Annotated in this window: 49 protein-coding genes and 1 pseudogene (2 of these 50 running past the window's edge); 22 read left to right on the forward strand and 28 right to left on the reverse strand. The window is 70.4% G+C overall.

What is annotated here, in order from left to right:
* The 3 genes from ABZ642_RS13230 to ABZ642_RS13240 form a co-directional block, all read left to right on the forward strand.
* Positions 1–401, forward strand: partial view of an ABC transporter ATP-binding protein gene (locus ABZ642_RS13230; protein ID WP_360481799.1) — the end only. The gene continues 523 nt to the left of window position 1, outside the view; 401 of the gene's 924 nt are visible here — the last part of the coding sequence; its start codon lies off the left edge, out of view; the stop codon is at positions 399–401.
* Entirely contained in the window at positions 398–1,168 is a 771-nt protein-coding gene (locus ABZ642_RS13235; RefSeq protein ID WP_360481802.1) for an ABC transporter permease, read from the forward strand. The genes ABZ642_RS13230 and ABZ642_RS13235 overlap by 4 nt, the downstream gene beginning before the upstream one ends.
* A 168-nt stretch (positions 1,169–1,336) precedes the next feature.
* Positions 1,337–2,356 carry a COX15/CtaA family protein gene (locus ABZ642_RS13240; RefSeq protein WP_360481805.1) on the forward strand — a complete coding sequence of 340 codons (1,020 nt, stop codon included), beginning with the start codon at positions 1,337–1,339 and terminating at the stop codon, positions 2,354–2,356.
* Here the strand turns inward: ABZ642_RS13240 and ABZ642_RS13245 are convergent.
* The 4 genes from ABZ642_RS13245 to ABZ642_RS13260 all read right to left on the reverse strand — a co-directional run bounded on the left by ABZ642_RS13245 (position 2,311) and on the right by ABZ642_RS13260 (position 5,680).
* Positions 2,311–3,048 (reverse strand): nucleotidyltransferase domain-containing protein, encoded by a 738-nt coding sequence (locus ABZ642_RS13245; protein WP_360481808.1) that lies wholly within the window; start codon positions 3,046–3,048, stop codon positions 2,311–2,313. The genes ABZ642_RS13240 and ABZ642_RS13245 overlap by 46 nt on opposite strands.
* Before the next feature lie 18 nt (positions 3,049–3,066).
* Entirely contained in the window at positions 3,067–4,173 is a 1,107-nt protein-coding gene (locus tag ABZ642_RS13250) for an amidohydrolase family protein (RefSeq protein ID WP_360481811.1), read from the reverse strand.
* A 151-nt stretch (positions 4,174–4,324) separates the two neighbouring features.
* Complete coding sequence (locus ABZ642_RS13255) at positions 4,325–4,645, reverse strand: hypothetical protein (RefSeq protein ID WP_360481814.1); 321 nt, start codon at positions 4,643–4,645, stop codon at positions 4,325–4,327.
* A gap of 81 nt (positions 4,646–4,726) precedes the next feature.
* On the reverse strand, positions 4,727–5,680 hold the full coding sequence (locus ABZ642_RS13260; protein ID WP_360482469.1) for a heme o synthase: 954 nt from the start codon (positions 5,678–5,680) through the stop codon (positions 4,727–4,729).
* 379 nt (positions 5,681–6,059) lie between these two features.
* Here ABZ642_RS13260 and tkt point away from each other — a divergent pair, with 379 nt between their 5' ends.
* From tkt to pgl, 5 genes are read left to right on the forward strand one after another with little or no spacing between them, the layout of a single operon-like run.
* Entirely contained in the window at positions 6,060–8,147 is a 2,088-nt protein-coding gene (tkt, locus tag ABZ642_RS13265; protein ID WP_360481817.1) for a transketolase, read from the forward strand.
* Positions 8,148–8,180: 33 nt separating this feature from the next.
* Positions 8,181–9,299, forward strand: coding sequence for a transaldolase (gene tal, locus ABZ642_RS13270; protein ID WP_360481820.1), 1,119 nt, complete (start codon positions 8,181–8,183; stop codon positions 9,297–9,299).
* 1 nt (position 9,300) lies between these two features.
* Positions 9,301–10,824: a glucose-6-phosphate dehydrogenase gene (gene zwf, locus ABZ642_RS13275; protein ID WP_360481823.1), complete on the forward strand. Its 1,524-nt coding sequence runs from the start codon at positions 9,301–9,303 to the stop codon at positions 10,822–10,824.
* Positions 10,821–11,924, forward strand: coding sequence for a glucose-6-phosphate dehydrogenase assembly protein OpcA (gene opcA / locus ABZ642_RS13280; protein ID WP_360481826.1), 1,104 nt, complete (start codon positions 10,821–10,823; stop codon positions 11,922–11,924). The genes zwf and opcA overlap by 4 nt, the downstream gene beginning before the upstream one ends.
* Positions 11,921–12,703 carry a 6-phosphogluconolactonase gene (gene pgl, locus ABZ642_RS13285; protein ID WP_360481829.1) on the forward strand — a complete coding sequence of 261 codons (783 nt, stop codon included), beginning with the start codon at positions 11,921–11,923 and terminating at the stop codon, positions 12,701–12,703. Before opcA ends, pgl begins: the two co-directional genes overlap by 4 nt.
* 70 nt (positions 12,704–12,773) lie before the next feature.
* Here pgl and pgi read toward each other — a convergent pair whose 3' ends face one another.
* The 12 genes from pgi to uvrC all read right to left on the reverse strand — a co-directional run bounded on the left by pgi (position 12,774) and on the right by uvrC (position 28,776).
* Positions 12,774–14,426, reverse strand: a complete 1,653-nt coding sequence (pgi, locus tag ABZ642_RS13290; protein ID WP_360481832.1) for a glucose-6-phosphate isomerase — start codon at positions 14,424–14,426, stop codon at positions 12,774–12,776.
* 72 nt (positions 14,427–14,498) lie between these two features.
* The gene (locus ABZ642_RS13295; RefSeq protein ID WP_360481835.1) at positions 14,499–15,758 is read right to left on the reverse strand and encodes an MFS transporter; all 1,260 of its coding nucleotides are present in this window, start codon (positions 15,756–15,758) and stop codon (positions 14,499–14,501) included.
* A gap of 119 nt (positions 15,759–15,877) precedes the next feature.
* Positions 15,878–16,213 (reverse strand): RNA polymerase-binding protein RbpA, encoded by a 336-nt coding sequence (locus ABZ642_RS13300; RefSeq protein WP_003976875.1) that lies wholly within the window; start codon positions 16,211–16,213, stop codon positions 15,878–15,880.
* Positions 16,214–16,423: 210 nt separating this feature from the next.
* Positions 16,424–16,654 carry a preprotein translocase subunit SecG gene (secG, locus tag ABZ642_RS13305; RefSeq protein ID WP_207920894.1) on the reverse strand — a complete coding sequence of 77 codons (231 nt, stop codon included), beginning with the start codon at positions 16,652–16,654 and terminating at the stop codon, positions 16,424–16,426.
* Between the two features lie 142 nt (positions 16,655–16,796).
* On the reverse strand, positions 16,797–17,552 hold the full coding sequence (gene tpiA / locus ABZ642_RS13310) for a triose-phosphate isomerase (protein ID WP_360482472.1): 756 nt from the start codon (positions 17,550–17,552) through the stop codon (positions 16,797–16,799).
* Positions 17,553–17,593: 41 nt separating this feature from the next.
* Positions 17,594–18,805 (reverse strand): phosphoglycerate kinase, encoded by a 1,212-nt coding sequence (locus ABZ642_RS13315; RefSeq protein ID WP_360481838.1) that lies wholly within the window; start codon positions 18,803–18,805, stop codon positions 17,594–17,596.
* 151 nt (positions 18,806–18,956) lie between these two features.
* Positions 18,957–19,967 carry a type I glyceraldehyde-3-phosphate dehydrogenase gene (gene gap / locus ABZ642_RS13320; RefSeq protein ID WP_351694911.1) on the reverse strand — a complete coding sequence of 337 codons (1,011 nt, stop codon included), beginning with the start codon at positions 19,965–19,967 and terminating at the stop codon, positions 18,957–18,959.
* Positions 19,968–20,241: 274 nt separating this feature from the next.
* Complete coding sequence (locus ABZ642_RS13325; RefSeq protein ID WP_360481841.1) at positions 20,242–23,196, reverse strand: M14 family zinc carboxypeptidase; 2,955 nt, start codon at positions 23,194–23,196, stop codon at positions 20,242–20,244.
* 168 nt (positions 23,197–23,364) lie between these two features.
* Positions 23,365–24,354, reverse strand: coding sequence for a DNA-binding protein WhiA (gene whiA, locus ABZ642_RS13330; RefSeq protein ID WP_360481844.1), 990 nt, complete (start codon positions 24,352–24,354; stop codon positions 23,365–23,367).
* Complete coding sequence (gene yvcK / locus ABZ642_RS13335; protein ID WP_360481847.1) at positions 24,345–25,412, reverse strand: uridine diphosphate-N-acetylglucosamine-binding protein YvcK; 1,068 nt, start codon at positions 25,410–25,412, stop codon at positions 24,345–24,347. Before yvcK ends, whiA begins: the two co-directional genes overlap by 10 nt.
* Positions 25,409–26,455 carry an RNase adapter RapZ gene (gene rapZ / locus ABZ642_RS13340; RefSeq protein WP_360481850.1) on the reverse strand — a complete coding sequence of 349 codons (1,047 nt, stop codon included), beginning with the start codon at positions 26,453–26,455 and terminating at the stop codon, positions 25,409–25,411. The genes yvcK and rapZ overlap by 4 nt, the downstream gene beginning before the upstream one ends.
* Entirely contained in the window at positions 26,452–28,776 is a 2,325-nt protein-coding gene (uvrC, locus tag ABZ642_RS13345; protein ID WP_360481853.1) for an excinuclease ABC subunit UvrC, read from the reverse strand. The genes rapZ and uvrC overlap by 4 nt, the downstream gene beginning before the upstream one ends.
* 841 nt (positions 28,777–29,617) lie before the next feature.
* Here uvrC and ABZ642_RS13350 point away from each other — a divergent pair.
* Complete coding sequence (locus ABZ642_RS13350; RefSeq protein WP_360481856.1) at positions 29,618–30,565, forward strand: hypothetical protein; 948 nt, start codon at positions 29,618–29,620, stop codon at positions 30,563–30,565.
* Between the two features lie 25 nt (positions 30,566–30,590).
* On the opposite strand, the gene ABZ642_RS13355 is transcribed toward ABZ642_RS13350, so the two are convergent.
* Positions 30,591–31,022, reverse strand: a complete 432-nt coding sequence (locus ABZ642_RS13355) for a Rieske 2Fe-2S domain-containing protein (RefSeq protein ID WP_360481859.1) — start codon at positions 31,020–31,022, stop codon at positions 30,591–30,593.
* A 411-nt stretch (positions 31,023–31,433) separates the two neighbouring features.
* Between ABZ642_RS13355 and ABZ642_RS13360 the strand changes: the two genes are divergently transcribed.
* Together ABZ642_RS13360 and ABZ642_RS13365 are read left to right on the forward strand one after the other, a co-directional pair.
* The gene (locus tag ABZ642_RS13360; protein ID WP_360481861.1) at positions 31,434–32,615 is read left to right on the forward strand and encodes a LacI family DNA-binding transcriptional regulator; all 1,182 of its coding nucleotides are present in this window, start codon (positions 31,434–31,436) and stop codon (positions 32,613–32,615) included.
* Positions 32,612–33,523 carry a carbohydrate kinase gene (locus ABZ642_RS13365; protein ID WP_360481864.1) on the forward strand — a complete coding sequence of 304 codons (912 nt, stop codon included), beginning with the start codon at positions 32,612–32,614 and terminating at the stop codon, positions 33,521–33,523. Before ABZ642_RS13360 ends, ABZ642_RS13365 begins: the two co-directional genes overlap by 4 nt.
* A gap of 190 nt (positions 33,524–33,713) precedes the next feature.
* Here the strand turns inward: ABZ642_RS13365 and uvrA are convergent, their stop codons facing one another.
* Positions 33,714–36,743 (reverse strand): excinuclease ABC subunit UvrA, encoded by a 3,030-nt coding sequence (gene uvrA, locus ABZ642_RS13370; protein WP_360481867.1) that lies wholly within the window; start codon positions 36,741–36,743, stop codon positions 33,714–33,716.
* A gap of 224 nt (positions 36,744–36,967) precedes the next feature.
* On the opposite strand from uvrA, the gene ABZ642_RS13375 reads away from it, so the two are divergent.
* The 5 genes from ABZ642_RS13375 to ABZ642_RS13395 all read left to right on the forward strand — a co-directional run bounded on the left by ABZ642_RS13375 (position 36,968) and on the right by ABZ642_RS13395 (position 41,395).
* Positions 36,968–37,657, forward strand: coding sequence for a maleylpyruvate isomerase family mycothiol-dependent enzyme (locus ABZ642_RS13375; protein ID WP_360481870.1), 690 nt, complete (start codon positions 36,968–36,970; stop codon positions 37,655–37,657).
* Positions 37,658–37,701: 44 nt separating this feature from the next.
* The gene (locus ABZ642_RS13380) at positions 37,702–38,358 is read left to right on the forward strand and encodes an MBL fold metallo-hydrolase (RefSeq protein ID WP_360481873.1); all 657 of its coding nucleotides are present in this window, start codon (positions 37,702–37,704) and stop codon (positions 38,356–38,358) included.
* A 486-nt stretch (positions 38,359–38,844) separates the two neighbouring features.
* Entirely contained in the window at positions 38,845–39,729 is an 885-nt protein-coding gene (locus tag ABZ642_RS13385) for an ABC transporter substrate-binding protein (RefSeq protein ID WP_360481876.1), read from the forward strand.
* Positions 39,726–40,646 (forward strand): amino acid ABC transporter permease, encoded by a 921-nt coding sequence (locus tag ABZ642_RS13390; RefSeq protein WP_360481879.1) that lies wholly within the window; start codon positions 39,726–39,728, stop codon positions 40,644–40,646. The genes ABZ642_RS13385 and ABZ642_RS13390 overlap by 4 nt, the downstream gene beginning before the upstream one ends.
* Positions 40,643–41,395: an amino acid ABC transporter ATP-binding protein gene (locus tag ABZ642_RS13395; protein WP_360481882.1), complete on the forward strand. Its 753-nt coding sequence runs from the start codon at positions 40,643–40,645 to the stop codon at positions 41,393–41,395. Before ABZ642_RS13390 ends, ABZ642_RS13395 begins: the two co-directional genes overlap by 4 nt.
* A gap of 4 nt (positions 41,396–41,399) precedes the next feature.
* Here the strand turns inward: ABZ642_RS13395 and aroQ are convergent, their stop codons facing one another.
* A complete protein-coding gene (gene aroQ / locus ABZ642_RS13400; RefSeq protein ID WP_360481884.1) occupies positions 41,400–41,873 on the reverse strand; it encodes a type II 3-dehydroquinate dehydratase in 474 nt (157 codons plus the stop codon).
* 172 nt (positions 41,874–42,045) lie between these two features.
* Between aroQ and ABZ642_RS13405 the strand changes: the two genes are divergently transcribed.
* Positions 42,046–43,332 (forward strand): MFS transporter, encoded by a 1,287-nt coding sequence (locus tag ABZ642_RS13405; RefSeq protein WP_360481887.1) that lies wholly within the window; start codon positions 42,046–42,048, stop codon positions 43,330–43,332.
* Positions 43,333–43,339: 7 nt separating this feature from the next.
* Here ABZ642_RS13405 and ABZ642_RS13410 read toward each other — a convergent pair whose 3' ends face one another.
* The 7 genes from ABZ642_RS13410 to ABZ642_RS13440 all read right to left on the reverse strand — a co-directional run bounded on the left by ABZ642_RS13410 (position 43,340) and on the right by ABZ642_RS13440 (position 52,096).
* On the reverse strand, positions 43,340–44,440 hold the full coding sequence (locus tag ABZ642_RS13410; RefSeq protein ID WP_360481890.1) for an ionic transporter y4hA: 1,101 nt from the start codon (positions 44,438–44,440) through the stop codon (positions 43,340–43,342).
* Between the two features lie 115 nt (positions 44,441–44,555).
* Positions 44,556–44,858, reverse strand: a complete 303-nt coding sequence (locus tag ABZ642_RS13415; protein ID WP_360481893.1) for a hypothetical protein — start codon at positions 44,856–44,858, stop codon at positions 44,556–44,558.
* 127 nt (positions 44,859–44,985) lie between these two features.
* The gene (locus ABZ642_RS13420) at positions 44,986–45,987 is read right to left on the reverse strand and encodes a TerC/Alx family metal homeostasis membrane protein (RefSeq protein ID WP_360481896.1); all 1,002 of its coding nucleotides are present in this window, start codon (positions 45,985–45,987) and stop codon (positions 44,986–44,988) included.
* 222 nt (positions 45,988–46,209) lie between these two features.
* Complete coding sequence (locus ABZ642_RS13425) at positions 46,210–48,255, reverse strand: TerD family protein (protein ID WP_360481899.1); 2,046 nt, start codon at positions 48,253–48,255, stop codon at positions 46,210–46,212.
* Between the two features lie 49 nt (positions 48,256–48,304).
* Entirely contained in the window at positions 48,305–48,883 is a 579-nt protein-coding gene (locus ABZ642_RS13430; RefSeq protein WP_352224595.1) for a TerD family protein, read from the reverse strand.
* A gap of 158 nt (positions 48,884–49,041) precedes the next feature.
* Positions 49,042–51,189: an excinuclease ABC subunit UvrB gene (uvrB, locus tag ABZ642_RS13435; RefSeq protein WP_360481902.1), complete on the reverse strand. Its 2,148-nt coding sequence runs from the start codon at positions 51,187–51,189 to the stop codon at positions 49,042–49,044.
* A 40-nt stretch (positions 51,190–51,229) separates the two neighbouring features.
* A complete protein-coding gene (locus ABZ642_RS13440; RefSeq protein WP_360481905.1) occupies positions 51,230–52,096 on the reverse strand; it encodes an MHYT domain-containing protein in 867 nt (288 codons plus the stop codon).
* A 277-nt stretch (positions 52,097–52,373) separates the two neighbouring features.
* On the opposite strand from ABZ642_RS13440, the gene ABZ642_RS13445 reads away from it, so the two are divergent.
* Entirely contained in the window at positions 52,374–53,243 is an 870-nt protein-coding gene (locus ABZ642_RS13445; protein ID WP_360481908.1) for a glycerophosphodiester phosphodiesterase family protein, read from the forward strand.
* 51 nt (positions 53,244–53,294) lie between these two features.
* Complete coding sequence (locus ABZ642_RS13450) at positions 53,295–53,849, forward strand: methylated-DNA--[protein]-cysteine S-methyltransferase (protein ID WP_360481912.1); 555 nt, start codon at positions 53,295–53,297, stop codon at positions 53,847–53,849.
* 22 nt (positions 53,850–53,871) lie between these two features.
* Here ABZ642_RS13450 and ABZ642_RS13455 read toward each other — a convergent pair.
* Positions 53,872–54,292: pseudogene (locus tag ABZ642_RS13455) on the reverse strand (VOC family protein).
* A gap of 99 nt (positions 54,293–54,391) precedes the next feature.
* Between ABZ642_RS13455 and ABZ642_RS13460 the strand changes: the two are divergent.
* Positions 54,392–55,300 (forward strand): pseudouridine-5'-phosphate glycosidase, encoded by a 909-nt coding sequence (locus tag ABZ642_RS13460; RefSeq protein ID WP_360481915.1) that lies wholly within the window; start codon positions 54,392–54,394, stop codon positions 55,298–55,300.
* Positions 55,297–56,211, forward strand: a complete 915-nt coding sequence (locus tag ABZ642_RS13465) for a sugar kinase (protein WP_360481918.1) — start codon at positions 55,297–55,299, stop codon at positions 56,209–56,211. The genes ABZ642_RS13460 and ABZ642_RS13465 overlap by 4 nt, the downstream gene beginning before the upstream one ends.
* A 47-nt stretch (positions 56,212–56,258) precedes the next feature.
* Here ABZ642_RS13465 and ABZ642_RS13470 read toward each other — a convergent pair whose 3' ends face one another.
* The gene (locus ABZ642_RS13470; protein ID WP_360481921.1) at positions 56,259–57,053 is read right to left on the reverse strand and encodes a methyltransferase domain-containing protein; all 795 of its coding nucleotides are present in this window, start codon (positions 57,051–57,053) and stop codon (positions 56,259–56,261) included.
* 267 nt (positions 57,054–57,320) lie between these two features.
* Between ABZ642_RS13470 and corA the strand changes: the two genes are divergently transcribed.
* A protein-coding gene (gene corA, locus ABZ642_RS13475) for a magnesium/cobalt transporter CorA (RefSeq protein ID WP_360481924.1) crosses the window boundary here: on the forward strand, positions 57,321–57,671 show its start. 777 nt of this gene lie beyond the right edge of the window; 351 of the gene's 1,128 nt are visible here — the first part of the coding sequence; it begins with the start codon at positions 57,321–57,323; the stop codon falls past the right edge of the window.

Raw genomic sequence — 57,671 nt, forward strand, 5'->3', positions numbered from 1 at the left:
GGGACCTGCGCACCGACGGCGTTTCGGTCATCCTCACCACCCACTTCATGGACGAGGCCGAGCAGCTCGCCGACGACGTCGCCGTCATCGACGCCGGCCGGGTGATCGCCCAGGGCTCCCCCGAGGAACTGTGCAAGGGCGGCGCCGAGAACACCCTGCGGTTCACCGGCCGCCCCGGCCTCGACGTCGGCTCGCTGCTCAAGGCGCTCCCGGCCGACTCCGCGGCCGCCGAGCTGACGCCGGGTTCCTACCGGGTCATGGGCAAGGTCAATCCACAGCTGCTGGCGACGGTGACCTCGTGGTGCGCCCAGCACGGGGTGATGCCCGACCGCATCTCGGTCGAACGCCACACGCTGGAGGACGTCTTCCTGGAGCTGACCGGCAAGGAGCTGCGCTCATGACCACCGCGACGGGCACCTACACCCCGAAGCCGGGTGCCGCCCCGCTGCCCCGCATGATCGCGGCGCAGGCGGCCCTGGAGACCAGGATGCTGCTGCGCAACGGTGAGCAGCTGCTGCTGACGGTCGTGATCCCGACGCTGCTGCTGGTCCTGTTCAGCTCGGTGGACGTCGTGGACACGGGCACCGGAAGGTCGGTCGACTTCCTGGCCCCGGGCATCCTCGCCCTCGCCGTCATGTCCACGGCCTTCACGGGCCAGGCGATCGCGACCGGCTTCGAGCGCCGGTACGGCGTCCTGAAGCGGCTCGCCTCCTCCCCGCTGCCCCGCTGGGGCCTGATGACGGCGAAGACGGCCTCGGTCCTGGTCACCGAGATCCTCCAGGTGATCCTCCTGACGGCGATCGCCCTGGCCCTCGGCTGGTCTCCGCACGGCAACCCCCTGGCCGTCCTGCTCCTGCTGGTCCTCGGCACGGCCGCGTTCTCCGGCCTCGGCCTGCTGATGGCGGGCACCCTCAAGGCGGAGGCGACCCTGGCCGCCGCCAACCTGGTGTTCCTGCTGCTGCTCGTGGGCGGCGGGGTCATCGTGCCGCTGGACAGGTTCGGCGGCGCCCAGGACGTGCTCGGGCTGCTCCCCATCTCCGCCCTGTCGGACGGCCTGCGCGACGTCCTGCGCGACGGCGCCGGAATGCCGTGGGGCGACCTGGGGATCCTGGCGGTGTGGGCGGTGCTGGGGCTCGGAGCGGCGGGTCGGTTCTTCCGCTGGGAATGACGTGCGAATGACGCGGTCCGGTCCTGCGCGGCCCAACGGGTGCGGGCCGCCGGGCCCAGCTGTGCGGCCGCGCCCGGCGGATCAAGGAGATGCTCGGCAGCGCGTCGAAGCCGGCGGTCGCGCCCGGCGGGGTACCCACGTGAATTCATGCACAAGCGGCGCCCTACGATGGTGGGCGTGCCAAAGCTGACCCCCGCCGATGCCGTAGCGGCCGTGCGCAACCCGCTCGCCTTCATCGCCGACCGCTGGACCCCGGATCCCCGGACCGTCCGGCGCGCGGCCCTCGCCGCACTCGTGATGTCGGTGGTCATCGTGGTCACCGGAGGTGCGGTCCGGCTCACCGGCTCCGGCCTCGGCTGCCCGACCTGGCCCGAGTGCACCGCCGGCTCGCTGACCCCGACGACCGCGCTGAGCTACCACAGCGCCATCGAGTTCACGAACCGCATGCTGACCTACGTGCTGTGCGCTGCGGTCGGCTGGGCGATCATCGCCGCCCGTTCCGAGAAGCCGTACCGGCGCAGCCTGACCCGGCTGGGCTGGGCGCAGTTCTGGCTCGTGATGAGCAACGCGATCCTCGGCGGTGTCGTGGTGCTGGTCGGCCTCAACCCGTACACCGTCGCCGCGCACTTCCTGCTGGCGACGGCCCTGATCACGGTCGCCGCCGTGATGTGGCAGCGCACCCGCGAGGGCGACGGTGAGCCGCGGCTCCTGGTCGGCAAGGCCGTGCAGCAGCTGGTGTGGGCCCTGGTGGTGGTGTCGCTGCTGCTCATCGCCGCGGGCACGGTGGTGACCGGCGCGGGTCCGCACCCGGGTGACTCCGGCGAGGTGGAACGCATCGACGTCAGCTGGTCGGGCGTCGCCGAGCTGCACGCGGTGTTCGCCTGGATCGTGGTGTCCCTGACCTTCGCGCTGTGGTTCTTCCTCAAGGGCGTGAGCGCCCCCCAGGGCCCGCGCGACCGCGTCCGCGACCTGTTCCTGATCCTGCTCGGCCAGGGCGTGATCGGATACGTCCAGTACTTCACGCACCTGCCCACGGTCCTGGTGGGCCTCCACATGTTCGGCTCCTGCCTGGTGTGGATCGGCGTGTTGCGTGTCCTGCTCTCCCTGCGGGAACGCGCCGAGGTGACGGCCGACGTGCCCGCTCAGTCGTACGACGCGGTGAGCGCCTCGATCGCCGGGCCCAAGTAGTCCCGGGTCAGCCGGGCCCGGCGCGCCGTCCACTCCTCGGTGGGCGGGGCGGGGTCGTCGTATCGGCGGCTGCGGATGTCCTCGACGACCTCGACGGGCGCCCCGAGGCCGGGCAGCAGTTCCAGCGCCTCGCGTTTGGAGATCAGGCGGCCTTCGCGCGCGGTGACCGTGGCCCGGGCGAACGTGGTCATCCCGACGTCGACCCAAACGTCCCGCGTCCACAGCGGGGCCTTGCCGACTGCGGGCCGCCAGTAGTCCCGCAGTTCGCGGACGACGAAGTCGCCGAGTTCCCGGTCCGTCACCGGCGGCAGCAGCCCGGCGGGCGCCCTCCCGTGCAGCACCCGCCCGAAGGCGTGCAGCTCACGCCGGGTCACCGGACTGACCGGCCGTTTGAAGAGCTGCTCGTACGCCCAGGTCAGATGGCGCCGGGCGGGATCGGCCGCGGTCGACGGGGTCAGATAGGTGCAGTGCAGGACGGTGGCGAGCGGCAGCGCGCGCAGCCGGGCGTGCGCCACGCCGACCTTCCATACGACGGCCGGGGTCACCGGCCCCGGCAGCACCGCGATCAGGTCCAGGTCGCTGCGGCCCTCCTGGTAGTCACCGGCGGCGAGCGAGCCGTGCGCCCAGACGGCGACCGGGGCCAGCGCCGACAGTTCACCGACGAATCGGGTCAGTAACGTCTCGGTGTCCATGCGCCCAGTCTGTACAGGTCACCCCAGCCCGTACACGCGTTTCGCGTTCCCCGCCGCGATCAGCCCGGCCACGCGCTGCGCGTCGCCCAGCGACCAGGCGTCCTCGGCGACCCAGCCGCCGAGGACCCGGGCGAGGGACTCACGGAAGAGGCGGGCGCCGACGACATGCAGTTCGGGCAGGCCGTGGGCGCCGCTGGAGAAGAGGACCTTGCCGAAGGGGGCCAGTTCCAGGATCTCGGCGAGGATCGTCGCGGCCCGGGCGCCGGTACGCACCAGGGCCGCGCCGGAGTCGGCGTACACGTGCGAGAAGACGCCGGCCAGGTGGGCGGCGTGGCGGTGGTACGGGTAGCCGTGCAGCAGGACCAGGTCGGTGCCCAGGCCCGCGGTGGCCCGCACGAAGTCGGTCAGCAGGACCGGGTCGGTACGGTCGATCCGGGCGCCGGGCTCGCCGAGGCCCGCGTGCAGCTGGAGCGGGAGACCGGAGGCCACGGCGATCCACAGCAGGTGCCGCAGGAGCACCGGGTCGGTCAGCTCGCCGCCGACCCGGCGGGCGGCCAGCCAGCGGCCCGCGGCGCCTCTCACCTCGCCGGGTCCGGGCGGCTCGGGGGCCAGGGCGAGGCCGTGCCGCAGTCCGGCGACGGAGGTGAAGGCGACCGCGTTCGCCGCCGCGCCGTGCACCGACTCGGCGAGGTTGGCGAGGAAGGACTCGACGGTGCCGGAGGTGTCGGCGACCTGTTCGGCCAGGAGCTCCAGGCGGACGATCTCCCGCGCCTCGGCGGCCCCGGTGGAGGCCATCTCGGCGGTGCCGGTGAGGTCGCCGGGGAGGCCGGTGTCGACGAGGTAGGTGGTGATGCCGCTGCCGCGCAGCAGCCGGCGGCCCGCCTCCAGGACGCCGAGTTCACGGCGCCGGGCCAGGTAGCGGGCGGGCGGGCAGTGGGGTTCCAGGCCGAGGAGCGGGGGGCACCAGCGCCTTACCGCGAACCCGGTCTGGGTGTCGAAGAGGGTGGTACCGGCGGCCGGGGGGCCTTCGGTACGGGCGAGCTGGGCCTCGAAGGTGCCCAGGCCGAGCTCCGTACGCAGCACTCCATGGCAGTACTGGTCCACCAGGGACGGCGTTTCGATCATCCGGGCTCCCCCGTGGACGGCTGCATACCGTCTTAACGGGTGAACCGGGATGGAGGTCGCGGTGCGCGGGCGTTCTTCGGCCGCGGGCCGGTGGGGGTTGTTCGCGCAGTTCCCCGCGCCCCTTACGGGGCGCTCATACGGGGGCGTCGAATCAGCCGCCGATCTGAATGCCGGCCATCCGCTTCCACTCGTACGGGCCCGTACGGACCTTCGCCGCGAACTCGCCGTCGAAGGACTCGTGGACGGTGATGCCCGCCTTCTCCACCGCCTGCTGGGCGATCTCGGTGCTCGGGGCCACCAGGTCACCCCAGCCGCCGTCCTCACCCACGAGGACGATCCGCGCGCCGCGTTCGCCGATGTGGGCCACCTGGCCCTCGGCGCCGCCGTGCGCCTTGGCGAAGGTGCCGATCTGCTTGGCGAGGCGCGCGACCTTGCGCTCGGCCTTCTGGTCAACCTGCTGCGTGTCTGCCATGAGCAGGATGCTACTCACGAGTAGATCGACTGGCGAGGGCAGGGCGGTGTGACGTGGGCCCGCACGGACCCCGGTGCGGGGTCAGCGCAGGAAGGGGTCCACGGCCACCGCCACGAACAGCAGCGACACATAGGTGATGGACCAGTGGAACAGGCGCATCTCCTTGAGCTTCGCGCCCGACACCTCGGCCTTCGCGCGGTTCTGGAGCGCGTGCGCCTCCCAGAGCCACCAGCCGCCCGCCACCAGCGCGACCACCGTGTAGAACCAGCCCGTGTAACCGAGCGGCGTCAGCAGCAGCGAGACCACGACCATCACCCAGCTGTAGATGACGATCTGCTTGGCGACCACCTTGTTGGAGGCGACCACCGGCAGCATCGGCACGCCCACGCGCGCGTAGTCGTCCTTCACCTTCATGGACAGCGGCCAGTAGTGCGGCGGCGTCCAGAAGAACATGACGAGGAAGAGGATGATCGGCGCCCACGACATGGAGTCCGTGACGGCCGACCAGCCGATCAGCACCGGCAGACAGCCCGCGATACCGCCCCACACGATGTTCTGCGAGGTACGGCGCTTGAGGATCATCGTGTAGACGACGACGTAGAAGAGGAGCGCTCCGAGTGACAGCCAGGCGCTCAGCCAATTGACGGTGAAACCGAACAACAGGGTGGAGACGACCGCCAGGGTGATACCGAAGGCGAGGCACTCGCGCGGACTGACCATGCCGGTCACCAAGGGCCGCTGTGAGGTGCGGTCCATCAGCGCGTCGATGTCCCGGTCGATGTACATGTTGAGCGCGTTGGCGCCGCCCGCGGAGAGATAACCGCCGACGCAGGTGAGCAGGACCAGCGTCATATCGGGCACGCCCTGCTGCGCCAGGAACATCACCGGAACGGTGGTAATGAGCAGCAGCTCGATGATCCGCGGCTTGGTCAGCGCCACGAAAGCTTTGACACGGGCCCCGAACGGCCGGTGACTCGGGCTCTCGCTCGCACCGAGTACCCCCGCTGGACGGGATTCGACGGCCGTCACGCACACCCCTGACAGAGACATCCCAGCAAGCCTCCCCCTGTGAAGTCCCGGTAAAGGCTCGCGCGTACCACGCCACTTTAGACGTTGCCCATACCCCGGCCTTCGCGGGGGTGGGGTCGTGTTGGCGGACGTCTCCGGAGAGTGGCCCGGTGGCTCGATTGAGCAGTCAGATGAGCGGCTCCGTATTCATGTGCCGAATGCCTTCCCGGCCAGTCGGGAGGCGGATCCCCGCAAGGCCCGGCAGTCTGGAAACACTCGAAAAAACGCACGTCCTTACGGGGGTAGGCTCGACAGCGGCCGGTGGGCACCCAGTGCACCGGCAGCCGGCGCGGGCATGTGCCCGTGGACCGGTAACCGAACATGTGGAGAGGAGCCCTGACCCAGGGTGAGCACCAAGCCGACCACCACAGACCTCGACTGGACCGAGTTGGACCAGCGGGCCGTCGACACCGCCCGCGTCCTGGCCGCCGACGCCGTACAGAAGGTCGGCAACGGCCATCCGGGTACGGCGATGAGCCTGGCGCCGGCCGCGTACACCCTCTTCCAGAAGGTGATGCGGCACGACCCGTCCGACCCCGACTGGGTGGGCCGTGACCGTTTCGTGCTGTCCGCCGGTCACTCGTCGCTGACCCTCTACACGCAGCTCTACCTGGCCGGCTTCGGCCTGGAGCTGGAAGACCTGGAGTCCTTCCGGACCTGGGGCTCGAAGACCCCGGGCCACCCGGAGTACGGCCACACCAAGGGCGTGGAGACCACCACGGGACCGCTCGGCCAGGGTGTCGCCAACGCCGTCGGCATGGCCATGGCCGCCCGCTACGAGCGCGGCCTGTTCGACCCGGACGCGCCGCAGGGCGAGTCCCCCTTCGACCACTTCGTCTACTGCATCGCCGGTGACGGCTGCCTCCAGGAGGGCATCTCCGCCGAGGCGTCCTCGATGGCCGGCCACCAGAAGCTCGGCAACCTGGTCCTGCTGTGGGACGACAACCACATCTCGATCGAGGGCGACACCGAGACGGCCGTCTCCGAGGACACCGTCAAGCGCTTCGAGGCGTACGGCTGGCACGTCCAGCGCATCGCCCCGAAGCCGGACGGCGACCTGGACCCGCACGCCATCTACAACGCGATCGAGGCCGCGAAGAAGGTGACGGACAAGCCGTCCTTCATCGCGATGCGCTCGATCATCGCCTGGCCCGCACCGCACGCGCAGAACACCGAGGCCGCCCACGGCTCGGCGCTCGGCGAGGACGAGGTCGCGGCCACCAAGCGGGTCCTCGGCTTCGACCCGGAGAAGAGCTTCGACGTCGCCGAGGAGGTCATCGCCCACACCCGCCAGGCGGGCGAGCGCGGTGCCGCGGCGAAGGCCGAGTGGGAGAAGTCGTTCCAGCTGTGGCGTGACGGCAACGCCGAGCGGGCCGCCGAGTTCGACCGCATCGCCGCCGGCGAGCTGCCCAAGGGCTGGGAGGAGAAGATCCCGGTCTTCGAGCCCGGCAAGGGCGTCGCGACCCGCGCGGCCTCCGGCAAGGTGCTCCAGGCGCTCGGTGCCGTGATCCCGGAGCTGTGGGGCGGTTCCGCCGACCTCGCCGGGTCGAACAACACGACCATCGACAAGGACAGCTCGTTCCTGCCGGCGGACAACCCGCTGCCGGGTGCCAACCCCTACGGCCGCACCATCCACTTCGGTATCCGCGAGCACTCCATGGCCGCGGAGATGAACGGCATCACCCTGCACGGCAACACCCGTGTCTACGGCGGTACGTTCCTCGTCTTCTCCGACTACATGCGCAACTCCGTGCGGCTGTCGGCACTGATGCACCTGCCGGTGACGTACGTGTGGACCCACGATTCCATCGGTCTCGGCGAGGACGGCCCGACGCACCAGCCGGTCGAGCACCTCGCCTCGCTGCGCGCCATCCCCGGTCTGAACGTGGTCCGCCCCGCGGACGCCAACGAGACCGCGATCGCCTGGCGCGAGATCCTCAGGCGCTACACCAAGGTCTTCGGCAAGGGCGCTCCGCACGGCCTGGCGCTGACCCGCCAGGGCGTGCCGGTGTACGAGTCCAACGAGGACACGGTCAAGGGCGGTTACGTCCTCTTCGAGGCGTCGAACGGCACCCCCGAGGTCATCCTCATCGCCACCGGCTCCGAGGTGCACGTCGCCGTCGAGGCGCGCGAGCAGCTGGAGGCCGACGGCGTGCCCACCCGGGTCGTCTCCATGCCCTGCGTGGAGTGGTTCGAGGAGCAGGACCAGGGGTACCGGGACAGCGTGCTGCCGCCGTCCGTCAGGGCGCGGGTGTCGGTCGAGGCGGGTATCGGCCTCACGTGGCACAAGTACGTCGGGGACGCCGGCCGCATCGTTTCCCTGGAGCACTTCGGTGCTTCCGCCGACGGCAAGGTGCTCTTCCGCGAGTTCGGCTTCACTGCCGAGAACGTGGCCGACAAGGCCCGGGAATCCATCGCCGCCGCCCAGCGCTGACGCTCACATACGACACGTAGGAGATGTAATTCCATGACAGACGCACTCAAGCGCCTCTCCGAGGAGGGCGTCGCGATCTGGCTGGACGACCTGTCGCGCAAGCGGATCACGTCCGGCAACCTCGCCGAGCTGATCGACCAGCAGCACGTCGTGGGCGTCACCACCAACCCGACGATCTTCCAGAAGGCGATCTCGTCCGGTGACGGCTACCAGCAGCAGGTCTCGGACCTCGCCGCCCGCAAGGTGACCGTCGAAGAGGCCATCCGCATGATCACCACGGCGGACGTCCGCGACGCCGCCGACATCCTGCGCCCGGTGTACGACGCGACCGGCGGCCAGGACGGCCGCGTGTCGATCGAGGTCGACCCGCGCCTGGCGCACAACACCAAGGCGACCGTCGCCGAGGCCAAGCAGCTGGCCTGGCTGGTGGACCGCCCCAACACGCTCATCAAGATCCCGGCCACCAAGGCGGGTCTGCCGGCGATCACCGAGGTCATCGGCCGCGGCATCAGCGTCAACGTCACGCTGATCTTCTCGCTGGAGCGCTACCGCGAGGTCATGGACGCCTACCTCTCCGGCCTGGAGAAGGCCAAGGAGCGCGGCCTGGACCTCTCGCTCATCCGTTCGGTGGCGTCGTTCTTCGTGTCCCGTGTGGACACCGAGATCGACAAGCGCCTGAACGACCTGGGCACCGACGAGGCCAAGGCGCTGCGCGGCAAGGCCGCCGTCGCCAACGCCCGGCTCGCCTACCAGGCGTACGAGGAGGTCTTCTCGACCTCCCGCTGGACCGCGCTGGAGAGCGCGGGCGCCAACAAGCAGCGCCCGCTGTGGGCGTCGACCGGTGTGAAGGACCCGTCGTACAAGGACACCCTGTACGTCGACGACCTGGTCGCGCCGAACACCGTGAACACCATGCCGGAGGCCACCCTCCTCGCGGTCGAGGACCACGGCGGCATCACCGGCGACACGATCACCGGCACCTACGAGCAGGCCCGCGCCGACCTCGACGCCGTCGAGCGGCTGGGCATCTCGTACGACGACGTGGTCCAGGTTCTGGAGGACGAGGGCGTCGAGAAGTTCGAGGCCTCCTGGAACGACCTGCTCAAGTCGACCCAGGCAGAGCTGGAGCGCCTGGCCCCCTCGGAGGGCTAAATTGTCGAGCAGCAACCCGCTGCGTGACCCCGCAGACCGACGGCTCCCGCGTATCGCGGGACCGTCCGGTCTGGTCATCTTCGGCGTCACGGGCGACCTCTCCCGCAAGAAGCTCATGCCCGCGGTCTACGACCTCGCCAACCGGGGTCTGCTGCCGCCGGGCTTCTCCCTGGTCGGCTTCGCCCGCCGCGAGTGGGCCAACGAGGACTTCGCCGCCGAGGTCCACGACGCCGTCAAGGAACACGCCCGCACCCCGTTCCGCGAGGAGGTCTGGCAGCAGCTCATCCAGGGGATGCGCTTCGTCCCGGGCACCTTCGACGACGACGACGCCTTCGAGCGGCTCCGCTCCACCATCGAGGAGCTGGACAAGGCACAGGGCACGGGCGGCAACTTCGCCTTCTACCTGTCCGTCCCGCCGCGCTCCTTCCCGGTCGTCATCCAGCAGCTGAAGAAGCACGGGCTGGCGGACCAGAGCGGCGGCTCCTGGCGGCGCGCGGTCATCGAGAAGCCCTTCGGCCACGACCTGAAGTCGGCCGAGGCGCTGAACAAGGTCGTGCACGAGGTGTTCGAACCGGACCAGGTGTTCCGGATCGACCACTACCTCGGCAAGGAGACCGTCCAGAACATCCTGGCGCTGCGTTTCGCCAACACCATGTTCGAGCCGATCTGGAACCGGTCCTTCGTGGACCACGTCCAGATCACCATGGCCGAGGACATCGGCATCGGCGGCCGCGCCGGCTACTACGACGGCATCGGCGCGGCCCGTGACGTCATCCAGAACCACCTGCTCCAGCTGATGGCCCTCACCGCGATGGAGGAGCCCGCCTCCTTCGACGCGGACGCGCTGGCCGCCGAGAAGGAGAAGGTGCTCGGCGCCGTACGGCTGCCGGACGACCTGGGCAAGCACACCGTGCGCGGCCAGTACGCGGCCGGCTGGCAGGGCGGCGAGAAGGTCACCGGCTACCTCCAAGAGGACGGCATCGACGGCAAGTCGAAGACCGACACCTACGCCGCGATCAAGGTGGAGGTCGACAACCGCCGCTGGGCGGGCGTCCCCTTCTACCTGCGCACCGGCAAGCGGCTCGGCCGCCGGGTGACGGAGATCGCCGTCGTCTTCCAGCGGGCCCCGCACTCCCCCTTCGACCACACGGCGACGGAGGAGCTGGGCCAGAACGCGATCGTCATCCGCGTCCAGCCCGACGAGGGCATCACGGTCCGCTTCGGCTCCAAGGTGCCGGGCACCTCGATGGAGATCCGGGACGTGTCGATGGACTTCGCCTACGGCGAGTCGTTCACCGAGTCCTCGCCGGAGGCGTACGAGCGGCTGATCCTGGACGTGCTGCTCGGCGACGCCAACCTCTTCCCGCGCACCGAGGAGGTCGAGCTGTCCTGGAAGATCCTCGACCCGATCGAGGACTACTGGGACCAGCACGGCAGGCCCGCCCAGTACCCGTCGGGCACCTGGGGTCCCGCCGAGGCCGACGAGATGCTCGCACGAGACGGACGGAGCTGGCGCCGGCCATGAAGATAGACCTCACGGACACCACGGCCGGCAAGGTCAACAAGGCGCTGGTACAGGGCCGCCGGGCCATCGGCACGCCCGCCGTGGGCATGGTGCTCACCCTCGTCATCGTCACCGACGAGGAGAACGCGTACGACGCCCTGAAGGCCGCCGGCGACGCCTCGCACGAGCACCCCTCGCGCACGCTGGTCGTCATCAAGCGTGTCTCCCGCACCCCCCGCGACCGTACGGCGTCCCGCCTGGACGCCGAGGTCCGGGTGGGCGCGGACGCGGGCTCCGGCGAGACGGTGCTGCTGCGGCTGTACGGCGAGGTCGCCGACCACGCCGACTCGGTCGTGCTGCCGCTGCTGCTGCCGGACGCGCCGGTCGTCGTCTGGTGGCCGGTCAACGCCCCGCTCGACCCGGCGAAGGACCCGCTGGGTGCCCTCGCCCAGCGCCGGGTCACCGACACCTACTCCTCCGAGCAGCCGGTACGGGAGCTGTCCGCCCGCGCGGACGCCTACACCCCCGGCGACACGGACCTGTCCTGGACCCGGATCACGCCCTGGCGCTCGATGCTGGCGGCGGCCCTGGACCAGGTGGTCTGCGAGGTCAAGGCCGTCGAGGTGGAGGGCGAGGAGTTCAACCCGAGCTGTGAGCTGCTGGCGATGTGGCTCGCGGACCGGCTGGACGTCCCCGTCAAGCGCTCCCTCTCGTCGGGCCCCGGCCTGACGGCGGTCCGTCTCGACACCAGCCAGGGGGCGATCGCGCTCGACCGCGCGGACGGCTCCCTCGCCACCCTGTCCATCGACGGCCAGCCGGACCGGGCGGTGGCGCTGAAGCGGCGGGATACGGCCGAGCTGATCGCGGAGGAACTGCGGCGGCTCGACCCGGACGACACCTACGCGTCGGCGCTGCGGTTCGGTGTGGAGCGGCTGAACGTGTCGGCCTCACCGGCCGCGGAACCGGTACCGGAGGCTCCGGCCGCCCAGGCCGCTTCGGGCGCCCAGGCTCCCGAGCCGTCGGCCAAAGGAGAACCGGCCGTCGAAGCCGCTGCCCCGGAAGCTGCCGCGCCCGAAGCGGCGGCGAAGGAACCGCTGAAGAAGAGGGTGAAGGCACCATGAGCACCCCCCAGCTGGTCGTGCACCACGACAAGGAGCTGATGGCGCAGGCCGCCGCGGCCCGCCTGATCACGAAGATCGTGGACGCCCAGGCCTCCCGGGGCGAGGCGTCCGTGGTCCTCACGGGCGGCCGCAACGGCAACGGCCTGCTCGCGGCCCTCGCGGCGGCTCCGGCGCGGGACGCCATCGACTGGGGCCGGCTCGACCTGTGGTGGGGCGACGAACGCTTCCTGCCCGAGGGCGACCCGGAGCGCAATGACACCCAGGCCCGCGAGGCCCTGCTCGACCAGGTGCCGGTGGACCCGAAGCGCGTGCACGCCATGCCCGCGTCGGACGGCCCCTGGGGCACGGACGTGGAGGCGGCCGCCGAGTCCTACGCCGCGGAACTGGCCCGCGCGGCCGGTCCCGAGAACCATGGCTCGGTGCCCACCTTCGACGTCCTGATGCTGGGCGTCGGCCCGGACACCCACGTGGCCTCGCTCTTCCCGGAGCTGCCCGCGGTCCGGGAGACGGAACGCACGGTGGTGGGCGTGCACGGCTCCCCGAAGCCGCCGCCGACCCGGGTCTCCCTCACCCTCCCAGCCATCCGCTCGGCCCGCGAGGTCTGGCTGCTGGCGGCGGGCGAGGACAAGGCCGAGGCCGTCGCCATCGCCCTCTCGGGCGCGGGCGAGATCCAGGCCCCGGCGGCGGGCGCCCGGGGCCGCCAGCGCACCCTCTGGCTCCTGGACGCGGCGGCAGCGGCCCAACTACCCCGCTCGCTGTACCCACCGGCTTCGCCGTGACGAAGCCCTGAGGGAACCCGTGAAGAACCCGTACGGCCACCGGGCCGTACGGGTTCTTCCATGACCGGGCCTAACGCCCGCGCAGCTCCCGGTACTTGGCCACCAGGGCCTTGGTCGACGGGTCCAGGCCGGGTACCTCCGCGCCTTCCGTCAGTGCCGGTTCCACGCGCTTGGCGAGCACCTTGCCGAGCTCCACGCCCCACTGGTCGAAGGAGTCGATGTTCCAGACGGCGCCCTGGGTGAACACCTTGTGCTCGTAGAGGGCGACGAGCTGGCCGAGGACCGACGGGGTCAGTTCGCGGGCGAGGATGGTGGTCGTCGGGCGGTTGCCCTTGAAGGTCTTGTGCGGGACGAGCTCCTCCGGCACGCCCTCCGCACGGACCTCCTCGGCCGTCTTGCCGAAGGCCAGCGCCTGGGTCTGGGCGAAGAAGTTCGCCATCAACAGGTCGTGCTGTGCCTTGAGTTCACCGCTCAGCTCGGCGACCGGCTCGGCGAAGCCGATGAAGTCCGCCGGGATCAGCTTCGTACCCTGGTGGATCAACTGGTAGTAGGCGTGCTGCCCGTTGGTGCCGGGCGTGCCCCAGACGACCGGGCCGGTGGTCCACTCGACCTCCTTGCCGTCCCGCGCCACGTGCTTGCCGTTGGACTCCATGTCCAGCTGCTGGAGGTACGCCGTGAACCTCGACAGGTAGTGGCTGTACGGCAGCACCGCGTGCGACTGGGCGTCGTGGAAGTTGTCGTACCAGATGCCCAACAGGCCCAGCAGAAGCGGCACGTTGGACTCGGCCGGGGTGGTGCGGAAGTGCTCGTCGACCAGGTGGAAGCCGTCGAGCATCTCGCGGAAGCGGTCCGGGCCGATCGCGATCATCAGCGAGAGCCCGATGGCCGAGTCGTAGGAGTAGCGGCCGCCGACCCAGTCCCAGAACTCGAACATGTTCTCCGTGTCGATGCCGAAGTCCGACACCTTCTCGGAGTTCGTGGAGAGGGCCACGAAATGCTTGGCGACGGCGTCCTGACCGGCCTTCAGCTCGCCCAGCAGCCAGTTGCGGGCCGAGGTGGCGTTGGTGATCGTCTCGATCGTGGTGAACGTCTTCGAGGCGACGATGAACAGCGTCTCGGCGGCGTCCAGGTCGCGGGTGGCCTCGTGCAGGTCGGCGCCGTCGACGTTGGACACGAAGCGGACCGTGAGATCGCGGTCGGCGAAGCTGCGCAGCACCTCGTAGGCCATCGCGGGACCGAGGTCGGAGCCGCCGATACCGATGTTGACCACGTTCTTGATGCGCTTGCCGGTGTGGCCGGTCCAGGCGCCGGAGCGGACGCGGTCCGCGAAGCCGCTCATCTTGTCCAGGACCGCGTGCACCTGCGGTACGACGTTCTCGCCGTCGACCTCGATCACCGCGTCCCGCGGGGCACGCAGCGCCGTGTGCAGCACCGCCCGGTTCTCGGTGACGTTGATCTTCTCGCCGCGGAACATGGCGTCCCGCAGGCCGAAGACGTCGGTGGCGGCGGCCAGCTCGCGCAGCAGCCGCAGCGTCTCGTCGTTGACCAGGTGCTTCGAGTAGTCGATGTGGAGGTCACCGACCTGGAGGGTGTAGCCCGTGCCGCGCGCCGGGTCGGCCGCGAACAGGTCCCGCAGATGGGTGTCGGCGAGCTCCTCCCGGTGCTTGACGAGCGCGGTCCACTCGGGCGTCTGGTTGAGCCTGGTACGGCCGTCTGCGTTCATGTGCGACTTCAGCCTTCTTCCTTGCACCTGTCCTGTTGCGTACCTGCCCCGCTGCCGTTCCAACCTAATTGATCAGCGTGGGGCGCGGCCTGCTGTCGCGCCGTCCCGCGGCGCAACAACAGGTACGTCCGGCTTGCGCACCGGTATCAACGAGGTGACGGCCAGACCGAACAGGACGGCGGCGAGCAGAGCGGGCCCGTTCAGGCCGTACGCCCCGGCGACTGCTCCGCCGAGGAGGGCGCCGACCGGCGCGCCGGACGTGGAGGACGTACGGAAGGCGGCGGCGATCCGGCCGGTCATCGACTCCGGAGCGCGTTGCTGCATCAGCGTGACCTGGTTGACGTTCCACACCATGTTCATCGCGCCGAGCAGGAACATCCCGGCGACGAGCGCGCCGAGGTGGCGGACGGTGCCGACGAGGAGCAGGGAGGACGTCTGGACGGTCCCGGCGACCAGCAGGGCGCGCACCCGCCCGGTGCGGCGGGCGATGCGCTGGGCGAGGAAGCCGCCGGCGATGCTGCCGACCGAGAACACGGTCATGGCCGCCGCGTATCCCGCGGTGCCGGCCTGCAGCCAGCGCGTGACGTGCAGCACCAGGGTGGCGATCAGGGCGCCCATGCCGATGTTGCAGAGCAGGGTGGCCACGCAGGTGGCGCGCAGGGCGCGGTCCTGCCACAGGGCGCGCAGGCCTTCGCCGATCTCGGTGCGCAGGGTGCTGCCGGCCGGGCGTGGCGCCCGCTCGGGTGGCCGTGTCCGCAGGGAGGCGACCAGGGCGGCGGCCGCCAGGTAGGTGCTCGCGTCGGCCGCGAAGGGCATGAACGCGCCGGCTGTCAGGAGCAGCGGAACGAGCGGGGCGCCGAGCAGGCCGCCGGCGATCTGCTGTCCGGTCATCAGCCGGGTGTTGGCCCCGCCCAGGGTCTGCCGGTCGACCAGGGAGGGCAGCAGGGCCGTGGACGCGTTGTCGAAGAGCGTCTGAAGCGTGGTCAGCGCGAAGGCGAGCAGAAGCAGCAGCGGGATCGAGGCGTGGCCGATCCCCACGGCGAGGGCGAAGGCGGCGACGAGCAGCCCTCGTACCGTGTCCACGGCCCACATGGCGCGCCGTTGGTCCACCCGGTCCGCGACGGCACCGCCGAGCAGTCCGAACAGCAGCCACGGCATATAGCCGCAGGCGGTCACCGAGGCGATGGCGAGCGGGTCGTCGGTCAGGCGCACGGCCAGCAGGGGCAGCGCGGACGTCCGTAACGCGTCTCCGAACCGGGAGACCACGGCGGCCGTCCACAGTCGCCCGAATCCCCCGCGCCACGCGGGCGCCCGCTCCTGCACCGTCATCATCGCCCCCTCACGATTCGCCGATGCGCAAACCGTAGAGGGCACCACTGACAACGGCCCGGAGCGCGGCCGCGAAGACAGCTCCGGCCAGGCGCCCTCAGGCACCCGGCCGGCCTCAACTCCTAGATCTCGCCCCGCAGTTTGGCGAGCGCCTCGGCGAGGATCGCCTCGCCGTCCGCGTCGCTGCGCCGCTCCCGTACATACGCGAGGTGCGTCTTGTACGGCTCGGTGCGCGGCGGGTCCGGCGGGTTGTCCCGGTCCTGACCGGCCGGGAAGCCACAGCGCGGGCAGTCCCAGGTCTCGGGCACCTGCGCGTCGCTGGCGAAGCTCGGCTGCGTCTCGTGCCCGTTGGAGCACCAGAAGGAGATGCGCAGACGCGGCGCGGACTCGCCGCGCTCGGCCTCGCCCATCGGCCCCGCCCCGACCCGGCTACCTCGGATCGCGTTGCCACTTGCCACGGTCGTAACTCCCTGCGTGATGGTGCCGCGAAGCGAGTCGGCGTGTCGCTTCGTTGCGAGCGCCTCAGTCTACGTAAGGCCCAACGCGCGTCCAGTGTTGGGAGTTACCGCCCCCGCACCTAGACGCAAGCCCCATGATAGGCCGCGCTCAGGTGCGCGTACCGAACATGGGGCCTTACGTGCGGATTGTGCGTGTGTGCGAGTCGCGGATCAGCTGTTCGTCTTCATCAGCATGCCGAGGACGATGATGCTCGCGAACCACAGCAAACCGATCACCACGGTGATCCGGTCCAGGTTCCGCTCGGCGACCGAGGAGCCGCCGACGGAGGACTGCATGCCGCCACCGAACATGTCGGAGAGGCCGCCGCCCTTGCCCTTGTGCATCAGCACCAGCAGCATCAGCAGCAGGCTGAAGACGATCAGGGCGATCGAGAACCCCAAAACCACGGCTGGACCAACTTCCTCGGATACGGATGGACTGCGGGGCCGGAACCGGCGTCGAAGCCCGGAACGGGCTCCTCATAACAGTTTCGGCCCCGCAAGGGTACGACGGATCGCCGCTACCGCCTACTCGCAGTTCTGCTCACTGGTCGCGGAAGCGCACGATCTTGACGAATTCGTCGGCGTCCAGCGAGGCGCCGCCGACCAGCGCGCCGTCGATGTCGGCCTGCGCCATGATCTCGGCCACGTTGCCGGCCTTGACGGAGCCGCCGTACTGGATGCGGACCCGGTCGGCCAGCTCCTGGCCGTACAACTCGGCGACCTTGCCGCGGATCGCTGCGCAGACCTCCTGGGCGTCCCCGGAACCGCAGACCTTGCCGGTGCCGATGGCCCAGACGGGCTCGTAGGCGATCACGACCGACTCGGCCTGCTCGGCCGGGACGTCCTTCAGACCGCCCTCGACCTGGGCGAGGGTGTGGGAGACGTGGTTGCCCGCCTCGCGGACCTCCAGCTCCTCGCCGACGCACAGGATCGGGGTCAGACCGTGCTTGTAGGCGGTCTTGACCTTGGCGTTCACGATCTCGTCGGTCTCGGCGTGGTACTGCCGGCGCTCGGAGTGGCCGATGACCACGTACGTGCACTTCAGCTTGGTCAGCATCGGGCCGGAGATCTCACCGGTGTAGGCGCCGGAGTCGTGCGCCGAGATGTCCTGGGCGCCGTACTTGATCTTGAGCTTGTCGCCGTCGACCAGGGTCTGCACGGAACGCAGGTCGGTGAAGGGCGGCAGGACGGCGACCTCGACGGCCTCGTAGTCCTTGTCGGCCAGGGCGAAGGCGAGCTTCTGGACGTGCGCGATGGCCTCGAGGTGGTTGAGGTTCATCTTCCAGTTGCCCGCCATGATCGGCGTGCGCCCAGAAGAAACAGATTCAGCCATGTAGGTCAGTCCTCCAGTGCGGCGAGGCCGGGGAGCGTCTTGCCCTCGAGGTATTCGAGGGAGGCGCCGCCACCGGTCGAGATGTGTCCGAACGCGTTCTCGTCGAAGCCGAGGATGCGCACGGCGGCTGCGGAGTCACCGCCGCCGACGACGGTGAAGCCCTTGGACTCGACGAGAGCCTGGGCGACCGCCCGGGTGCCCGCGGCGTAGTCGGGGTGCTCGAAGACGCCCATCGGGCCGTTCCAGAAGACGGTGGCGGCGTCGGCGAGCTTCGAGGCGTACAGCTTGGCCGTCTCCGGGCCGATGTCCAGGCCCATCTGGCCGACCGGCATGGCGTCCGCGGCGACCGTGGCGGGGTGGGACGGAGCCTTGCCCGACAGGTCCGGGAACGCGGGCGCGACCAGCGTGTCGACGGGCAGGACGATCTCCACGCCGGTCTTCTCGGCGCGCTCCAGGTACTCGGTGACGGTGTCGAGCTGGTCCTCCTGGAGAAGGGAGCTGCCGACCTCGTACCCCTTGGCCTTGAGGAAGGTGTAGACCATGCCGCCGCCGACGAGAATGCGGTCGGCCTTGCCGAGCAGTTCGTCGATGACGGCGAGCTTGTCGGAGACCTTGGCGCCGCCGAGCACCACCACGTAGGGGCGCTTGACGTCCTCGGTGAGCTTCTTCAGGACGCCGACCTCGGTGGCGATCAGGTAGCCGGCGTAGTGCGGCAGCCGGGCCGGGAGGTCGTAGACGGAGGCGTGCTTGCGGTGCACGGCGCCGAAGCCGTCGCCGACGTAGACGTCCGCGAGGGCGGCCAGCTGGTCGGCGAACTCACCGCGTTCGGTGTCGTCCTTGGCGGTCTCGCCGGCGTTGAAGCGCAGGTTCTCGATGACCGCGACCTGGCCGGGCTGCAGGCCGTTCACCGCGTCGTGGGCGGCGGGGCCGACGGTGTCCTGGGCGAAGGCGACCGGGGCGCCGAGGAGTTCGGCGAGCCGCTCGGCGGCCTGGAGCAGGGAGAACTTGGGGTCCGGGGCGCCCTTGGGACGGCCCAGGTGGGAGGCGACGACCACCTTGGCGCCCGCGTCGGCCAGGGCCTTGACGGTGGGCAGGACGGCGCGGATACGGCCGTCGTCGGTGATGAGGCCGTCGGACATCGGCACGTTGAGGTCGGCGCGGACGAAGACCCGCTTGCCGTCGACCCCTTCGGCGAGGAGTTCGTCGATCGTCTTCATGGTTTGGGGACTCCTACAGGAGGGCTCTTGATCGTACGAGGGCTGATCGAACCGTAGACGCCGGGGCGATCCTTACGTGCGTCAGGGCTCGGGCGGCGCGACCGTGCGCTGCCCGAGCCCTGCTACCGCATCGAGGTGCCTGCTCGGCCGATCAGAGCTGGTTGCCGACGAAGACCGTGAGGTCGACGAGGCGGTTGGAGTAGCCCCACTCGTTGTCGTACCAGCCGAGGATCTTCACCGTGTTGCCCTCCTGGACCATGGTCAGGGAGGAGTCGAAGGTGCAGGAGGCCGGGTCGCCGACGATGTCCGAGGAGACGATCTCGTCCTCGGTGTAGGCCAGGTAGCCGCTCAGGTCGCCGTCCTCGGAGGCCTTCTTGAACGCGGCGTTGACCTCGTCCTTGGTGACCTCGCGCTGCAGCGTCACGACCAGGTCGGTGGCCGAGCCGGTCGGGACCGGGACGCGCATCGCGATGCCGTCGAGCTTGCCCTTGAGCTGCGGGAGGACCAGCGCGGTGGCCTTGGCGGCACCGGTGGTGGTCGGGATGATGTTCTCGGCGGCGGCACGCGCGCGACGCAGGTCCTTGTGCGGGAAGTCCAGGATCCGCTGGTCGTTCGTGTACGCGTGCACCGTCGTCATCAGGCCCTTGACGATGCCGAAGTTCTCGTCGAGGACCTTCGCCATCGGCGCCACACAGTTGGTGGTGCAGGAGGCGTTGGAGATGACGTGGTGGTTCGCCGGGTCGTACTTGTCCTGGTTGACGCCCATCACGATGGTGATGTCCTCGTCCTTGGCCGGAGCCGAGATGAGGACCTTCTTCGCACCACCGGCGATGTGCTTGGCGGCGTCTTCCTTCTTGGTGAAGATGCCGGTCGACTCGATGACGATGTCGACGCCCAGCTCGCCCCACGGGATGTCGGAGGGGTTGCGCTCGGACAGGACCTTGATGGTGTGACCGTCGACCGTGATGGTGTCGGCGGTGTGCGAGACCTCGGCCTTGAGACGCCCAAGGATCGTGTCGTACTTGAGCAGGTGGGCGGTGGTCGCGGTGTCACCCAGGTCGTTGACAGCCACGATCTCGATGTCAGCACCCTGCTCCAGCAGAGCGCGGAAGTAGTTGCGACCAATACGACCGAAGCCGTTGATGCCTACGCGGATCGTCACGAACCGATCTCCTCGTTGGTACGCCGGCCATGCGGTGCCGGCGAGCTGTATTTGGGATGTCCCCGACCACCCACGACCCTACCTCCCTGAGGCTCCCGAGGTGACATCCAGATGCCTCATACACGGCGAGGCGGTCCGTACCCGCCAGTAGGGGTACGGACCGCCCCGGATCGGGGGTCGTATCACGCCGTTCTGCCACGGAATGTCGACCGTGTTTCAGCCCGTTGTCACTCGTTCGTGAGCGGGTCGGCTCACATGTCGAGTGGCGTCGCCGTCAGTTGTCGAGTGCCGTGAACGCCTTCTTCACCAGAGCGGCACGATCGGCGGCCGCGGTGATCTGTTCCAGGCCGAAACCGAGCAGCACGGTGCGGTCGGTGGTGACGGCTCCGTACGTCCTGAACAGGGCTCCGGTGCGCTCCCAGTCCTTGAGGACGGCCGGACTGCCCGCCGGCGGTCCGCCGACGCTCCAGGGGCCGAGGGAGGTTTCGAAGCCCTCGGTCTCGGTGGCCGTGGAGCCGGTCAGGAGCGAGGCGTCGTCGACGAGGACACCGTGTCCGCCGGTGCTCGGGTCGGTGATGTAGCCGATGGAGACCTCGACGGTCCGCCCGGCGTAGGCGCTCAGGTCGAACTTCACGGACTGCCAGCCCGCGGAGCTGCCGGTGAAGCTGTGCCAGGAGCCGCTGGTGCCGCTCGCGGTGCACTGGTTGCCGGTGATGGTCAGATAGTGCTTGAGCCACGGGTGCTCGGCGATCAGGAACCCGGCCCCGCACTCGCTCGGCACGGCGTCGCTGGTGGCACCGCCCGCCTCGGGCAGGGTCGTCCAGTCGTCGGAGCCCACGACGTGCGCCTCGACCACCGCGTGGTCGTAGCCGGGCTCGGTGTCCCAGAGCAGCTTGGCGCTCAGGGCCGGCTGGTCGGCCGCGGTGACGCCGGTGAGGTCGATGGTGCGGGTGAGGCGCTTGTAGGCGTCGTCCGTGTGGACCGCGGCGGCCATGTACGACCCCGAGTAGGGCCCGTACGGGTTGACGGTCCCGGCGAACTGGCCGGCGCCCGCGCTGGCGAACTGCGGGTAGGTGTCGGTCGAGAGCTCGTCGGAGGTGACGGCGTAGGTCCCGGCCTTGTCGAGCGGGTTGGCGGAGGTGCCGCTGAGGGCACCGCCGGAGCCGTCCAGCGCGCCGGAGCCGGTGAAGCCGGTGGCTCCGGGCGTCGACGTACGGGAGTAGGCGCCGAGGTAGTACTGGCTGAAGTCGTTCGACGGGGTGCCGTCGCCGAGGTTCACGCTGCCGCCGGCCAGTTCGCCCGCCTCGATCAGCTTGCCGCCCTCGTTGAGGTAGGCGCGCAGCTGGAGCTGGGTGTCGTTGCCGGGACCCGCGGTGCCGGAGTAGTGGACGACGGTCCTGAAGTGCCCCAGCACGCCGAGCGCGTCGGGCGCGCCCTGGGTGGCGACGTCCCAGACGACCGCCTTGTGCCCGGCCGCCTTCAGCGCGTCTACGTAGGTCTGCGCCTGGGTGGCCTTGGCGCCCTCCTCGGCGACCACCAGGGTGTCCGCCTTGGGCCGCTCGGCGACGGTGTACGTGAAGTGCGAGCTGGAGACCTTCTTGCCGCTCTTCGTCTCCCCGGTGAACCACACCTCGACCTTGTCGCCCGGGTCGCCGTCCTTCACCTTGGCCCGGTACTCGTCGAAGTAGAGGTTGTCGTCACCGCCGTAGGTCTCGCCGCCCTTCCAGCGCTTGAGCGCCCTGTCCAGCGTGCGGCCGCCGTTGACGCGGTACTTGAGCTCCTTGTCGCGGATCGCCTTGCGGACGACGACGGAGACCTCCTGGTCGGCGCCGCGCGAGTACGACGTGGAGAACGTCGACGGGGTGAAGTCGGCGGCGCTCAGGCCGACCGAGGAGACCGGCTGGTCGGGGTGGACGGCGGTCTCGGCGACCGAGAGCGCGAAGGGGATGTTCTTCTCGAACTCGTCCTGGATCAGCTTCTCGTCGTCCGGGAAGTTGAAGACCGACTGGCAGTCGGCGGCGTTCCAGGCGTCGTTCGGGTCGATGTCCGAGGCCGTCTGACAGGTCGACATCTCGGGGGTGAACATCGCCATGCCGTTGACGTTCGACGCGTGGCCGTCCGCCTCGCCGTTGGTGGTGTACAGCTCCGAGGAGACCTGCGAGTGGTAGCCGGGGATCGCCGGGTTGTCCGGGGTGCCGGCCAGCGCCTTGTAGAGGACGTCGTCCGGGGTCGGGGTGGCCACCTGCCAGCCGACGCCGTAGAGGAGGAGTTCGGCGGCGGAGTGGTAGTTGATGCCGTACGTGAATCCGACGCGCTTCTCGAAGACGTCCAGCGCCTTGGTCTCGGGCTCGGACTCGGGGCTCGCGCCGCGGTAGGTCTCGCTGGTGGGGTTGGGGGACGAGCCCTCGTCGTCGTAGCCCCACTTGTAACCGAAGTTGCGGTTGAGGTCGACGCCGTCACCCGTGCTGATGACACCGTCGCCGTTGACGTCCCGCAGGTTCTTGCGCCACAGGCGGGTGTCGGAGTTCTGGAAGGTGTAGTCGTAACCGTCGGGATTGGCGGACGGCACGAACCACAGCTCGGTCGAGTCGACGATCTTCTTGATGCGCTTGTCGGTGCCGTAGTTGTCCAGGTAGTAGTGCATCAGCCGGCGGGTCATCTCCGGCGTGATCCACTCGCGCGCGTGCTGGTTGGACACGTAGAGCACGGCGGGCTTGGAACCGTCCTTGGAGCTCTTCGCGCCCTTGGTCAGTTTGAGCGCGAGGATGTCCTGGCCGTTCAGCGTCTTGCCGATGGACTCGACCTTGGTGAGGCCGGGGTTGGCCTGCGCGGTCCGCAGGATCTCCTCCTTGAGCCCGCCGCTGCCGCTGTACGGGCGGAACACGCCCTGGGAGGCGTCCGCGACCCGCGTCTGCGCCCTGGCCGACAGCGTGTGCTCGGTGAGGTCGACACCCTGCTTCTCCAGGGTCCGGGCCTGCCCGTCGGTGAGATAGACCTCGACTTCGGTCTTGCCGGATCCGGTGACCTGGTCGCCGAGTTCACGGCCGTCCTGGCCGGCCTTGAGCAGCAGGGGAATCTGCTTCTTCGTGACGTCGGCGTGGAACACCTTGACCTCGTCGGGGTCGGGCTTCGCCGAACCCCCGGTCTGCGCCTGGGCCATGGGCGCGAGTGCGGCTCCGCCGATCAGGAGCGCGCCGACAGCGAGGATCGATCTCGCTCTGTGTCTCATGAACCCCCCTAGCAGTGGTCCGCCACGGCGGCGAACCCCTGCCAGGCTCATGACACTCCATGATCGAGTCAAGGGCGCCTCACGGACAGTTCACGGTGGCCTAAAAGAGACGCAAACACCGGTGCCGACGCCCGAAGCGGTCGTCGGCACCGGTGTGCTGACGGTGACTCAGCCTGCGAGGTTGTCGGCCATCTCCTCACTGAGGTTGGCCTCGGTGCCCGGGATGCCCAGGTCGGACGCGCGCTTGTCGGCCATCGCCAGCAGGCGGCGGATCCGGCCCGCGACGGCGTCCTTGGTGAGCGGCGGATCGGCGAGCGCGCCCAGTTCCTCCAGGGAGGCCTGCTTGTGCTCCATCCGCAGCCGGCCGGCCGCAGCGAGGTGCTCGGGCACCTCGTCGGCGAGGATCTCCAGGGCCCGCTGGACCCGGGCACCGGCGGCGACGGCCGCGCGCGCCGAACGGCGCAGGTTGGCGTCGTCGAAGTTGGCGAGGCGGTTCGCGGTGGCCCGCACCTCGCGGCGCATCCGGCGCTCCTCCCAGGCCAGCACGGACTCGTGCGCGCCGAGCCGGGTCAGCAGCGCGCCGATCGCGTCACCGTCCCGGACGACCACCCGGTCCACCCCGCGCACCTCACGGGCCTTCGCCGCGATGGACAGCCGACGGGCCGCCCCGACCAGGGCGAGCGCGGCCTCCGGGCCGGGGCAGGTCACCTCCAGGGAGGACGAGCGGCCGGGCTCGGTCAGCGAGCCGTGCGCCAGGAAGGCGCCGCGCCAGGCCGCCTCCGCGTCGCAGGTCGCCCCGGAGACCACCTGCGGAGGCAGGCCCCGGATCGGGCGGCCCCGCCCGTCCACGAGCCCGGTCTGGCGGGCCAGCTGATCGCCACCCGCGACCACGCGCACCACATAGCGCGAGCCGCGGCGCAGCCCGCCGGGTGCCATCACGATCAGCTCGGAGCTGTGTCCGAAGATCTCCAGGATGTCCCGCTTGAGGCGCCGGGCCGCCATCGCGGTGTCCAGCTCCGCCTCGATCACAATGCGCCCGCTCACCAGGTGGAGGCCGCCCGCGAACCGCAGAATGGCGGAGACCTCGGCCTTCCGGCAGCAGGTCCGGGTGACGGGTAGCCGGGAGATCTCGTCCTTCACCGCTGCCGTCATCGCCATGGGCCGATCCTTCCATGCATCCGAAAAATACGGTCGTACGCGGCGGCCAACAGCTCCGGATCATGCCGGGGTGATCCGTCGGTCCGGGCCACGGGGCCCAGCTCGACCGCGGCTCCCAGCCGCTTGGCGGCTTCGGTGAGCGAGTCGCGGTCGGGCACGGCGGCCTCGTCGGCCAGCACCACGTCCAGGGCGAGTTTAGGGGCGTGTCGGCCCAAAACCTCCAAATGACGCTGCGGGGAGAAGCCTTCGGTTTCACCCGGCTGCGGTGCGAGGTTCAGCGACAGCACCTTGCGGGCCTTGGTCTCGGTGAGCGCGTCGAGGAGATCGGGGACCAGCAGGTGCGGGATCACCGAGGAGAACCAGGACCCGGGACCCAGGACCACCCAGTCCGCGTCCAGGACCGCCGCGACGGCCTCCGGCACCGCCGGCGGGTCGTGCGGCACCAGGTGCACGGACTGCACCTCACCGGGCGTCAGCGCCACCGTGGCCTGCCCCCGGACGATGTCCACCTCCTCCGGCCGCTCCGGATCATGCCCCTTGACCAGGGCCTGCAGCTCCAGCGGCACGGCGGACATGGGCAGCACCCGCCCGTGCGCGCCGAGCAGCTTGCCGACCAGGTCCAGGGCCTGGACGTGGTCGCCGAGCTGTTCCCACAGGGCGACGATCAGCAGATTGCCGACCGCGTGCTCGTGCAGGTCGCCCTTGGACTGGAAGCGGTGCTGGATGACCCGGGCCCAGGTCTGGCCCCAGTCGTCGTCACCGCACAGCGCGGCGAGGGCCTTGCGTAGATCACCCGGAGGAAGCACACCGAGTTCGTCACGAAGGCGCCCGCTGGAGCCGCCGTCGTCGGCCACGGTGACGACGGCGGTGAGGTCGCCGGTGATCCGGCGCAGCGCGGCGAGCGAGGCGGACAGACCCATGCCGCCGCCCAGGGCGACCACCTTGGGCTGGGTACCGCGCCGGCGCGGGCGGGCGCCGCGGGCCTCGACGGGACGGCCCGAACGGGACTCGGGTACGACCCGGCGCAGCCTGCTCAGCCGTGGAGAGCGTCCGGTCACTCGCGCCCCATGTCTCGGTGCACGACTACGGTCTCCACTCCCTCGGCGGCCAGACGGGCGGCGAGTTTCTCGGAGACGGCGACCGAGCGGTGCTTGCCGCCCGTGCAGCCGATGGCGATGGTCACATAACGCTTGCCCTCGCGCCGGTACCCGGTCGCGATCAGGCGCAGCAGCTCGGCGTACCGGTCGAGGAACTCCTTCGCGCCCGGCTGGTTGAAGACGTACGCCGACACCTCCTCGTTGAGGCCGGTGTACGGGCGCAGCTCCGGCACCCAGTGCGGGTTGGGCAGGAACCGCATGTCGGCGACCAGGTCTGCGTCGACCGGCAGGCCGTACTTGAAGCCGAACGACATCACGGTGGCCCGCAGCTCGGGCTCCTCCTCGCCGGCGAACTGGGCGTCCATCTTGGCGCGCAGCTCGTGCACGTTCAGGCTGGAGGTGTCGATCACCAGGTCGGCGTCGCCGCGCAGCTCGCGCAGCAGCTCGCGCTCGGCGGCGATGCCGTCCACGATCCGGCCGTCGCCCTGCAGGGGGTGCGGGCGCCGCACCGACTCGAAGCGGCGGACCAGCGCGTCGTCCGAGGACTCCAGGAAGACGATCCGGCGGGTGACGCCCCGGCTGTCGAGATCGGCGAGGGACTCGCGCAGGTTGTCGAAGAAGCGCCGGCCGCGCACGTCGACGACGACCGCGATCCGGGCCACGTTGCCCTGGGAGCGGGCGCCCAGCTCGACCATGGTGGGGATGAGGGCCGGCGGGAGGTTGTCCACGACGAACCAGCCGAGGTCCTCCAGACACTTGGCCGCCGTCGAACGGCCCGCCCCCGACATGCCCGAGATGATCACCAGCTCGGGGATGGCCGCCTCGGGCACCCCGGCCGGAGTGGCATCGGTACTCACTTCTGCTCCGTTTTCCTGGACCGCTTCCGCTTCCGTCTGCTGCGGCTGATCCTGGCTCGCCTCATTGTGCGATTCCTTGGGCGGGCCCTGTGTTTCGCTGAACGCCGGATCTCGCCGGGCTGTGGGCTGTGCGTCGCGCTCGGTCATCTCTCCTGCCCCCGATCGTCCGGGGCACCCGCGGGTACGGGCTCCCCCGAGGCGTCCGCCGTCGTCTCGGGCGCCTCGTCTTCCCTGTCATCCATGATCTCTCCGGTCGCCGTGTTCACGGCAGGCGCGGCCGGGGCCGCCTGGGCGAGGGCCACGGCGATGGTCTCGGCCGTCTTGCGACCTATCCCCGGCACCTCTTGGATCTGCTCGATTGTGGCGGACCGCAGCTTCTTCACCGAGCCGAAATGCTTGATCAACGCCTGTTTGCGGGTCTCGCCGAGGCCCGGAACGTCGTCCAGCGGGCCGGAGCGGAAACGCTTGGCACGCTTGGTGCGCTGGTAGGTGATGGCGAAGCGGTGCGCCTCGTCACGGACGCGCTGGAGCAGGTAGAGACCCTCACTGGTGCGGGGCAGGACCACGGGGTCGTCGTCCTCGGGCAGCCAGACCTCTTCGAGGCGCTTGGCGAGACCGCAGACGGCGATGTCGTCGATGCCCAGCTCGTCGAGCGCCCGCTTGGCCGCCGCGACCTGGGGCTGGCCACCGTCGACGACCACGAGCTGCGGCGGGTAGGCGAACTTCCTGGGCCGGCCGTCGTCGTCCTTGAATCCGTTGATCGGGCCGTTGTCGCCGTCGCCGCCGACGGCAGCGGCAGCGTCGGTAGCAGCGGCGTCGGCATCGGCGGCCGGGGAGGTGCTGGCGGTCGTGGGGGGACCGGCGGCCGGGGGCGCACTGACGGCCAGGGGTGCGCCGGAGGCGGCTGTGGGTGTGCCGCCGGTAGGTGAGGGTGCGCCGCCGGAAGGCGCGGGTGTGCCGAAGGCTGTGAGCGCGCCGGCGTCTGTACGCGCATCGGCGTCCGAGGGCGCATCGGCGTCCGGGACGGGGCTATCCGTGCCGTTCTCCTCCGCCCACTCGCCGGTCCGCTCCTTCTCGGCGAGGTAGCGCCGGAAGCGGCGGGTGATCACCTCGTGCATGGAGCGCACGTCGTCCTGGCCGGCGAAGCCCTTGATCTGGAAGCGGCGGTACTCGCTCTTGCGCTGCAGACCGTCCTCGAAGACGACCATGGAGGCCACGACGTCGTCGCCCTGGAGGTGCGAGATGTCGTAGCACTCGATGCGCAGCGGAGCGCTGTCCAGGTCCAGGGCGTCGGCGATCTCCTCCAGGGCCCGGGAACGGGTGGTGAGGTCGGAGGCGCGCTTCGTCTTGTGCAGGGCGAGCGCCTGCTGGGCGTTGCGCTGCACGGTCTCCATCAGGGCCTTCTTGTCGCCGCGCTGCGGGATGCGCAGCGAGACGTTCGACCCGCGGCGGCCGGTGAGCCATTCCTGGACCGGCTCGACCGGCTCGGGCAGGGCCGGGACCAGCACCTCCTTGGGGACGGCGTCCCCGGTCTCCTCGCCGTAGAGCTGCTGGAGGGCGTGCTCGACCAGCGCTCCGGTCGTGACGTCCTCCACCTTGTCCGTCACCCAGCCGCGCTGACCGCGCACCCGCCCGCCGCGCACGTGGAAGATCTGGAGGGCCGCCTCCAGCTCGTCCTCGGCGACCGCGATCAGGTCGGCGTCGGTCGCGTCGGCGAGCACGACCGCGCTCTTCTCCATGGCCTTCTTCAGGGCCTCGATGTCGTCGCGCAGGCGGGCGGCCCGCTCGTACTCCATCTCCTCGGCGGCCTCCATCATCTGCTTCTCCAGACGGCGGAGGTAGGTGCCGGTGCGGCCGGCCATGAAGTCGCAGAACTCCTCGGCCAGGTCGCGGTGGTCCTCCGGGGAGATCCGGTCGACGCAGGGGGCGGAGCACTTGCCGATGTAGCCGAGCAGGCAGGGGCGGCCGGTGCGGGTGGCGTTCTTGAACACCCCGGCGGAGCAGGTGCGCACCGGGAACACGCGCAGCAGCAGGTCGACGGTGTCCCGGATCGCCCACGCGTGGCCGTAGGGCCCGAAGTAGCGGACGCCCTTCTTCTTGTGACCGCGCATCACCTGGACGCGCGGGAACTCCTCGTTCATCGTCACCGCGAGGTACGGGTAGCTCTTGTCATCGCGGTACTTGACGTTGAACCGGGGGTCGTACTCCTTGATCCAGGAGTACTCCAGCTGAAGCGCCTCGACCTCCGTGGACACCACGGTCCACTCCACGGACGCGGCAGTGGTGACCATCGTCCGGGTGCGGGGGTGCAGGCCCGCCAGGTCCTGGAAGTAGTTCGCCAGGCGCTGGCGCAGGCTCTTCGCCTTTCCGACGTAGATCACCCGGCGGTGCTCGTCGCGGAACCTGTACACCCCGGGAGAGTCCGGGATCTGTCCCGGCTTGGGGCGGTAGCTGGAGGGGTCGGCCATGTCTCACACCCTACTGGCGCGCACCGACACCGCGACGAGCCTGTGGACAACCCCGACGGGGCCGGTGGGCCAGCGGACCGGCCGGATGGGCGGGACCGGTCGGACCGGGCGGATGGGTCGCACCGGCCGGATGGACTGACAGGACGGATGGGCTGACAGGGCGGGGCTGCCGAGTGTCCGGAGGCGGCGTACCCGCTGGGGCGCGGGGCCAGAGGGAGCGGAACCGGTAACGGCAAGCGGGACCGGCAACAGCAAGGGGGCCGGCAACGGCAAGGGGGGCCGGTGGCATCTGCATCTGCCCCTGGGGCGGCCGTATAACCCCATTGCCGCCCAACCCCGTCGCCGTGCGGCTCTCCGCCGTCGGAGCGAGGGCCCCGCGCCTCCTGGCGCGGCCGGCCCTGCCCGCCCCGGAAGCGGATCTCGGAATCGGCCACCTCGGTGGCATCGCGAGCCGTCCCTGTGCTCCGCCGACGCGTGTCCGGCCCGTGATCGGCACGGAACCGCTGGGCCGATCGGAACGCACCTTGCGCGGCTTCCTCCCCAAATCGGCGCCCTGCGTGCGCGCACACTTCGGTCCCCCCGGGCGGCCAAGGCGCCCTCTCCCCGCGCGATCCTTCAGGCGCCGAGGTCACGCCTCGGCCAGGTGAGCGCCCTCGGCCGGCCGAAGGTGTTGTCGGGGATTGGTCAACACGCTTCAATGCGGGGGAACTCGGGGCCTTGAGCAGCGGCCTGCGGACGCGGCGTACCCAGGTACGGCCGCCCCGACGCCGACGGGGTGGCCCCGGACCCCCGCCAACGGCCTGACCAGCCGTGGTGAACCCCAAGAGAAAGGCCCTCCTGCATGCGGCACGGCACACAGCACGCGGACGTCGCCACCGCGGAACTGGACTCGGCCCTGCGCGGCGGCCCCTTCCATGTGGCCCTGCGCGCCGCGATCGCCGCCCGCGGGCTGCCGCTCCAGCGCGTGCAGCACCATCTCTCCCGCTACGGGGTCAAGGTAGGCGTCACCAGCCTGAGCTACTGGCAGCAGGGAGCCCGTCGCCCGCAGCGCCCGGAGTCACTGCGGGCCGTCCGGGCACTGGAGGAGATACTCCAGCTCCCGGACGAGTCCCTGATCCGGCTGCTCGCCGATGCCGACCAGGGCCCCGCCGTACGGCGTCCCGCCGCCCGCTCCTACCGCTCCCTGATCGAGGCCTCCGACGTCCAGGACCGGCTGCAGTCCGAACTCGGCTGGTCCCTCGACGGCGGTCTGCACACCCTGGGACACCACGAGCGCGTGCGGATCGGCGCCCACCGCGAGCTGGCCGCCCGTGAGTCGCAGCACATCGTGCGCGCCCACCGGGACGGCGTCGACCGCTTCGTGGCCGTCCACCACGGCGACCCCGGCTGCGCCCCGCAGCACATGACCGTGCGCGCTCTGGAGAACTGCCGCACCGGACGCGTCCGTTCGGACCCGGAGACCGGCCTGCTCGTCGCCGAACTCCTCTTCGGCACCCGCCTGCGCTCCGGCGACACCTTTCTCTTCCGTTACGCCGTGGAGGACGGCACGGCAGGTGTCTCCCGCGAGTACGTCCGGGACTTCGGCTTTCCCGGCGGCCAGTACACCCTCCAGGTCCGTTTCACCGCGGACGCGCTGCCGACGCACTGCCACCGGTTCGCCCAGCACTCCGCGGCGGCCCCGCGCAGTGGCCGGCAGGCCCTCCCGCTGAGTGGGCTGCACCGCTCCGTCCACCTGGTCGAGCCCCGGGTACGGCCGGGTCTTCTCGGGATCGGCTGGGACTGGGAATGACCCGGCGCTGAACCGGCCCCTCGGATCAGGCGCCCGGGCCTGCCACGAGTCGGCCGTTCGCGGCCTTGACCGGCAGTTCGTTCAACGGCTCGGTGGCCGGCGACCGCGCCACCTTTCCCGTGACCGCGTCGAACTCGCTGCCGTGGCAGGGGCAGACCAGCGTCGTGCCCTGGAGTTTGTTGATCGGGCACCCCGCATGCGTGCAGATCGTGCTGTACGCCTTCAGGGCCCCGTCGGCGGACCGGCTGACGACGACGTTGTGCTCCCGGTAGAGCTTCGCGCCGCCCTTGGTGACCTCGCTCTCGGCCCCGAGGTCGACCGGGGCGGTCGGCGTCGCGTCCGCCGAGGCTCCGCCGCCGGGAGCCGAGCAGGCGGCCAGCCCCAGCCCGGCGACCGGTGCGACCGCCGCTCCCCGCAGGACGGTACGACGGCTGGCGGAGGATCGGGCGGCGGGCATCAGGGGCTCCAGCGGTGTGGGATGGGGTGGGATGGGGTGGGGTTGATCGATTGCAGCGGTGGCCGTGGCGGCCGTGGCGGGGCAGAGCGACGATACCCGGGCAGATCGTCCCGCTTTCGGGGTGGGTCGGGTTGTGGGCGACGTGCCAGCGAGGTTGGGGGTACCCGGGGCCGGAGGTGGAGGCCGGTGGAGGTTGGCGGGGCTTGGGCGGCTCGCCCGGGAACCGCCGATGGTCCGAGGGGAGGCGGCGTGACCACGCCCCGGAAGAGTTCACCCGATCGAACGTAAACGCTTGCGTAAGCGTTTACGCGACGGTCTCGGATGGAGTAACTTCCCGGCCGAGGCCTACCGCAGCCCGGGAGGGAACCGCAGAGCCTTGCCCAAGGTCGGGAAGCGAAGGAGGGGAGCCCCATGCCCACCATGGCCGACGTCGCCCGGAGTGCCGGGGTCTCCGTGGCGACCGTCTCCCATGTACTGAACGAGACGCGTCCGGTGCTCCCCCACACACGTCAGGCGGTGCTCGACGCCATCGAGGAACTGGGCTACACACCCAACACCCTCGCCCGCTCCCTGGTGACCGCCCGCACCCGCTCCATCGGGCTCGCGGTGTCGGCGATCAGCAACCCCTACTTCACGGAGATCCTTCAGGGCGTCGAGGCCGCTGCCCTGAAGCACGGCTACAGCCTGCTCATCGCCGATCCGCACGACGATCCCGAGCACGAACGCAAGGTCGTCCAGCTTCTGCACGAGCGCCGCGTCGACGGCATGATCGTCGCCCCCTCCGCCGACCCGCGCGCGCTCCTCGCCTACCTCGACCGGCACGCCGTACCGGCCGTCCTCCTCGACCGGGTGATCGAGGACCGTGCGGACAGCGCCCCGCGCTTCGACCAGGTCTGCGCCGAGAACACCGAACCGACGGCCCGGCTCGTCACCCACCTGGCCGGTCTCGGGCACCGCCGGATCGGCCTGGTCGCGGGGCTGCCGGGGCTCAGCACCACCGGTGAACGGATCACCGGCTACCGGCAGGGGCTCACCACCGCCGGGCTGCCCTTCGACGACGGTCTGGTCGTCACCGGCAACTCCGAGTCCGCCGGAGCCGAGCGGGCCACCGCCGCCCTGATGGCGCTCACCGCGCCGCCCACGGCGCTCGTCACCGCCAACAACGCGATGACCATCGGCGCCCTGCGCGCCCTGCGCGCACACGGCCTCTCCGTGCCGGACGACATCGCCCTGTGCTGCTTCGACGACTTCGCCTGGGCCGATCTGTTCTCGCCTCGTCTCACCGCCGTCGCCCAGCCCAGCAGGGAGATCGGCGCCGAGGCGGTCCGCGTGCTTCTCGAACGGCTGGCCGCACCCGACCGGACCGCCGGGACCGTACGGCTTCCGTGCACCTTCGTGCACCGGACGTCGTGCGGCTGCCAGGAGGACGGCGGGGCGGCGGCGACCGCGCGGGACAGGTCGGCCCGGTCTGCCCGGTCGGCGGGGTCGCGTCAGCGGTCCGCACGCTCCCAGCAGGTCCAGCAGTCCGGGCAGTCCGGGCAGGCAGAGCATCGCCAGCATTCCGAGTACCCCGAGGAAGGAACCGTCTCGTGATCGTCGTCGCCGGTGAGGCACTGATCGACCTGGTACCGCAGGGCGCGGGCGCCCTCGCGGCCCTGCAGCCGGCGCTCGGCGGCGGACCGTACAACACGGCCGTGGCCCTCGGCCGCCTCGGCTCCCCCACCGCGTTCTGCTCCCGCACCTCGCACGACGCCTTCGGCGAGGCCCTGCTGGACGGGCTGCGGCGCGCGGGAGTCGATGTCTCCCTCGTGGAGCGCGGCACGGAACCGACCACCCTCGCGGCCGCCACGATCGACGCACAGGGATCCGCCTCCTACTCCTTCTATGTCGACGGCACCGCCGACCGTCTGTTCACCGCACCGTCCGGCCTGCCCGCCGCCACGCGTGCCGTCTCCTTCGGCACGCTCTCGCTCGTCCTGGAACCGGGGGCGAGCGCCTACGAGGAGCTGATGCGCGGTGCGGCCGGGCAGGGTCTGTTCACCGCCCTCGACCCGAACATCCGGGCAGGTCTGATCACGGATCAGGACGCCTACCGGGCACGTTTCAAGAGCTGGCTGCCTTCGGTGACCCTCCTCAAGCTCTCGGAGGAGGACGCGCTGTGGCTGGGCGGTACCCCGCGCGAATGGCTGGCGTCGGGCCCCTCCGCAGTGGTGATCACCCACGGCGGTGACGGTCTCAGCGCCTTCACCCCCGACGGCACCGTGTACGCCATTCCTGGTGAGGAGGTCGACGTCGTGGACACGATCGGCGCCGGGGACACGGTGAACGCGGCTCTGCTGCATGGACTCGCCGCCCAGGACGCCCTCTCCGCCGAGGCGCTTGTGGGACTGGGCGCCGACGGCTGGACCAGGCTGCTGCGATTCGCGGCGCGGGCGGCCGCGATCACCTGCTCCCGAGCGGGTGCGGAGCCGCCGTACGCCTCCGAACTGGGGGACCTGTAAGGGATGTTCGGCTCTCCGTCGCCTGTTCAACGGTCCCGCTGACACCGCGCTGATTCCGCTGTTGATGAGTCAAGGTTCGCCGCCGCCGCGAGGATCGGGCGGCTGATGATGGAACGAGCGACGCCCCGCGGGGAGTTCCCACGGGGCGCCGCACTTTTCTGGATTTGTCGGATCCGGTCGCCCGGGGACCTCAGGCCTTGCGAGCCCGGGTCGTCTTCTTCGCGGGCGCCGTCTTCCTCGTGGCCCCGGCCGCCTTCTTCGTGGCCGTGCCGTCGACCGCCGTGGCGGTCGCCGTCCTCTTCGCCGCCGACTTGGCGGCGACCGTCTTCTTCGCCGCCGGCTTGCGCGGGGCCTTCACCGAGCTGGCGTCGCTGATGCGGTCGGCGCCGAGGACCTCGCGCAGGAACTTGCCGGTGTGGCTGGCCGGGACGGCGGCGACCTCCTCGGGCGTGCCCTCCGCGACGACGAGTCCGCCGCCGGCACCGCCTTCCGGACCCATGTCGACGACCCAGTCCGCGGTCTTGATCACATCGAGGTTGTGCTCGATGACGATGACCGTGTTGCCCTTGTCGACGAGGCCGGCGAGGACCTTCAGCAGTTTGCTGATGTCCTCGAAGTGCAGACCCGTGGTGGGCTCGTCCAGGACGTAGACCGTACGCCCGGTGGAGCGCTTCTGCAGCTCGCTGGCGAGCTTCACGCGCTGTGCCTCACCGCCGGACAGAGTGGTCGCCGACTGGCCGAGACGGACGTAGCCGAGACCGACGTCGTTCAGCGTCGTGAGGTGGCGGTTGATCGCCGGGACGGCCTCGAAGAAGTGCATGGCTTCTTCGATGGGCATGTTCAGGACCTCGGAGATGGACTTGCCCTTGTAGTGGACCTCCAGCGTCTCCCGGTTGTACCGGGCTCCGTGGCAGACCTCGCACGGGACGTAGACGTCCGGGAGGAAGTTCATCTCGATCTTGATGGTGCCGTCGCCCGCGCAGTTCTCGCAGCGGCCGCCCTTGACGTTGAAGGAGAAGCGGCCCGGCAGGTAGCCACGGACCTTCGCCTCGGTGGTCTCGGCGAACAGCTTGCGGACGTGGTCGAAGACACCGGTGTACGTCGCCGGGTTCGATCGCGGAGTGCGGCCGATGGGCGACTGGTCGACGTGCACGACCTTGTCGACGAGGTCGTCGCCGTCCACCCGCGTGTGTCTGCCGGGGACGTTCCGCGCGCCGTTCAGCTCACGCGCCAGGTGCGTGTACAGGATGTCGTTGACCAGCGTCGACTTGCCGGAGCCGGACACGCCCGTGACGGCCGTGAACACGCCCAGCGGGAAGGACACGTCGATGTCCTGGAGGTTGTTCTCGCGGGCGCCGTGCACCGTGAGCCGACGGGACGGGTCCTGCGGGCGGCGGATGTCGGGCAGCGGGATCGCCTTCCTGCCGGACAGGTACTGGCCGGTCTGCGACTCCTCGTTGACCAGCAACTCCTTCAGGGAGCCGCTGTGCACGACCTTGCCGCCGTGCTCGCCCGCGCCGGGGCCGATGTCGACGACCCAGTCGGCGACCTTGATGGTGTCCTCGTCGTGCTCGACGACGATGAGCGTGTTGCCCATGTCGCGGAGCCGGACCAGGGTCTCGATCAGCCGGTGGTTGTCGCGCTGGTGCAGGCCGATCGACGGCTCGTCCAGGACGTACAGGACACCGACGAGACCGGAGCCGATCTGGGTGGCCAGGCGGATCCGCTGCGCCTCGCCGCCGGAGAGCGTGCCGGCCGCGCGGTTCAGCGAGAGGTAGTCCAGACCGACGTCGACCAGGAACCGCAGCCGCTCGTTGACCTCCTTCAGGACGCGCTCGGCGATCTTCTTGTCGCGCGCGTTGAGCTTGAGCTCGCCCAGGAACTCGGCGCAGTCGCTGATGGACATCGCCGAGACCTCGGCGATCGACTTGTCCATGATCGTGACCGCGAGGACGATCGGCTTCAGGCGCGTGCCCTGACAGGTCGGGCAGGGCACCTCGCGCATGTAGCCCTCGAAGCGCTCACGGCTGGCGTCGCTCTCGGCCTCACTGTGCCGGCGCTTGACGAAGGGCACCGCACCCTCGAAGGGCGTGGTGTACACGCGCTCGCGTCCGTACCGGTTGCGGTAGCGGACCTCGATCTGTGTCTTGTGGCCGTAGAGCAGGGCCTTCCTGGCGCGCTGCGGCAGGCCGGCGAAGGGGATGTCGGTACGGAACCCCAGCGCGTCCGCGAGGGCGCCGACCAGGCGGCCGAAGTAGTCCTTGGTGTGCCCGTGCGACCAGGGGTGGATGGCGCCCTCGTCGAGGGACTTGTCCTCGTCGGGGACGATCAGCTCCGGGTCGACCTCCATGCGCGTGCCGATGCCGGTGCATTCGGGGCAGGCGCCGAAGGGCGAGTTGAAGGAGAAGGAGCGGGGCTCCAGCTCCTCGAAGGACAGGTCGTCGTACGGGCAGTACAGGTGCTCCGAGTACATGCGCTCGCGCTCGGGGTCGTCCTCGGGGAGGTCGACGAAGTCGAGCACGACCATGCCGCCGGACAGGCCCAGCGCGGTCTCCACGGAGTCCGTGAGGCGGCGCTTGGCGGTGTCCTTCACCGTGAGACGGTCGACGACCACCTCGATGGTGTGCTTCTCCTGCTTCTTGAGCGTCGGCGGTTCGGAGAGCTGAACGGTCTCGCCGTCCACGCGCGCGCGGGAGTAGCCCTTGGTCTGGAGGTCGGCGAAGAGGTCGACGAACTCGCCCTTGCGCTCGCGCACCAGCGGCGAGAGCACCTGGAAGCGGCTCCCCTCCGGCAGCTCCAGTACCTTGTCGACGATGGCCTGCGGCGACTGGCGGGAGATCGGGCGGCCGCACTCGGGGCAGTGCGGCTTGCCGATGCGCGCGAAGAGCAGACGCAGGTAGTCGTAGACCTCGGTGATGGTGCCGACCGTCGAGCGCGGGTTGCGCGAGGTCGACTTCTGGTCGATGGACACCGCCGGGGACAGTCCCTCGATGAAGTCCACGTCCGGCTTGTCCATCTGCCCGAGGAACTGGCGCGCGTACGAGGAGAGCGACTCCACGTAGCGACGCTGGCCCTCGGCGAAGATCGTGTCGAAGGCCAGGGAGGACTTGCCCGACCCGGACAGCCCCGTGAAGACGATGAGCGAGTCACGAGGCAGGTCGAGCGAGACATTCTTCAGATTGTGCTCGCGCGCGCCACGGACGATGAGACGGTCGGCCACAGCCGGTCCGCACCTTTCTTGAGAGAAGTGACAGGGGCAGGGCCCCGTGCTTCTTCAGACTAGGGGGAGCCACTGACAACGCCGGATGGATTCCTGGATGCGTAAACAATCCCGGACCATCCAGCATGCCCGACGCCGTCACCGACGATATAGCACGCGCATTCGATTTACGGACCTCGTGCGAAACCTTCACCCGAAGGTGTGGCGGAGCTACTGTCAGCCCCATGATTGATCACGCTCATGACCTGGCGTCTGTACAGGAAGCGACGGACCGGCTTCTCACCGCAGTCGCCAAACTGGACAACGCGTCCGTGGCCCGACCGTCACGGCTGCCCGGTTGGTCGGTCGGTCACGTCCTGGCCCACCTCGCCCGCAACGCGGACGCGCTCACGAACGTCCTCGACGGCCGTCCCATGTACGTCTCCGGCGAGGCCCGGGACACCGACATCGAGCGTGACGCCCCGCGCCCGCTCGACACTCACCTAACCGACCTGCGCGAAAGCGACGCCCGGTTCCGGACCCTCGGGGCGGAGCCCGCGGACTGGACGCGCACGGTGCAGCTGCGCAACGGGGTCACCGACGCGGCGGCACGGGTGCCGTTCCGGCGCTGGGCCGAGGTCGAGCTGCACCATGTCGACCTCGGGATCGGCTACGAGCTGGAGGACCTCCCGGCGGAGTTCACGGAACGGGAGATCGACTTCCTGGCGGAACGCTTCGGCGGCCACCGGGACGTTCCCTCGACCGGACTGCGTGCCGACGGCGGTCGCGTCTGGACGACGGGCGGTGGCGCCCCCGGAGGCCCGGTCGGCGTCGAAGGAAGCGCCGCGGATCTGCTCGGCTGGCTCGCCGGCCGCCGTGACGGTTCGGCCCTGACGGTGCGGGGCGGCACCCTGCCCGCACTTCCGCCGCTGTAGCGCACGGCACCTCGCGGGCCACTCTCCGCTATAGGCTGACCGCCATGACGTACAGCGGAGAGGTGACGGTCGGCGGACCGGCGGACGTGCACGAGCTCAAGGACCTGATGATCACCAAGATCGCGGTCGGGCCCATGGACAACAACGCCTATCTGCTGCGCTGCCGCGCCACGGACGAGCAACTGCTGATCGACGCGGCCAACGACGCCGAGACGCTCCTGGGCATGATCGGTGACGACGGCATCGCGTCCGTCGTCACCACGCACCAGCACGGCGACCACTGGCAGGCGCTGGCCGAGGTCGTCGCCGCCACCGGCGCACGGACGTACGCGGGCCGCGAGGACGCCCCCGGCATCCCGGTCACCACCGACGTCGCCGTCGACGACGGCGACGTCATCCGGGTCGGCCAGGTCGAACTGACCGCCCGCCACCTCGTCGGTCACACCCCCGGCTCCATCGCCCTGGTCTACGACGACCCGCACGGCCACCCGCATGTCTTCACCGGGGACTGCCTCTTCCCCGGCGGGGTCGGCAACACGCGCAAGAACGCGAAGGCCTTCGCCAGCCTGATCCACGACGTCGAGACGAAGATCTTCGACGTGCTGCCGGACGAGACCTGGGTGTACCCGGGGCACGGCAACGACACCAGTCTGGGCACGGAGCGCCCGCACCTGCCGGAGTGGCACGCACGCGGGTGGTGAGCGCGGGGGCACGCACGCCATGGGCTTGAGCTGTGGGCGTGAACTGTGGGCGTGAGCAGTAGGCGTGGCCCATCCGCGTGAGCCGTGCGAGCGAGGCGTGCGTGTGAGGCGTGCGCGCCCGGCGCGTGGTTCTCAACTCACGCCCGGCGCACACCCCTTCACCCACGCCCGGCGCGCACGACCTCACACGCCCCGCGCGGACTCGTCGCGCGCCCCGTGTGAACAGTTCGCACGCGCCGGGGTCCAGCGCACGCTCCCCGCGCGCGCCGTTGGGCGGTCAACTGGTGTCAGCCCCGCACAGGATGACGGCTCCTGCGCGGTACGGGCCGCCGGTCACCATTCCCCGCCCTCGACCGGCGGCCCCGGCATGGCCCCTTCGCAACCCGCGCCAGGCAACGTTCACAAGACCGCAACACCAGTTCCCACTATGCGGACAGATAACCCCTTGACCTGGACATACGCGGCGTTCGCTGTCACTCTCCCGCCATGCACCCTGCCCCGAGCGCACTGCGCCGCGCTGCTGCCGCCGCCACCATAGCCCTGCTCGCCACCGCTGTCGGCTGTGCTCCGCAGCCGGAGGAGAAGGCTTCCGGCGGGTCTTCCTCTTCGGCCGGAACCACGTGCGCCAAGGGCAAGCTGGCCACTCAGACGTCCGGCAAGCTGACGATCGCGACGGACGAACCCGCGTACGAGCCGTGGTTCAAGGACGACAAGCCGGCCAACGGCGAGGGCTTCGAGTCGGCGGTCGCGTACGCCGTGGCGAAGCAACTGGGGTACGACGAGAGCGCGGTCGTCTGGCAGAGCGTGCCGTTCAACAAAGCGTTCGCGCCGGGCGTGAAGACCTTCGACTTCGACATCAACCAGGTGTCCATCAGCGCCGAGCGCAAGAAGGCCGTGGACTTCTCGTCGGGTTACTACGACGTGCGCCAGGCGGTCATCGCGCTCAAGGGCAGCAAGGCCGCGAAGGCGACCGGTATCGCGGATCTCAAGGGCCTCAAGCTGGGCGCCCAGGTCGGCACCACCAGCCTCGACTACATCACCGACGTGGTGAAGCCGTCGCAGCAGCCCGCCGTGTACGCCAAGAACGACCAGGCCAAGTCGGCGCTGAAGAACGGCCAGGTGGACGCGATCGTGGTCGACCTGCCGACGGCCTTCTACATCACCTCGGCCGAGGTGACGAACGCGAAGATCGTCGGCCAGTTCGAGAACCAGGGCGGCACGCCCGAGCAGTTCGGCCTGGTCCTCGACAAGGGCAGCGCGCTCACCTCGTGCGTCACGGACGCCGTCGACGCGCTGCGCAAGGACGGCACACTGGCGAAGATCGAGCAGCAGTGGCTGTCCGACGCCGTCAACGCCCCGGTGCTCAAGTGACCGTCACCAAGGACGGGTCCAGCAAGGAGGGCGCGGACGGCACGAGTGGCATGTCCGCGCACAGGGACGACGGCTACACCCCGTCCGAACGGCGGCTGGAGCGGGAGCGCTACAGGCGTGCCCGCGCCCGTCGCGCCACCGCGATCGCCGCGCTCTCGACGCTGGTCACGGCGGTCGTGCTCTACCTGGTCGTCGTGAACGCGCCCGGCTGGCCGCGCACCAAGGAGACGTTCTTCAACGGGCAGTACGCGCGCGAGGCATTGCCGAAGGTCCTCGAAGGGCTGTGGCTGAACGTCCGGTTGCTGGTCATCTGCGGTGCCGCCGTGCTGGTCCTCGGCATGCTGATCGCCATCGCGCGCACACTGCGCGGCCCGGTGTTCTTCCCGTTGCGGGCGCTCGCGGCGGCGTACACCGACTTCTTCCGCGGGCTGCCGCTGATCATCAACCTGATGATCGTGGTGCTGGGCGTCCCGGCGCTGCGGCTGCAGGGGGTGACGGTCGATCCGGTGCTGCTGGGCGGTACCGCGCTGACGCTGACGTACTCCGCGTACGTGGCCGAGGTGTTCCGCGCCGGCATCGAGTCGGTCCACCCCTCGCAGCGCGCGGCCGCCCGTTCGCTCGGCCTCAGCAACCGGCAGGCCCTGCGCCATGTGATCCTGCCGCAGGCTGTACGACGTCAGGTGCCGCCGCTGCTGAACGACCTGGTGTCGCTCCAGAAGGACACCGGTCTCGTGTCGATCGGCGGTGCGATCGACGCCGTACGGGCGGCCGACATCATCGTGGGCCGCAGCCTCAACTACACGCCGTACATCGTCGCCGGGCTGGTCTTCGTGGCGCTGACCATCCCGATGACCCGCTTCACGGACTGGGTGACGGCACGGATGGACCGGCAGCGGGCCCAGGGAGGATCCATATGAGCGACGCACCTGTCCTGCGCATGGAGTCCGTCCGCAAGACCTTCGGCGCCTCGGTGGTGCTGCGGGACGTGGACCTGGCGGTCGCCCCGCACACCGTGACCGCGCTGATCGGCGCGTCCGGCTCCGGGAAGTCGACGCTGCTGCGCTGTGCCAACCTCCTCGAGGAGATCGACGACGGCGCGATCTGGCTGGACGGCGAGGAGATCACCGCCCCGCGCGCGGACCAGGACGCGGTACGCCGCCGTATCGGCGTGGTCTTCCAGGCGTACAACCTCTTCCCGCACATGACCGTGCTGGACAACATCACCCTGGCACCGCGCCGGGTGCACGGCGTCTCCCGCGCGGAGGCCGAGGAACGGGCTCGCGAGCTCCTGGAGCGCCTCGGGCTGGGTGACAAGACGGGCGCCTACCCGGACCGGTTGAGCGGTGGTCAGCAGCAGCGGGTGGCGATCGTGCGCGCCCTTGCGGTACGGCCCCGGCTGCTGCTGCTCGACGAGATCACCGCCGCCCTCGACCCGGAGCTGGTCGGCGAGGTGCTCACCGTGGTCCGCGGTCTGAAGGACGAGGGCATGACCATGGTGCTGGCGACGCACGAGATGGGCTTCGCCCGGGACGTCGCGGACCAGGTCTGCTTCCTCGACGGCGGCGTCGTACTCGAACACGGCACCGCCGATCAGGTGTTCGGCGATCCGCAGCAGGAGCGCACCCGGCGCTTCCTGCGGCGGATCGTGGAGGCCGGACGGCTCTGAGGCGTCAGGCGTCCGTCGTGGCGGCGCCGGCCAGCGCCGCCACCCGTTCCACGCCGAACACATAGCCCTGCACACCGCATCCGGCGATCACGCCGTCGGCACGCAGGGAGACGTAGGAGTGGTGCCGGAACGACTCGCGCTTGTGGATGTTGGAGATGTGGACCTCCACCACAGGCATCCCGTCGCAGGTGTTGAGGGCATCCAGGATGGCGACCGAGGTGTGCGAGTAGGCGCCCGGGTTGATGACGATCCCGCAGTGGCCGAGGCGCGCCTCGTGGATCCAGTCGACCAGTTCACCCTCGTGGTTGGACTGACGGAAGTCCACGGTGCCGCCGTGCGCGGCCGCCGCCTTGACGCAGAGGGCCTCGACGTCGGCGAGCGTGTCGGAGCCGTAGATCTCGGGCTGGCGCTGGCCGAGCAGGTTCAGGTTGGGCCCGTTGAGGATCATGATCGGGGCGTTGGCCAGGGTGCGGGGCACGCTTCCTCCGGTCCGTTCGGACGATGAGCGGCCCTGGGCGGACCGCGGCTCAGACCGGTTTATCACGGTGCGCCGAGGCGCCCGTGAAGGGCGCCGTGCGCCCCCGTAACGGACGGTCACCGTGGGTAGTTGACGCGACATGCACGATGTACGCACCGTAAGGGTTCCCTCGATGGTGAGGCTGGCGGCCGCCTCGCTCGCCGGGACCGCCATCGAGTTCTACGACTTCTTCGTCTACGGCACGGCCGCGGCGCTCGTCCTGGGGCCGCTGTTCTTCCCGACGTTCTCACCGCTCGCGGGGACGCTGGCGGCGTTCGGGACGTTCGGTGCGGGGTTCGTGGCCCGCCCGCTGGGCTCGGTGCTGTTCGGGCACATCGGGGACCGGCATGGCCGGCGTCCGGTCCTGGTCGCATCCCTGCTGCTGACCGGCGCCTCGACGGTCGCGGTCGGCTGTCTGCCGTCTTACGGCACGATCGGCGTGGCCGCGCCCGTGCTGCTGCTCGTGCTGCGCTTTCTGCAGGGGCTGGGGCTCGGCGGGGAGTGGGGCGGGGCGGTGCTGCTGACCGCGGAGCACGCGCCTCCCGGGCGGCGCGCCCTGTGGTCGAGCTTTCCGCAGATCGGCCCCGCCGTCGGCTTTCTGCTGGCCAACGGCGTGATGCTGGCCCTGTCCGCGTCGCTGTCCGAAGCGCAGTTCGCGCAGTGGGGGTGGCGGGTGCCGTTCTGGGCGGCGGGAGCGCTGGCGCTGAGCGGGCTGTGGCTGCGTTCGTCGTTGCCCGAGAGCCCCCGGTTCCTGGAACTCGACAACCACGCGCGCGTGCCGATCGTCGAGGTCGTACGGCATCACTGGCGACTGGTGCTGCTGACGGCGGGGGCGCTCGCGGTCGGGTACGCGGTGTTCTACGCGGTGACCACCTGGTCGCTGGCGTACGGGACCGACCGGCTCGGGGTGAGCCGTACCGTCATGCTCGTCTGCATCATGGCCGCCGTGGTGGTGAAGGGCTCGCTCACGCCGGTGATGGCCCTGCTCGGCGACCGCTACGGGCGACGGCCGCTGTGTCTCGCGGGGTGCACGGCCTCGGCGCTGTGGATGTTCCCGATGGTCGCGCTGCTGGCGACCGGTGAGCCCCTGTTGATGTTCCTCGGGTTCACGGGCGCGCTGATCTCCTTCATCGCCATGTTCTCCGTCGTCGCCGCCTATCTGCCGGAGCTGTACGAGCCCCGGGTGCGCTGCACCGGCGCCGCCGTCGGCTACAACCTCGGCGGAGTCCTCGGAGGCGCGCTCACCCCGATCGTCGCGACGGCGCTGGCCGAGCACAGCGGGCGGGTGCCGTGGGCTGTGGGGACGTATCTGACGGCGATCGCGCTGCTGAGCCTCGGCTGCTTCGCGCTGCTGCCGGAGACGCGCCCGATGCCGGTGAAGGCGGCCGAGCCGGTCACGGGTGATCCGGTCACCAGGTGAGTACGCACTAGGGGTTGATCGCCAACTCCAGATAGGCGGCGAACAGCACCAGATGGACACCGCCCTGGAGGGGTGTGGCCCGGCCCGGCACGACCGTGAGGGAGCTGACCACCACGGTGAGCGCGAGCAGCAGCATGTGGGTGGCGCCGAGGCCGAGTACCAGGGGGCCGGAGAGCCAGATGGAGGCCAGGGCTACGGCGGGGATGGTCAGGCCGATGCTGGCCATGGCCGAGCCGAGCGCCAGGTTGAGGCTGGTCTGCACACGGTCGCGGCGGGCGGAGCGCAAGGCTGCGATGGTCTCGGGAAGCAGCACCAGCAGGGCGATGATCACACCGACGACGGCTTGGTGCAGTCCGGCCGCCTGCACGCCGGACTCGATCGTCGGCGACACGCCCTTGGCCAGTCCGACGACGCCGACGAGCGCGAGGCCCAGCAGGCCGAGACTGATCCACGCGGTGCGCGCGGAGGGCGCCTCGGCGTGGTCGTCGCCGTCGATCACCTCGCCATGCCGGGTGATCGGCAGGAAGTAGTCGCGGTGCCGCACGGTCTGGGTGGCGACGAACAGGCCGTACAGGATCAGTGAGGAAAGGGCCGCGAAGGTCAGCTGGACGCCGGAGAACTCGGGGCCCGGTCTGCTGGTGGTGAAGGTCGGCAGGACCAGGCTGAGAGTAGCCAGGGTGGCCACGGTCGCGAGGGCGGCGCCGGTGCCCTCGGGGTTGAAGACCGCGGTGCCGTGGCGCAGGGAGGCGACGAGGAGACAGACGCCGACGATGCCGTTGCAGGTGATCATCACGGCGGCGAAGACGGTGTCCCTGGCCAGGGTGGAACTCTTGTCGCCGCCGTCGACCATGAGGGTGACGATCAGAGCCACCTCGATGATCGTGACGGCGATGGCGAGGACCAGGGAGCCGAAGGGTTCGCCCACCCGATGGGCGACGACCTCGGCGTGGTGGACGGCGGCGAGGACGGATCCGGCGAGGACCACGGTCACCAGTGCGACGACCGCACCGGGCAGATCACGACCCCAGGTGAACAGGAGCAGGACGACCGCGAGCACCGGCACGAGGAACGTCCACTGAGTGGTGAGCGACCTGAGCCGAGTGATCATGCAGCGATGGTGGCAGAGGCGTACGGGGTTCGCATTCCGGTCCTTTCGGGCTCCGGGGGCCCGCCGTCGGCGCGGCACGGCCCCCGGGGTCGTACGGGTGCGGTGGGTCGAACGGTTACGTGAAGTCGGTCATGTCCACGACGTCGCAGTCGGTGAAGGACGGCGGGCGGGTGCACAGGGCGGCCATCCGCTCGGCGAATTTGCTCGTCTCGGGGTCGTCGCTGTTGCGCATGGCCTCCTCGTAGGAGTTGAACTCGATCACGCCCAGGTAGTGGCCGGGCCGGCTCCGGTCCCTGAGGATCAGTCGGCGCGTCGGACTGTTCTCGCCGCCGGCGAGCTGGTTGCCCATCTCGTCCGCGAGGGCCCTCATCTCGTCGATGCGGTCGGTCTCGAAGTCGATGATCTGGACGAATGTCACGGTTGCCTCCACCGGGTGGCGGCGCCCCCGACCGGAGACGCCGCCACCCAACGAAGCACCGGGAGCGGTGGGTCGGCAATGCGCTTCGCACCGCTCCACGGGGTGGTTGTTCCTACGTCCGACGTGTTCAGACGTCGACGCTGTCCTTCGGAGCGCCTTCGCTCCGGTCCTGCGCCGCCTCGGCCGCCGCCTGCTTCCTGGAGGCCCGCAGGCTGGTGATCGTGGTGACGATCAGGACCGCGCAGATGACGCCGAGCGAGACCGGGATGCTGATCTCCGGGACATGGACGCCGGACTCGTGCAGGGCGTGCAGCACGAGTTTGACGCCGATGAAGCCGAGGATGATCGACAGACCGTAGGAGAGGTGGACCAGCTTCTTCAGCAGTCCGCCGATGAGGAAGTACAACTGCCGCAGACCCATCAGCGCGAAGGCGTTGGCCGTGAAGACGATGTACGGGTCCTGCGTCAGGCCGAAGATCGCGGGGATGGAGTCCAGCGCGAACAGGACGTCGGTCGTACCGATCGCAAGCATCACGACCAGCATCGGGGTCATGACCCGCTTGCCGTTCTGCTGGATCCACAGCTTGGTGCCGTGGTAGCGGTCGGCCACACCGAACCTGCGTTCCGCGGCCTTGAGCAGCTTGTTCTCCTCGAACTCCTCTTCCTCCTCGTCGGCCCGGGCCTCCTGGATCAGCTTCCAGGCGGTCCAGATCAGGAAGGCGCCGAAGAGGTAGAACACCCAGGAGAAGTTGGCGAGGATCGCGGCGCCCGCGGCGATGAAGATGGCCCGCAGGACCAGGGCTATGAGGACGCCGACGAGCAGCACCCGCTGCTGGTACTGCGAGGGCACGGCGAACTTCGCCATGATCAGGACGAAGACGAAGAGGTTGTCGACGCTCAGCGACTTCTCGGTGATGAAGCCCGCGAAGAACTCGCCGCCGGGCTGGCTGCCGCCGAAGACGAGCAGACCGAGGCCGAAGAGTCCGGCCAGGGCGATCCAGACGACGGTCCAGATTCCGGCTTCCTTGACGGATACGTCGTGCGGTTTGCGGCCGATGAAGAAGTCGACCGCGATGAGGGCGGCCAGACCCAAGATGGTGAGGACCCAAAGGGTCACGGATACATCCACTGCGCCTCCGGTTTGTGAATGGCAAAGGGTCAGCGTCATCGCTGCCGGAGGTCTCTTCCACCCGAGACGGGCCGACGCCCCGGGACCCGGTCGGATCCGTATTGACGGGTACGTCGCAGCAGATAGGGAGTACTCCCCTCCGTGAGGAAAACAGTACCCCAATCACCAAGGAAAGGTAAAGCGCTTGGCAAAAGAAAGACCAAGTTACCTGGTCAGGTGGCTTTACATACGCTTGGTACGCGCGATCGCGACCTGGTTGAGCACCTGGTGGAGCACCTGGCTCCCGGCCGGCACGAGGCAGGGCTCGTACGTCCAGGCATGCCCCACCCACGGATCGGCCAGGTGATCGTCCGGTACCGGTGTGAGTCGCATCAGCGAACGCCACAGCGGATCGAGCAACGGTCCGTAGGCGGCGGCGTCCTCGCGGTCGGCGACCAGCAGGAGATGGACACCGACCTCCGGGCCCTCGTCCGCGAGATAACGCAGCTGAGTGACGGCGCGGTCGTCGAAACCGTGCGGGAACTCGTTGACGATCAGCAGTTGCCGGGAGATGTCCAGCCCGGGCGGCAGGGCGTCCGCCGCACCGCCGCGTACGGCCATCTGCACCAGGTCGACGCGCTCGGTCAGCCGACCCAGCACCTCCGCCACACCGGCCGCGCCGGTCGCGGGTGGCCCGGCCAGTACGCCGGCCCCCGTCAGCGGGACGAGCGCGGAGGCACCGGAACCGGCCGGATCGATGACCTGTACGCCGAACTCCCCGGCCGGGTGTACGGCGAGCAGCCGGGCCGCGAGCGCCACCGCCGTGTGCAGAGCGAGGTGCCGCAGGTCATCGGCGTCGGGAAAGCCACCGTCGGGAGTCGGGATGAGGCCGCTGTCGATCCACAGGCCCCGCTCCAGCGGCAGCCGGACCAGCATCGGGATGCGCAGCGGATCGCTCTCCGCGAGGTGCAGGTCGCCCAGTCGCACGGCCATCGGCGGTTCCGTCGGCACCCGGTAGGCGTGCCAGACGGGGTTGTCCCAGCGTGCGTACGCCGGTGGCAGCGCGGGCTCGACGACCTCGGACTCGGCGGTGAGCTGGGCGAGGTCGCGGTCGAGGGCCGCCTGGGCCTGGTCGACCAGCTGGGCCTGCCGGGCGCGGGCCGCCTCACGTGCGGCGTCGCCCGTCGAGCCCAGGCGGCTGCGCGGGTCGGCGAGGACCTGGTCGAGCTCCTTCTCCATACGGGACTCGGCGAAGTCGACGGCGCTGCGGTACGCGGCGGTGGAGCGGGCCAGGTCCTCGAACATGCCCCAGACCTGGTTGTACAGCCGCTCGTCCATGGACCAGCCGACCGCATCGCCGGCGACGGGCGGCACGGGTCCGTCGGCCGGGGCGGGCGCCGCCGGGGCCGTGGGCGCCGCCGGGGCCGTGGGCGAGGACGCCTGGCGGCGCCTGGGATGCGTGTAGTCGATGGGGCCGCCGACGGGCGTGGCTGCCGCGGCGGGTCCTTCAGAGACCGGGGACCGGCCGTCACCGAGTGCCGACTCCGATCCACCGTGTCCGCCGGATCCCCCAGGTCCCCCAGGTCCGTCGGAAGGGATCGGCCGGTCGCTGCCGTCGCCGGGTGCCTGAACGTCGTACGGGGACCCGGCACTGGTGCCGGACGGATCGGCGCCGGCGACGGAGGTGGCCGTACGACGGGAGCGGCCGGTGTCCGTGTGTACCGGGACCGACCGGGCCACACCCCGCGCCACCGCCTCCTCGATCCCACGGGCGAGTTCGGCGGCCTGCGGCAGGCCCTGGTCGGTCAGGAGCGCGGTGAGACCCTCCGCGTAGCCCTGGCCCACCGCTCGGATCTTCCAGGCGCCCTGGCGGCGGTAGAGCTCCAGGGCCACGACCGCCGACTCGGCGTCCAGGCCGGCGAGGGTGTAGCCCGCGATCTCGGTGCCGTCGAGGCCGGTGACCGCGGCGCGTGGCGCGGCGACCGCGCCGAAGCGGAACGGGCCGCCGAGGGCCGCGGGCAGGGCGATCAGGACGCTGACCCGGTGCACGGCCTCGGGCAGGGCGTCGAGGTCGACGGCGAGCCGGTGTTCGGCGGCCGCCTGCCGGGAGACCTCGATCCCGTGCAGGGTGGGTGCGCCCGGATGGGCCACCCGGTCGGCGTCCGGCACCCGGCCGGTGTCGTCGGCGAGGGTGGCCCCGGCCACGACCGGCACATCGGCCGAGATCCGGATCTCGATCCGGTTCCGCGGGAGCGGATGGTTCTGCCCGCGCTTCAGCTCGGCCGCCATCGCCCATGTCCCCCTGTGTGTCGTGTCGTCGTGCGCCGCGGGGCTTCTCCTAGAGGACCGGCAGGATCGTGGGCACCAGGTCCTGGAAGGTGCGGCCCTTGGCCGGCACGCCCAGGGCCGTCAGCGTCCAACCCGAGCCGGAGCGGTGCACCTTCGCCATGATCTGGGCGGTGTACTCGCCGCCGCCGTCGAGCGTGTAGCGGGCGAGTTCCTGGCCGTTGGTCTCGTCGACCAGTCGGCAGAAGGCGTTCTGCACTTCCTGGAAGGTCTGGCCGGTGAAGGAGTTGACGGTGAAGACGATCTGGTCGATGTGGACCGGGACGCGCGCAAGGTCGACGAGGATGGCCTCGTCGTCGCCGCCCTGCCCCGCGCCGCCGACGAGGTTGTCGCCCGTGTGCCGGACCGAGCCGTCGTCACTCACCAGGTGGCGGAAGAACACGACGTCGACGGGCTGCTTGTCGGCGAACAGCACCGCCGAGGCGTCCAGGTCGATCTCCCGGGTGCGCGAGCCGAACAGCCCACGCCGGGGTGCCGCCTTCCAACCAAGACCCATGCGGACCGCACTCAGGGAGCCGCCGTCCTTCTTCTCCAGGCTGATGGCCTGACCCTTGGTCATGTTGACGGTCACGGCTGCTGTCCCCTCGTCGGATGTCCCCGGTCGCCGCGAAGTGCGCGGTTGTCCAAAACCCTATGCAGCGCCGCTGACAGTGCCGAACCCCGGCCCGCCGTTTGTGTCGGTGTTGCAACACTTCGCGCCCTTGCCGAGGTCCGGCGCCGGCTCGGGGTTCAGGCCAGGCCCGCCTCCCTCATCTGGCGCAGTTCCTTCTTCATCTCGGAGACCTCGTCACGCAGCCGGGCCGCGATCTCGAACTGCAGATCCGCGGCGGCGGCACGCATACGTTCCGTCATCTCCTCGATCTGCTCGGCGAGTTCGGCCGCCGGACGGTCGGTGGGCACCGTTTCCTTCGCCTTGCCCTTGGCCGCCTTGCCGGCCTTCGCACCCTTGGCCGCCTTGTCCCCCAGGGCCGGGACGGGGGCCTTGGCCGCCTTGCCGTCCTTCTGCTTGCGGTAGCCCGAGCCGAGCAGCTGCTCGGTGTCCACCTCTTCGCGGGCGATCTGCGCGACGATGTCGTTGATCTTCTTGCGCAGCGGCTGCGGATCGATGCCGTTGGCCGTGTTGTAGGCGACCTGCTTCTCCCGGCGGCGGTTGGTCTCGTCGATGGCCCGCTCCATCGCCGGGGTGATCTTGTCGGCGTACATGTGGACCTGGCCGGAGACGTTGCGCGCCGCGCGGCCGATGGTCTGGATCAGCGAGGTGCCGGAGCGCAGGAAGCCCTCCTTGTCGGCGTCGAGGATGGCCACCAGGGACACCTCGGGCAGGTCGAGGCCCTCACGCAGCAGGTTGATGCCGACCAGGACGTCGTACTCGCCGGAGCGCAGCTCGCGCAACAGCTCGACGCGGCGCAGGGTGTCGACGTCGCTGTGCAGATAGCGCACCTGGATGCCGAGTTCCAGGAAGTAGTCGGTGAGGTCCTCGGCCATCTTCTTGGTGAGGGTGGTGACGAGGACGCGCTCGTCCTTCTCGGTGCGCTTGCGGATCTCGTGCACCAGGTCGTCGATCTGGCCCTCGGTGGGCTTGACGACGACCTCCGGGTCGACGAGGCCGGTGGGGCGGATGATCTGCTCGACGACGCCGTCCCCGCGGGACAGCTCGTAGGTGCCCGGGGTCGCCGACAGGTACACGGCCTGCCCGATGCGCTCCTGGAACTCCTCCCACTTCAGGGGGCGGTTGTCCAGAGCGGAGGGCAGCCGGAAGCCGTGGTCCACGAGGGTGCGCTTGCGGGAGGCGTCGCCCTCGTACATGGCGCCGATCTGCGGCACGGTGACATGCGACTCGTCGATGACGAGGAGGAAGTCGTCCGGGAAGTAGTCGAGCAGGGTGTTGGGCGGAGAGCCGGGCGAGCGGCCGTCGAAGTGCATCGAGTAGTTCTCCACGCCGGAGCAGCTGCCGATCTGGCGGAGCATCTCGATGTCGTACGTGGTGCGCATGCGCAGCCGCTGGGCCTCCAGCAGCTTGCCCTGCTTCTCCAGCTCCGCGAGGCGCTCCGCCAGCTCCTTCTCGATGTCGTTGACGGCCCGCTCCAGGCGCTCGGGACCCGCGATGTAGTGGGAGGCCGGGAAGACGTACAGCTGCTGGTCGTCGCTGATGATCTCGCCGGTGAGCGGGTGCAGCGTGGACAGCGCCTCGATCTCGTCGCCGAACATCTCGATGCGGACGGCGAGTTCCTCGTAGACCGGGAAGATCTCGATGGTGTCGCCGCGGACGCGGAAGGTGCCGCGGGAGAACGCCACGTCGTTGCGCGTGTACTGGATGTCGACGAAGCGGCGCAGCAGGAGGTCGCGGTCGATCTCGTCGCCGACCCGCAGCGGGACCATCCGGTCGACGTACTCCTGCGGTGTGCCGAGGCCGTAGATGCAGGACACGGAGGCGACCACGATGACGTCGCGGCGGGTGAGCAGCGAGTTGGTGGCGGAGTGGCGCAGTCGCTCGACCTCCTCGTTGATCGAGGAGTCCTTCTCGATGTAGGTGTCCGACTGCGGGACGTACGCCTCGGGCTGGTAGTAGTCGTAGTACGAGACGAAGTACTCGACCGCGTTGTTCGGGAGGAGCTCGCGGAACTCGTTGGCCAGCTGGGCGGCCAGCGTCTTGTTCGGCGCCATCACCAGGGTGGGGCGCTGGAGCTTCTCGATCATCCACGCGGTGGTGGCGGACTTGCCGGTGCCGGTCGCGCCGAGGAGGACGACGTCCTTCTCACCGGCCTCGACGCGCTTGGCCAGCTCGGCGATGGCCGCCGGCTGGTCGCCGCTGGGCTGGTACGGGCTGACGACCTCGAAGGGCGCCACCGTGCGTTCGATGTGGGAAACGGGCCGCATGGGTTCCACCGTACGACCCCGCACTGACAACCGGCTCTGATCAGCGATTCTGCGGAGTGCGGGAGGTGTGGTGGCTCTGCTGGCGGCCGATGCGCAGCTGCGGGCTGCGGCTGGGGTGGTGGGTGACCTCGTCGGCCGGGACGCCCGGCTTGTGCTCCACGCGGAGCCGGTCGGGCCTGCCGATGATCATCATTGGGTCGAACATCACGACGACGGCGGCGAGGCAGAGGAAGGCCAGCGGGCCGATCAGCATGGGGGCGAGCAGGGAGGCGGGTGAGTCGCCGGGGGGTGTGGCACCGGTGTGGTGGAGGTGGACGCTCATGGCGGCCATGCCGGTGTAGTGCATGCCGCTGACGGCGAGTCCCATCACCAGGCTCGCGCCGACGCTCCACAGGAAGCCGCGGATCTGCCCGGCCGCCCACAGGGCCGAGGTGGCGGCCACGACCCCTATCACGACCGACGCGCCCACGGTGAGCGTGTTGTACTCCAGGGTCCCGTTGAGGCGCAGGCCGGCCATGCCGAGATAGTGCATCGAGGCGATGCCCAGACCGGTGATCGTGCCGCCCGTGAAGAGCGCGGTGCCGGTGGCACCCCGGTAGCCGACTATGAAGATCCCGACACTCACCATGACGATGGCGAGGCCGAGGCTCGCAAAGGTGATCGCCCTGTCGTAGTGGACCGGCGTCTCCCTGACGCTGAACCCCATCATGGCGACGAAGTGCATGGTCCATATGCCGGAGCCGATCGCGGCCGACCCCAGGGCGAGCCAGGCGGGCCGCCAGGACTGCGCCACCAGCATCGCGCGGGTCGTACAGCGCAGTCCGAGGGCGCCGCCGAGGCAGGCCATCACATAGGCCACCAGCGGGGTGACGACCCCGTAGCTGAATCCGTCGACCGTGCCCTGCATACGTGGCTGCCCTTCACCCTTTGCGTCCCGGAATATTTGATATGCGCCCCCGTCCCAGGACCGCCCGAGCGGTCAGGGTTGACGCAGAGAGTATGACCCGCACCGGAATGGTCGAACGATTTTCCGGCAAAGAAACACGGCTTTGCCGCAGTTGTGCGGCACCAGTGAGCGGACTTGGGTAACTCCATTCAATCTGTGGCCATCCCGCACCCAGCTGCTGTTGACTCCCTGCTGTCAGTCTTGTGCTGTCCGTATTCATCCGACGTGAGGAGCACACATGCACGCGCGTGCCGTCGCCGCCACGACCACCGCGCTGCTGGGCACGGCCGCCCTGCTGAGCCCCGTGCCCGCCGCCCGGGCCGGCGACGCACGCGAGCCCACGGTGCTCGCGCACCGGGGCGCCTCCGCCTACGCGCCCGAGAACACGCTGGCCGCCGTCGACAAGGCGGCCGCACTGGGCTTCACCTGGGTCGAGAACGACGTCCAGCGCACCAGGGACGGCCGGCTGGTGGTTCTCCACGACGACAGCCTTGCGCGTACCACGAACGTTGAACAGGTCTTCCCCGGCCGGGCGCCGTGGAAGGTGAAGGACTTCACCGCCGCCGAGATCGCCCGGCTGGACGCGGGCAGCTGGTTCTCCTCCTCGTACACAGGCCAGCGCGTGCCCACGCTGGCGCAGTACATGCGCAGGATCGAGCACAACCACGAGAAACTGCTCCTGGAGATCAAGAACCCGGAGCTGTACCCGGGCATCGAGCAGCAGATCCTCAAGCTGCTGGGAAACGAAGGCTGGCTGGACGGCCCGCACCTCGGCCGGATCGTCGTGCAGAGCTTCAGCGCGGACAGCCTGCGTATCGTGCACGGTCTCAGGCCCGCCGTGACGACCGGCTACCTCGGCACACCGCCCGTGTCGGCCCTGCAGCGGTACGCGCGCTTCACGGACCTGATCAACCCGTCGGTGGGCTCGATCTCCACCGGTTATGTCTCCTCCGTGCACTCGTTCGAGGGCCCGCACGGCAGGCCGCTGCGCGTCTTCACCTGGACGGTGGACGACCCGGCCACCACCTGGAAGGCCGTCGGCTACGGCGTCGACGGGCTCATCACCAACAAGCCGGACGTGGTGCGGGCCGCGCTGCGCGCGAGCTGAGCGTGGCCGGGCCCGCCGGCGTTGTCAGTGGCGGGTCGTACGGTGGGTCGCATGGACAGCGAAGGGCAGTACGAGCAGCGGGTGGTGTGGGCCGTCGCGGGCACCGACATCGGTCCGCTGCTGCTGGCGGCGACCCGCGAGGGCCTGGTCACCGTGGTGTTCCACGCCACGGACGCGGTGCGGGAGCGGACTCTGGAGCGGCTGGCGGCCCGGCTGGGCGCCGACCCCGTCGAGGATGCCGCGGCACCCGTTCTGGCCGAGGCGATACGCCAGCTGCGGGCGTACTTCGCGGGCGAGCGCCAGGACTTCGACCTGCCGCTGGACTGGTCGCTGATCTCCGGCTTCAACCGGCAGGTGCTGCGCGAACTGGCCGCCGGCGTCCCCTACGGCACCGTGGTCGGATACGGCGACCTGGCCGGGCGGGTCGGGCAGCCCAGCGGGGCGCAGGCGGTGGGCGCGGCGATGGGCGCCAATCCGCTGCCGGTCGTCGTGCCGTGTCACCGGGTGGTGGAGAGCGACGGCGGCATCGGCGGGTTCGGCGGCGGTCTGGAGACCAAGCGGAAGCTGCTCGCTCTGGAGGGGGTCCTGCCCGAGCCGCTGTTCTGAGGCGCCCCGGCGGGGGCGGCGGTCAGCCGTGGTGCCGGACCTTGACGACGTCGCCGTCCGGGTCGTGGAAGTAGAAGTCGCGCGAGGCCTTCCCGCGGGCGCCGAAGGAGTCGTGGCCGATGTCGGTCATGGCGACGGCGTGCTCGGTGACGCGTGCGCGCAGGGCGTCGAACGCGTCGGACGGCAGGCACGGACAGATGTGGTTCACCGGGTGGCCGGCGCCGCGCCGGGGAGCGCCGGCATACGTTCGGCGAGGGTGTGCGGCGCGAGGTCGAGGATCGTCTCCTCGTTGACACGTACGGAGGGGAAGGGCACCTTCCCGCGGTGAACTCGGCGAGCCGCGAAGGCTCCGGCCCGAGCGTCCGCTCGTAGAAGCCGGACGCGGCGACCGGATCGGCGGCCCACAGGGCGACATGGTCCAGGCGTGCCGTGTGATGCGTCATGCGGCCCGGGCTGGTGGCGTCCGGCACAGGCCGCAGGCGTTTAACCGGGTGTGCCGCCCGCCAGAGATGAGGGAAGACCGACGGACAGGAGGCAGGCGCGTGGTGCTGGTGGTGTCGGAAGAGGTCCGTGAGGCGCTCGGCGCGGGCCGCGCAGTGGTGGCTCTGGAGTCCACGATCATCGCGCACGGGCTGCCGCGCCCGCGCAACCTCCAGGTGGCGCTGGAGCTGGAAGAGGCGGTACGGCACGAGGGTGCCGTACCCGCGACCATCGCGGTGCTGGACGGGCGGCCCCATGTCGGCCTAGCCAAGGACCAGTTGGAGCGGGTCGCCAACGAGGACGGGATCCGCAAGCTGGGCCACCGCGACCTGCCGCTCGCCGTGGCGGCGGGGGCGAGCGGGGCGACCACCGTGTCGGCGACGGCGCAGCTGGCGGCGCTGGCCGGCGTCCGGGTGTTCGCGACGGGCGGTCTCGGCGGGGTGCACCGGCAGTGGACGGTGACCCAGGACGAGTCCGCCGATCTGGGTCTGCTGGCGCGCACCCGGATCACGGTGGTGTGTGCGGGCGTGAAGTCGATCCTGGACGTGCCAGCGACCCTGCAGCGTCTGGAGACCCTGGGTGTGGCGGTGGCCGGTTACGGCACGGACCGCTTCCCCGGCTTCTATCTGTCCGACTCCGGTTACCCGGTCGACTGGACGCTGGAGACTCCGGCGCAGGTTGCTGAGGTCATGCGGGCACAGGATGCGCTCGACGCGGCGGACACGTCACTGATCGTCGCGAATCCGGTCCCGGAGGCGGAGCAGCTCGATCCCGCACTGCACGCGCGCGTGCTCGCCGACGCGCTGCAGGCATGCGACGGGGAGGGGATCACCGGTCAGGGGGTCACGCCGTTCCTGCTCGACTATCTGGTCCGGCACACGGACGGCGCCTCGCTGGAGGCCAACCTGGCGGCCGTGCGCGGCAACGTACGGCTGGCGGCGCGGATCGCATCGGCGTGGACCAGGGGGTGACGACTGCCGGAGAGGGCGCGCTGCTGGTCGTCGGGGATGTCGTCACCGATGTCGTCGCGCGGCACCGGGGACCGCTCGCGGCCGGCACGGACACGGCCGCCGCGATCCGGACCGTGCCCGGCGGGGCGGGCGCCAACGTGGCCTGCTGGGCCGCCCGTACGGGCTGTGCGGACGTACGGCTGCTGGGGCGGGTCGGCGCGGACGCGGCCGAGTGGCACCGGCGGGAGCTGGTCGCGGCCGGGGTGCGGCCACGGCTCGTGGTGGACCCCGAGGCCGCGACGGGGACGGTCATCTGCCTGGTCGACAACGGCGACTCGGCCGAGCGCACCTTCCTCACGGACAGCGGGGCGTCGCTGCGGCTGGAGCCCGCCGACTGGTCGGACGCGTTGCTCGACGGGGTCGCCCGGCTGCATCTGTCGGGTTATCTGCTGTTCTCCGAGCCGAGCCGGGCACTGGTGGCGGTGGCCCTGGCGTCGGCACGCGCACGTGGCGTGCCGGTGAGCCTGGATCCGGCGTCGGCCGGGTTCCTCGTGGCGCTGGGTGTGGACCGCTTCCTGGCGCTCGTCGAAGGCGTGGACGTCCTCCTGCCGAGCCGGGACGAGGCCTGTCTGCTGACGGGGCTGCCCGATCCGGCCGACGCGGCGGCCGAGCTGAGCCGCCGGGTGCCGTTGGTGGTGGCCAAGGCAGGGGCGGACGGCGCACTGGTCGCGGAGGCAGGTGGCGTCCTCGCGCGGATTCCGGCCGAACCGGCGACACCCCGGGACACCACGGGCGCCGGTGACGCCTTCACCGGGGCGTTCCTCGCCGCGCTGGTCGCCGGCGCGGATCCCCGGGAAGCGGCGGCACGGGGCTGCCGGGCGGGCGCGAGGGCGGTGGAACGCGTGGGCGCCAGACCGCCCGTCCACGGCTGACACGGGACCGCGGCCGGAAACGGCGGGCCGGCGCCCTGTCCGGTGGCCTACTCCTTGTGGCCCCATGCCGAGATCATCGGGGCCGTGGCGAGGTCCATGCCGCCCGCCGCCACGTTGGCGAGGTGCTGGTCGATCTCCTCGTCGGTGGCCATACCCGCGGTGACGAGCCGGCCGCGGATCTGCCGGACCGTCGCGGACTCCAGGGCGGTGCAGGCGGGCGAGGCGAGGGGGAAGTAGGCGTCGGCCTCCACCTGGTGCAGGCCGGCCTCGCGGAGCAGCCGCGGGAGTTTGCGCCCGTACGACAGGTCGGCGCCGCGTTCGGCGAGGAGCTTGCGGAAGCCCTGGCGCAGGCGGTTGGCGAGCCGCTGCTCGGGGCCGTACTCGTAGGGGCAGGTCAGCGGCTGGAGGGCGGGGTCGGCGTCCTCGATCAGCAGCCGTCCGCCGGGGCGCAGGGCCTTGATCATGGAGCGCAACGCATGTTCCCGGTCCGGGACATGGACCAGCACCAGCCGGGCGTGCACCAGGTCGAAGCCCTCCCCCGGCGGCTCCTCGCTGCCGACGTCGTGGGTGCGGACCTCGACCGGTGCGTGGGCGGCCGTGGCGAGCAGCGAGGTGTCGATGTCGGTGGCGACGACCTGGCCGGTCGGTCCGACCTTCCCGGCCAGCCAGGACACCACCGAGGTGCCGCCGGCCCCGACCTCCCAGCAACGCAGGCCCGGTCCGATGCCCAGTGCCTCGAGGTGCCGGAAGGTGGTGGGGTCGAAGAGGGCGGCGAAGGCGTCGAAGCGCTGTGCGGCCTCGCTCTGGCGGTTGTCGAGGAGATATCCGTCCGCTTGTGTCATGAAGGGATCATCCCCGTTGCCCGCGTTGTCGGGCACGGCCGACGCTCGGTACCGTCGCCGCTCGCGTACGGAGGGAGTACGGCCGCCGGACGCGGGGAACTCGTGGCCACCGGCGGGAACAGGCCTCGGGAGCCGGGTTGTCCACAGGCGGGAACCAACCGGAACTCGCTGCTCACACAGGCTTACCCATGTCTCACACCGGGCTGGCAGACTTGCCCGGCAGGGCGCGAAAGCGTTGCGCGAGGGGATCCAGGCAAGGAGATCCGGATGACGATGGCAGGGAATCTGCGGAAGGTCACAGGGCTGGGCAGGGCCGGCGGCCTGGGCAAGGTGGCGCGGCTGGCCCGGCGGCGGCCCCGCGTCGACCTCAACCATCACGCACGGTCCCCGCTGGGCTCCTCGGTGGTCAACTGCGTGACGTACGAGGCCGGGGCGCGGGTCCCCGAGTGCAGTGATCTCTACTCGGCAGTGGAGCGGGTGCGCAAGAAGGGCGAGGGATTCGTCTGGCTGGGGCTGCACGAGCCGACGGACAGCGAGTTCGCGGGCATCGCCGAGCTGTTCGACCTGCACCCGCTGGCCGTGGAGGACGCGGTCGAGGCCCATCAGCGCCCCAAAGTG

It is taken from the genome of Streptomyces sp. NPDC007157, assembly GCF_040634235.1.
Taxonomy (GTDB): Bacteria; Actinomycetota; Actinomycetes; order Streptomycetales; family Streptomycetaceae; genus Streptomyces.

Coding starts and splice junctions, on each gene's coding strand:
- uvrC (WP_360481853.1), bottom strand. CDS start 28,776: ATGGCCGACCCCTCCAGCTACCGCCCCAAGCCGGGACAGATCCCGGAC.
- tal (WP_360481820.1), top strand. CDS start 8,181: ATGACAGACGCACTCAAGCGCCTCTCCGAGGAGGGCGTCGCGATCTGG.
- ABZ642_RS13445 (WP_360481908.1), top strand. CDS start 52,374: ATGCACGCGCGTGCCGTCGCCGCCACGACCACCGCGCTGCTGGGCACG.
- pgi (WP_360481832.1), bottom strand. CDS start 14,426: ATGAACGCAGACGGCCGTACCAGGCTCAACCAGACGCCCGAGTGGACC.
- ABZ642_RS13325 (WP_360481841.1), bottom strand. CDS start 23,196: ATGAGACACAGAGCGAGATCGATCCTCGCTGTCGGCGCGCTCCTGATC.
- ABZ642_RS13410 (WP_360481890.1), bottom strand. CDS start 44,440: ATGATCACTCGGCTCAGGTCGCTCACCACTCAGTGGACGTTCCTCGTG.
- ABZ642_RS13375 (WP_360481870.1), top strand. CDS start 36,968: ATGATTGATCACGCTCATGACCTGGCGTCTGTACAGGAAGCGACGGAC.
- ABZ642_RS13355 (WP_360481859.1), bottom strand. CDS start 31,022: ATGCCCGCCGCCCGATCCTCCGCCAGCCGTCGTACCGTCCTGCGGGGA.
- rapZ (WP_360481850.1), bottom strand. CDS start 26,455: ATGACCGAGCGCGACGCACAGCCCACAGCCCGGCGAGATCCGGCGTTC.
- ABZ642_RS13440 (WP_360481905.1), bottom strand. CDS start 52,096: ATGCAGGGCACGGTCGACGGATTCAGCTACGGGGTCGTCACCCCGCTG.
- ABZ642_RS13315 (WP_360481838.1), bottom strand. CDS start 18,805: ATGAAGACGATCGACGAACTCCTCGCCGAAGGGGTCGACGGCAAGCGG.
- whiA (WP_360481844.1), bottom strand. CDS start 24,354: ATGGCGATGACGGCAGCGGTGAAGGACGAGATCTCCCGGCTACCCGTC.
- ABZ642_RS13470 (WP_360481921.1), bottom strand. CDS start 57,053: ATGACACAAGCGGACGGATATCTCCTCGACAACCGCCAGAGCGAGGCC.
- ABZ642_RS13245 (WP_360481808.1), bottom strand. CDS start 3,048: ATGGACACCGAGACGTTACTGACCCGATTCGTCGGTGAACTGTCGGCG.
- ABZ642_RS13350 (WP_360481856.1), top strand. CDS start 29,618: ATGCGGCACGGCACACAGCACGCGGACGTCGCCACCGCGGAACTGGAC.
- ABZ642_RS13295 (WP_360481835.1), bottom strand. CDS start 15,758: ATGATGACGGTGCAGGAGCGGGCGCCCGCGTGGCGCGGGGGATTCGGG.
- pgl (WP_360481829.1), top strand. CDS start 11,921: ATGAGCACCCCCCAGCTGGTCGTGCACCACGACAAGGAGCTGATGGCG.
- ABZ642_RS13240 (WP_360481805.1), top strand. CDS start 1,337: ATGGTGGGCGTGCCAAAGCTGACCCCCGCCGATGCCGTAGCGGCCGTG.
- ABZ642_RS13450 (WP_360481912.1), top strand. CDS start 53,295: ATGGACAGCGAAGGGCAGTACGAGCAGCGGGTGGTGTGGGCCGTCGCG.
- ABZ642_RS13250 (WP_360481811.1), bottom strand. CDS start 4,173: ATGATCGAAACGCCGTCCCTGGTGGACCAGTACTGCCATGGAGTGCTG.
- ABZ642_RS13395 (WP_360481882.1), top strand. CDS start 40,643: ATGAGCGACGCACCTGTCCTGCGCATGGAGTCCGTCCGCAAGACCTTC.
- ABZ642_RS13385 (WP_360481876.1), top strand. CDS start 38,845: ATGCACCCTGCCCCGAGCGCACTGCGCCGCGCTGCTGCCGCCGCCACC.
- tpiA (WP_360482472.1), bottom strand. CDS start 17,552: ATGGCGGGCAACTGGAAGATGAACCTCAACCACCTCGAGGCCATCGCG.
- ABZ642_RS13235 (WP_360481802.1), top strand. CDS start 398: ATGACCACCGCGACGGGCACCTACACCCCGAAGCCGGGTGCCGCCCCG.
- ABZ642_RS13255 (WP_360481814.1), bottom strand. CDS start 4,645: ATGGCAGACACGCAGCAGGTTGACCAGAAGGCCGAGCGCAAGGTCGCG.
- ABZ642_RS13405 (WP_360481887.1), top strand. CDS start 42,046: ATGGTGAGGCTGGCGGCCGCCTCGCTCGCCGGGACCGCCATCGAGTTC.
- ABZ642_RS13425 (WP_360481899.1), bottom strand. CDS start 48,255: ATGGCGGCCGAGCTGAAGCGCGGGCAGAACCATCCGCTCCCGCGGAAC.
- ABZ642_RS13380 (WP_360481873.1), top strand. CDS start 37,702: ATGACGTACAGCGGAGAGGTGACGGTCGGCGGACCGGCGGACGTGCAC.
- uvrB (WP_360481902.1), bottom strand. CDS start 51,189: ATGCGGCCCGTTTCCCACATCGAACGCACGGTGGCGCCCTTCGAGGTC.
- opcA (WP_360481826.1), top strand. CDS start 10,821: ATGAAGATAGACCTCACGGACACCACGGCCGGCAAGGTCAACAAGGCG.
- ABZ642_RS13360 (WP_360481861.1), top strand. CDS start 31,434: ATGCCCACCATGGCCGACGTCGCCCGGAGTGCCGGGGTCTCCGTGGCG.